Below are 56,981 nucleotides of genomic sequence, written 5' to 3'. Positions count from 1 at the left end.
TGTAACCCCCAGGAGTTTTAACAGTGAGCAACAACGATCACGATGGCATGTTCACCGACCGCGATAGCTTTAACCCGAAGGTTAACGCTATTCCGCTGTCGGATGTGGATACCCATGCCAAGGGTCAGGCCAGTATCAGTGACCTGGTGAAGGATGCCTCCGCGCAGGTTTCCTCCCTGGTTCGTTCCGAGGTCGAGCTGGCAAAGACCGAGATCGCTACGTCCGCCAAGAAGGCCGGCATTGGCGTGGGCCTGTTCGGCGCTGCCGCCATCATCCTGGCCTACAGCTCCTTCTTCCTCTTCTTCACCATCGCCGAGGCGCTGGATACCTTCATGTGGCGTTGGGCGGCCTTCCTGGTCGTCTTCCTGTTCATGCTGGTTCTGGTTGCCATCCTGGCTCTGGTCGGCCTGAAGCAGGTCAAGGGCGTGAAGAAGCCGGAGAAGACCATCGAGTCCGTCGGCGAGCTGAAGACCGTGATCCCGCAGAAGGGCAACAACTCTTCCTCCGCGCGCCGCCCGGGAATGTACACCTAAATCCCCCGCGCGCCTGAGATGACTTCCGAAGATTCTCACGCTGTAGATCCGCACACCCCGCATGCCACTTTCGTGCATTCGCGGGGTGTGCGTCTTCACGTCGACGTCCAAGGCCCCCGCAACGCGCCATTAGTGCTGCTGATCCATGGTTTCGGCGGCGGCGCTTTCGACTGGCACCCGCTGATGCAGCAGCTCGCAGGCGAGGACCTGCGCCTGGCCGCAGTGGATCTGCGCGGCTATGGCCGCTCGGATAAGACCCCACGCGGCTACGACCTCACCACCGCCGCCAGCGACATGGCCGGGGTGATCCGCGGCCTGGGCCACACCACCGCCACTGTCGTCGGCCACGGCTACGGCGGCATGGTCGCCTGGACTTTGGTGGCTCACAACCCGGAGCGCGTCCGCAGCTTCGTCACCCTTTCCGCCATCAATCCGCTGCTGCGTTTCCGCAGGATCCTGGCCCAGCCGTTCTCGCAGCCGCACTTCGCTCGCCGTCTGCTGTCCGCCCAACTGCCGCGCCTTCCGGAACGCAAGCTGTTGGCCGATAACGCGGCGGCGGCTGAAAAGATCTTTAGGGCGGGTGTGGCCCCGGGTTTTAGGGATACGGACGCCTACTTCCGCAGCGCCGCACTCCGCCGCGAAGCAATGCAGGTGGATAAGGTGGCCCACCTTTCCTGCGAGTACCTGCGCTGGCCTTTCCGTAGCCGCTTCCGCCCCGAGGCGATGCGCTTCGAGCGAACCTTCCCCGCGACCACACCTGTGCCGCTGCTGGCGGTGGATGGCAGCATGGATCCGATCTACGACGAATCCCTGGCGCAGAAGTCCGCCCGGAGGGCCGATACCGCCGAGCACAAGGTGCTTTACGGCGTGGGCCACTACCCGCACGTGGAGGATCCGCCGTGCGTCGCGGAACTACTCCGCGAGCACCTGCGCGCTTGAGTCGCCAGTCTCTAGTCGCTAGTCCGCCACACAAGCGCCCGTCGCTGGACTGCCCTGGTGCGAGGTCACGTCCCCGACGTGCTTCATGACTTCTTCCCTGGTCAGGGCGTAGCCGGTATCCTCCTCGTTGATGTCGGCACCGAACACGACTCCCAGCACGTGGCCGTCCTTGTCGATCAGCGGGCCGCCGGAGTTGCCCTGCACCACGGAGCCGCGTAGCGAGTACGCCTCGCGCTCCACCCGCTCATCCGCGTAGATGTTTGGTCCGCTGACCACGAACTTCTCGCGGATGCGCGCAGGGGTGGCCTTAAACGGCCCGCCGTTGGGGTAGCCCATAACGATCGCATCCTGGCCCTGCTGCCCCTCGCCTTCTGCCCACTTCATCGGCACAAAGGGCAGGTTCTCGCTGCGGAGCAGGGCGATGTCCACCTGCGGGTTGTAGTACACCACCCGTGCCTCGCGCGGGCCGTCCTTCGTCATCAGCGTGACCTCGTTAGTTCCGGCCACCACGTGCGCGTTGGTCATCACCGTATCCTCGGCAACCACCCAGCCGGTGCCCTGCAGCATGCGGCTGCACTGTTCCGCCTGGCCAACCACGCGCAGCACGCTGTCGCGGGTGTTCTGCACCGCCGGGGAACGCATCAGGGCGTTGTCCGGCGGATCGACCTCCGCGGTGGGCAGGTTCTCCATCGGGTCGGCGATCATCGGGAAACCCGAGTCGTTGATCAGCTGCGAGGTCTGCGCGGGCAGCTGCTTAAACCACACCGGGGCGGCGTTGCCCACCGCACCGAGGATCTTGCTTCCCTTGATCGTCTTCCCGAAGCCGCCGACGTTCCCGGTGGCGATCAGCACGAGGATCAACCACACGATCAGCAGCGTTGTAAAAACCTGCACGATGGAACCGACGACGGAATCCGCCCTTAGAGCCTCCCGCGTGCGGATATTATCCCGCAGTTTCGCGCCAAAGCCGGAGCCGATGGCGTAGCAGATCACCACGACGACCGTCACGGTGAGCAGTGCTGCGAAGAAGCGTGCGCTGGCGCTATCAGGCACTTTGTCCTCGGCAAAGTGCACGGCGAGCGGGATCAGCTTCAGACCCAAGTAGCCGCCCAGAGCCACCCCGACGAAGCTCAGCGTGGCGCTAAACCCGCCCTGCCGGAATCCGGAGATCGCCGCGCCAAGGCAGATGAACACCAGCACAATGTCGAGGATCATCGACCCCGTAGCTCCGCTCATGGTGCGCCTCCGTTCCTGCCCATCTTGTTGGCCCTGTCGAACCCTTCCCGCATATCGCCGAGCGCCTCGCCATTGGCGGAGCCGGCCAGCGTTTCGAAAAGGTTCCACGGCCCCTCGGCACCGCTATCGCCGCCGCTGGACCACGGTTCCTCCCAGCCCGCGCGGCGCAGCAGGGCGCTGATCACCCCGCCGGTGAAGCCCCACAGAACCAGCGGGTTTTCCTCACCGATGTGCAGGTTCCAGGCCGGTCCGCGCCAGCCGGCGAAGCCCACCTCAAAGCGCCGTTCCGGGTTTACCAGCTCGCCCAGGGGGTAGGGCTCGACCCAGTCGTTTTCGGTTGTAGGGCAGCTTACCGCATGGGGTTGACGCCACCACGCCACCACGGGCACCACTGCGAAATTTGAGCGATCAATGTAGATCGGCTGCAGCACTGCAAACGGCTCCACCGTGTCCGGGTTCAGCCCCGTTTCCTCCTCGGCCTCCCGCAGGGCGGTCTCCACCGGCCCAGCGTCGGCTTCCTCCAAACGCCCGCCGGGGAAGGCCACCTGTCCGCTGTGGTTGCGCATGGTCGGCGCGCGGTGGGTTAGAAGCATGGTTGCGTCGGTGGGGATGGACTGCCTGCCTGTGGTTCCGGCGGGGCGGGAGAAGGTAGCGTCACCAGAAAGAAGAATCAGCACCGCCGAGTAGCGGGGCGGGCGGCCGTGCTCGTCGACCTCCGGCACGATCCGGGCGGAGTCGTTGAGGTACTGGTGGATGTCCACCTCACGGCAGTCGCGGGCGAAGTCGTGCAGCCATTCGGGCAGGTTGGAAGGCAGTTCTGGCTGCTTTTGCATGCGTGCAAGCCACCGGTCTAGGTGGGTGTTCGGCTGGGAACTCGAGCTGGTCATAGAACCTCCTGCACCGCCTTTTCCATTTCCTCGGCGCTGTGGAAGGTCTGCGCGTACAGGTGCGCGCGGGTGCCGTCCGGGTTGTAGACCACAGTCAGCGGCACCACCTTCGGCAGGTTCGCCGCGGAGTCGAAAGTGTGGTTGGAATCCTGGAAGCTGGGCAGTTTATCCACCTCCAGGTCGCGCAGCATGTCCGCTCCGGCTTGGCCCTTGGCATCCAGGTGCACTCCCACGACATTCCACTCGGGGTTCTGCTCGGCGAGTTGCTGTACCACCGGCAGTTCCTCACGGCAGGGGGCGCACCACCAGGCCCAGACGTTCACGACCGCAGGCTTGCCCGCCAGGCGTTCGGCCAGGGAGGTCTGCGACGCGCCTGCGCTGCCTGCACTGCCTGTACCGCCCTCTGTCAGGCAGGGAAGGTGCACGTCTTTCAGCTCCGCCTCGGGGCTCACAGTGACTTCGCCCTCACCTTCACTCGCGCCCGCGCCTGCACCTTCTGGGCAGCGGACCTCGTTCGCTACCTCGATAGGCCCGTCGTCCGCTGGGGCCGAAGGGGCGTCCTCCTCCACAGAAGAAGTAGGCGCACCTACATCGTCCGCAGAATCATCACGCAGCGCGGCAATCAGCGGCACGCAAAGAATCGCAATGCCAACAACCAGCGTGACCGCGATGATGATCGCGCGCGTGCGGGCGGAGTGTTCGACAGGTGCAGACATAACAGGAAATCAGTCTCCCTGGCCTGCTTCCCCAAACCCCGCCATATCTAACAGGTGGTCGCGGTCGTCCGACTTAATCATTGTTGACGCCACCTCAGGGTCAGCCGGCCCCGCCATCCCGAAGCTAGGGCACTGCCGCGCCAAAAAGCAGGCTCCACAGGCCGCCCGGCGCGAATGGCAGATTCGGCGACCGTGGAAGATCGCCCGGTGGGAATAGAGGGTCCATTCCTTGCGCTCGATGAGCTCCATGAGGTCGCGCTCGACCTGTACTGGGTCTTCGTGCTCCGTGAGCTTCCAGCGGCGGGCCAGGCGGCCCAAGTGCGTATCCACGGTGATGCCCGGCACGCCGAAAGCGTTTCCCAGCACCACGTTTGCGGTCTTGCGCCCCACGCCGGGGAGCTTCACCAGCTCCTCGAGCGTGCCGGGGACCTCGCCACCGTGCTTCTCCACGATGGCCTGGCCGAGGCCCACGATGCTCTTGGCCTTCGAACGGTAGAAGCCGGTGGACTTGATGAGCTGCTCGACGTCCTCGAGGTTCGCCTCCGCATAGTCGGCGGCGGTGGGATAGCGGCGAAACAGTGCCGGGGTTACGGCATTGACGCGCTTATCGGTGCACTGTGCGGACAGGACGGTAGCCACCAGCAGCTCGAGGGGATTGTTAAAATCCAGCTCGCAGTGTGCGCCCGGGTAGGCCTCGGCGAGCATGCGATTGATCTTGCGGGCGCGGCGTTTGCGGCCCAGCGGAGTTTCTTTGCCGTTCGCGGCGATGTGAGCGCCGATGCGAGGCAGGGTTGGTTGGCGAGTCATAGAACCTTCCACTTCGACGAAAAAGAAGTTCTGCGAGCAAAAGCGGCAGCTAATAATATTTTCAAATGTACCTTCACCCCGAATTGTGCTGTGACATAGTTGGGTATGATCTAACAAAAGAGACGAACCATACATATTTAGCGTGATGCACGCTACACAGGTGAGGTGGTCACCCGCGCCACCGCGATGCCAGAAACGGAAGTGAAACTAAGGATGGCAGAAGTATCCGAAATACTATCGAGGGCAGGCATCTTCCAGGGTGTTGAACCCACCGCAGTGCGCACCCTCATTGAGCAACTGGATACCGTTAAATTTCCTCGTGGCACCACCATCTTCGACGAGGGCGAGCCAGGTGATCGGCTGTACATCATCATCAGCGGTAAGGTGAAGCTCGCCCGCCACTCGGTGGATGGGCGCGAGAACCTGCTGACCGTCATGGGCCCCTCCGATATGTTCGGCGAGCTGTCCATCTTCGACCCGGGCCCGCGCACCTCGTCTGCCATCTGCGTGACGGAGCTGCACGCGGCGACGATGGACTCCACAATGCTGCACAACTGGATCAGCGAGCACCCGGAGATCGCCGAGCAGCTGCTGCGTGTGCTGGCTCGCCGCCTGCGCCGCACCAATAATTCCCTGGCGGACCTGATCTTCACGGACGTTCCCGGCCGCGTGGCCAAGGCCCTGCTGCAGCTGGCAAACCGTTTCGGCACCCAGGAGGGCACCGCTCTGCGCGTGCACCACGACCTGACTCAGGAGGAAATCGCCCAGCTGGTTGGCGCCTCCCGTGAGACCGTGAACAAGGCGTTGGCAGAGTTCGCCCACCGCGGCTGGATCCGCCTGGAGGGCAAGTCCGTGCTTATCTCCGATACCGAGCGCCTGGCCAAGCGCGCTCGCTAGAGCGGCGCGCCACTTTGGGCAGCGCTAGAACTGCACGCTCCGGGTAGAGATATAGAGGGCACACAAAAAGCCCGCACCAGCTGGTGCGGGCTTTTTCAGTCGGCTGTAGCCTCTCCGCTAGTCTGCACTAATCCTTGTCTCCGCGCAGGAAGCGCAGCGTCACGCGGGTGGACTGTGCCGCGGCGTTACGCAGCACCGGATCCACGTCCGTGTAGATCTCATCGACGATCTCGTTCACCGAAGCGTCATCGCCCAGCTTCTTCAGGGCTTCCTTAACCTGCTCCAGGCGCTGCTCGCGGCGATCGATGTACTTCTGTGCAACCTCCGCCAAGTTCGGCTGGTCCGGGCCGTGGCCGGGCAGCAGCGGCTTGTCCTGCCCGCGCTCGCGCAGCTTGGCGAGGGTCTCCAGGTAAGCCCCCAGGTCACCATCGGTCTCGGAGATCATGGTGGTGTGGCGGCCGGCGAGAGTATCGCCGGTGATGATGCCTTCCACGTCGGAATCGTCGGTGCCGCCGTTGGAGTGGATAAAGAAGGACACACAGTCGGAGGTGTGGCCCGGGCAGTGGACGACCTCGATGGTGGGGGTGAGCCCCTCGAAGGAGATGATCTCCCCGTCCTCCAGCTCGTCGGCTGCGATGCAGTACTGCTTATCGAAGGCGCGCACCGGCGCGCCAGAGATCTGGCGGAAACGCTGAGCACCGTTGGCGTGGTCAGCGTGGCGGTGGGTCAGCAACACAACGCCGATCTCCGCACCACCCTCGGTAGCCTTGGTGTTCAGCACATTCAGGTGACCCTCGTCCTGCGGACCCGGATCCACCACAACGGATACTTTGTCGTTTTCTCCCCTAATCACCCAGGAGTTCGTGCCCTCAAGGGCAGCGTAGCTGGGGTTCGGCGCGAGAACGACGCCGACGTTCGGGGTTACTGGACGTAGTTGACTATAAGCGGGGTGCTTCATGCCTCCCAGTGTAGATCGAACCGCGAAATTATGCGCTGATCTGCGCGACGATCTCTACCTCTACGGGGGCATTCAGCGGCAGCGCGGCCACACCAACTGCGGCGCGGGCATGCACTCCGGCTTCGCCGAAGATTTCTCCCAATAGTTCGGAGGCACCGTTGATCACGCCTGGCTGCCCGCCGAAGTCTGCGGTGGAGGCAACGAATCCATTGACCTTCACGATCCGCTCGATGTTATCGATCCCCACCAGGTCGTCGATCGCGGCAATGGCGTTCAGCGCGGCGGTACGGGCGGCGTCATAAGCCTGTTCCTCGGTCACCTCAGCGCCGACCAGCCCCGTGACGGGCAGCTTGCCGTCCACGAAGGGCAGCTGACCAGAGGTGTAGACGATGTTGCCACTGCGCACGGCCGGCACGTAGGCGGCGACGGGTGCTGCTACCGGCGGCAGCTGCAGGCCGAGTTCTTCTAGTTTTTGGCGAAAGTTCTGCTGTGCCATATTTATTACTTCTGTTGCCTCTTTTGCCCTACTGCTCCAGCGGGCGCTTCATGTAGGCAACGTGCTGCTCACCAGTCGGGCCGGGCAGTACAGAGACGAGCTCCCAGCCATCCTGTCCCCAGTTATCCAGGATCTGCTTAGTAGCGTGAGTGAGCAGCGGTACGGTTACGTATTCCCAGTTAGTCATGGGAACTACTGTAATGGTTACTTCTTTGCCGCGCTGGCAGCCTCGAGCTGGCCTGCGAAGAAGTCTGCCCAGCTGGTGATCTCGCGGTGCTTGCGCAGCAGCGCGCGGCGCTGGCGCTCGGTCATGCCGCCCCACACGCCGAACTCCACCTTGTTATCCAGGGCGTCGGCGCGGCACTGCAGCACGACGGGGCAGTGGCGGCAAATGGCCACGGCCTTGCGCTGGGCGGCACCCTTTACAAAGAGCTCGTCCGGATCCACGTTGCGGCAGTGTGCCTGAGTGATCCACTCGCCACGATTGCTAAAGGACTCGCGGGTCGTGATCTGTTCAGCAGGCTGGCAGGTCGGCTTGGAGCCGCCGGTCACCTTCGTGCGGGCAAGCGATGCAGTCATTGTCTTCCTCCGAAACGTGCCTCCAGCAGGGGCGGCCCTCGCGCCTTGTGCGTCGGTTGTCGTTTGGTACCGCCAACTGCCGTAGAGGCTTGCTGTAGTAGTAATTTTATTCACACGTTTTTAGAAGTGTCGAATAGGTCACATTTTGGGGGTAACTGATAGCCACGCGACATTTATTAAGTATGGATTCAACTGACCAGCGAAAACTGTAGATCTGCTACCCGCCCCACGACCTTTTCTTTTTGACGCCCTCACGATCCCGCTGGTCAGCCCATCAGAAAATCGTGTTGCGCGTCACAGCCGGAACTTTTCCCAAACCAACGCCAGAGCAAATCTTTTCCACTAAAGGTGCACAGGTCTGCAAAGGGGGTGATCACCCCCGCTGGCTGGCGTGTGGGCGTCACAAAGAAAGGGCAAAAAGGCTAAAGGGTTGTCCGGGGCGTGGGTTATGGTGATAGCCGTGGACGCACCGAAGGCATTTCTGAAACTTTTCCTCGCCATCCTGGCCGGTGGCGTGCTGCTAGCCGCCGCCATCCTGCCTTTCGCGGGCGCGGGCGGTTGGGTGGTAAACGCCAGCACGGACGCGATGAACTCCAATGTGCAGGACATTTCCGAGAACAACTCGGTGCCGCTGCGCTCGCGGATCACCGACCGGGACGGCAAGACAATCGCCTGGGTGTACAACCAGAACCGCACTGAAGTGCCCTCGGACAAGATCTCCCAGGCAATGAAGGACAGCATCGTCGCCATCGAGGACCGGCGCTTCTACCAGCACAAAGGCGTAGATATCCGCGGCACCCTGCGCGCGGCGGCGGCGAACGTCTCTAGCGGTGGGGTCTCGGAGGGCGCGTCGACGATCAACCAGCAGTACGTGAAGAACTACCTATGGCTGATCGAAGCGGAGAACGAGGACGAGGCCGCCCAGGCCATCGAGACTTCGCTGCCCCGCAAGCTGCGCGAGATGAAGATGGCCGGCGACCTGGACGAAAAGCTGACTAAGGACGAGATCCTGACGCGCTACCTGAACCTGGTCTCCTTCGGCAACAGCGCCTTCGGCGTGCAAGCCGCGGCGCAAACCTATTTCGGCGTGAACGCGGCGGATCTGAACGACAATCAGGCGGCCTTCCTGGCCGGAATCGTGCAATCCACCAGCGCGCTGAACCCGTACACCAACCCGGAGGGTGCGAAGCAGCGGCGCGATGCCGTGCTGCAGGCGCGCGTGAACGCGGATAGCCTTTCGCAGGCCAAGGCGGATGAGCTGGCGAGCAAGCCGCTGGGCGTGCTGGAGGAGCCGAAGGTTCCCGCCAACGGCTGCATCGGCGCCGGTGGCTCCGGGTTCTTCTGCGATTACGTGATGGAGTACCTAGACAAGAAGGGAATCTCCAAGGACGAGGTGGCCAAGGGCGGCTACACCATCCGCACCACGCTGGATGCGCAGGCGCAGAAGCATGCGGAGACGGCCGCCCGCAGCAAGGTCTCCCCGGACCAGGAGGGCGTATCCGCCGCGACGAACTACATCACGCCCAAGGGTGGCAAGCATCAGGTGTTGGCCATGGCCTCCTCGCGCAAGTACGGCCTGAGCCAGGACGAGCGGGAATCCGTGCTGCCGCTGCCCCACTCGCTGCAGGGGCACGGCGCCGGCTCCGTGTTCAAGATCTTCGCGGCCGCGGCGGCGCTGGAAGACGGCATGGGCCTCAACACCAACCTCGCCGTGCCCACCCGCGCCGAAGTTGAAGGCATGGGTGCAGGCGGCGCTCCCGGCTGCCCGCCGAACAAGTACTGCGTGGAAAATGCGGGCTCCTACAAGCCCAACATGACGTTGAAGGAAGCGCTGGCGACCAGCCCGAATACTCCCTTCATCGAGATGGCGGAGAAGCTGGGCATGGAACGCATCACGGACATTGCCATCAAGCTGGGTCTGCGTTCCTACAAGAACGAGGGCAGCTTCGACGGCGAGAACTCCGTGGAGGAGTACGTCAAGGACAACAACCTCGGCTCCTTCGTGCTGGGCCCCACGGCCGTCGACCCGCTAGAGCTTTCCAACGTCGCCGCCAGCCTGGCCGACCACGGGCGCTGGTGCGAACCCACGCCCGTGCTGTCCGTGAAGGACCGCAACGGCGAGGACGTGGAGATGGAGAAGGTGGACTGCGAGCAGGCCATCGACAAGAAGATCGCCGACGCACTGGCCAACGGCCTGGGCAGCGACGTGCAGCAGGGCACGGCCTCCGCTTCTGCCCGCGCGGCGGGTTGGAGCGGACCGCTGTCCGCCAAGACGGGTACGACGGAAACCAGCTTCTCCGCCGCGTTCCTGGGCTTCACCTCCGGCTGGGCCGGATCCTCCTACATCTTTAACGACGGTGGCACCGCCAAGAACCTGTGCACCGCGCCCGTGCGCCAATGCGGCAACGGCAACCTCTACGGCGGTAATGAGCCCGCACAGATTTTCTTCGAGGCCTCGAAGCCAATGATCAAGAAGTACGGTGGCGGCAAGCTGCCCTCCTACGACAAGAAGTACGACGCTGGTACGAACCCCGGCAAGTGGGGCGCGCCCGCGTCCACCGGCGGATCGGGTGGTGGCGCCCCGGGTGGCGGCAACTCCGCGCCCGCCCCGCAGGCCCCGCAGGGCCAAGGGGAGCTGGACCTCCCGCCGGAGATCCGCCGCGGCCTCGCCGACCTCGATGACTTCCTGAATCAGCTCCGCTAACCCGCGGGCGAAGCGATACCCTGGGGAACGTGAAGAACAATCGTCGGAACTCCCCAGCGAACTCCCCAGCCCAGGCCCGCAAACGTCTGCTCACTCCCGCCAACGTGCTGAAAAGCGCGCTCGGAATTGGGGTGGCCGGCGCGGCGGTCGCTGCGGCGTCATACAAAGAAACCCTAAAGTTCCAGCTACACGAGGTAACCGTGCCGCTGCTTGAGCCCGGCACGCTACCCGACGATTGGGATAGCTTCCGACTGCTGCACGTCAGCGACCTGCACATGCTGGACAAGCAGAAGCAAAAGCAGGAATGGGTCGCCGCGCTGGACCGCCTGGACCCGGACCTGGTGGTCAACACGGGCGACAACCTCGGCGAAAAGGACGGCGTGCCGGGAGTGCTCCGCGCGCTCGAGCCACTGCTGGAACGCCCCGGAGTGTTTGTGTTCGGCAGCAACGACTATTTCGCACCGCGCCCTGTGAACCCCTTCATCTACCTGCTGGGCAAGAAGCGCAAGCCCTCCCAGGTGCAGCTGCCATGGAAGGGGATGCGCGCGGCCTTCATCGAGCGCGGCTGGCACGATGCCTCGAACGCCACCGTCGAGTTCGCCATCGACCCCGCGGCGACTGGTTCGCTGACCAGCCCGTCGAAGATCAAGCTGGCTATCGCGGGCGTGGATGACCCTCACCATGAGCTGGACAATTACTCGCGGATCGCGGGGCACCCTAATAATGACGCCGACCTGGCCATCGGACTGAGCCACTCCCCCGAACCGCGCGTTCTGGACCGCTTCGCCGCCGACGGATACCAGCTGGTGCTGAGCGGTCACACGCACGGCGGGCAGCTGTGCCTGCCGGGTGGGCGTGCCATTGTGACGAACTGCGGCATCGACAGGAGCCGGGCGCGCGGGCTTTCCCGCTGGACCGAGCGCATGTGGCTGCACGTGACCAACGGGCTAGGCAGCTCTAAGTACGTGCCTTTCCGCATCTTCTGCCGCCCGTCGGCGACGTTGATCCACATCGTGGAGAAGCCGGCGGAGTAGCTGGGTAGTCCTGGCTGGTTCCCGCGAGGGTGGCGGGGTTGCTGGGTAGTCCTGGCTGGTTCCCGCGAGGACGACGGGGTTGCTGGGGCACCAAAAGGCCCGATACGCTGCCATTTTGAAAAATGCCCCCTGTGCGGGCTATAGTAATTCGAGTTGCAGCCGTTGGCTTTGCACAGTTCGCAAAACTAACGTGCCGCTCCAGACCGGGATATGGCGCAGCTTGGTAGCGCACCTCGTTCGGGACGAGGGGGTCGCAGGTTCAAATCCTGTTATCCCGACCAACTAGAACCCGCTGGCACCGAAAGGTGCTAGCGGGTTTCGTCGTTGCCGGGAACCTGGGAACCCCGGCGGGCTGCAGCCAGCACCCCGCCCAGCGCGCACCCCTCATTTAGCGCGCCTCGTTTAGCGCGCCTCAGCCAACCCCTTCCGCTGGGCGCTGCCGCCCATACCCCTCCGCTGGGCCTAAATGTCGCTAGAACGAGAATACTCTGCCGGGCGCTGCCGCCCATGCCCCTCCGCTGGGCCTAAATGTCGCTAGAACGGGAATACGTTAATGACATTGATTTGCAAGTTTGCAAAAGTACAGGTCAGAGCGTTTTCATTTTTTGATGCCCATCAACCTCTTGCGCGCATTCCCGTTCTAACGACATTTCACCGCCATCGAGAGCCTTTTGAGCCCGGTGCGACCCTATTTGAACCACCGCAGACCACGTATTCCCGTTCTAACGACATTTCACCTCACTCAGAGCTCCAGAGTCTCACCCAGCGCCCTACCCAGCATCACCCAGCGCCCTACCCAGCACCACCCAGCACCACCCAGCGCGCTCCTCATTTAGCGCCCCCTCGTTTTGCGCGCCGCACCCAGAACCGCACCCAGAACTGCAGCCAGAATCGCAGCCGGCACCTCCCCGACAAATGCCTTGCTCATTCGGGCGCCAGGCCAAGCACCCTGAACAGTCCTAAGGGGCGCCTGATAAACTGTGACCGTCGTATAACTATTCCGATCACGTCGCGTCGTGATGGACCGGAATTATTTTGCCGGCACCCCAGTGGATCACTTGAATAACTTTGACACCTTCAGGCCTCATTGGGCCCGCGATCTAGTTCGGCTCAGCACGACCTTCTGATGTCGGAGCTCAGCACGGCTCCGTGAGGTCGTCGCTTCGCGACGGCAGCGTGATGTCGTACGTGGTTATTCAGTGAATATTCAAGGTGATCGAACAACTATAGAAACATTGGGGTGTTGAACCAACGTGGCTCTCCTTGCCATCCCCGTCACCGTCGCGGTGGCGCTCATCCTCGTTCCCTTGCTGGTCAAAACACTTGATCGAAACGCCGGTTGGCCCTTAGGCCTGACCTTCCTGGGACTCGCAGGATATGTGATCAAGCACGCCGACCCGATACTCAACGGAGAGACAGCCACCTGGTCCATCACCTGGATCAAAGGCTTCCTCACCGGCGCCGGCGGAGCAGCGGGCACGGCAGGCAGCGGTGCGGGCGCAGCCGGCAGCGGTGCAGGTGTGGCAGGCGGAGCAGCGGGCACGGGCGCTGCCAGCGAAGGAGGGCTAGAGCTGGCCCTGAAGATGGACTCCCTGGGCCTGTTCTTCACCCTCCTGGCGCTGCTCATCGGCGCCGTCGTGTTCATCTACTCCGCCGCTTACCTGCACAAGGGCGACAAGATCATGAGCTTCTACGTGCTCATGACCTCCTTCATGCTGGCAGTCCTCCTGCTGGTTCTGGCCGACGACGTTGCCCTGCTGTTCATCGGCTGGGAGCTGGTCTCCCTGGCCTCGTTCTTCCTCATCGCCCGCTCGGGCTCCGGCGGCGAGGCCGGCTCCATCCGCACCCTCCTCCTAACCTTCGTCGGCGGCCTGTTCCTGCTGGCGGCCCTGGCCATCGGCGTAATCACCACGGGAACGACGAACCTCACGGCGATGCTGCACTCCCCCGCCTGGGAGGGCCAAGATGTCCGCCTGGCCATCGTCGCAGTCCTCATCGCCCTGGCCGCGTTTTCGAAGGCCGCGCAGATTCCCTTCCACTTCTGGCTGCCGGAGGCGATGGCCGCGGACACCCCGGTTTCCGCCTTCCTGCACGCCGCCGCCGTGGTCAAGGCCGGCGTGTACCTGCTGCTGCGCTTCTCCGGCCTGTTCGAGGGTGTGATGGCCTGGCACGTCCTGCTGATCGTCATCGGCATGACCACCGCCATCATGGGCGCCGTGTTCGCCATCCAGAAGACGGATCTGAAGAAGCTCACGGCCTACTCCACGGTCTCCCAGCTGGGCTGGATCGTCGCCACCATTGGCGTGGGCACTCCCTTCGCCATCAGCGCCGCGCTGGTTCACACGGCCGCCCACGCGCTGTTTAAGTCCTCGCTGTTCATGATCGCCGGCGTGGTGGATCACCAGGCCGGGTCGCGTGACATTCGTCGCCTGGGTCCGCTGTGGCGCCAGATGCCCTTTACTTTTGTGTCCGCTGTGATCGCGGCGGCGTCAATGGCTGCTATTCCCCCGACCTTCGGCTTTGTGTCGAAGGAGGGCATGCTCACCGCGTTTGAGGAGGCGCCGTTTAACAATGCCGGCGTGATCGCCCTGCTGATCGCGGCTGGCATCGGCGCGCTGGCCACTTTCGTGTACTCCGCGCGCTACGTTCTGGGTGCGTTCGTCGATGGACCGAAGGATGTCTCGCACGTCAAGGAGGCTCCGGCGAACCTGTGGATTCCGGCGGTGCTGCCGGGCGTGCTTTCCCTGCCGGGTGTCGCGTTCCTGGGCGTGTTCGACGAGACTCTCGATCACGTGGTTTACGCCACGGGTCTGGGCGACGCGCACACTCATCTGGCGCTCTGGCACGGCCTGACTGTGGCGCTCTGGATCTCTCTCGCGGTGCTGGTCGCGGGCGTCATTGTTGTTATTTATCGACGCCCTCTGCTCCAGCCGCTCGAGGGCAAGCGTCTCGGGGTGGCAACGGGCGCGGAGATGATCTCCGCATTCATCGAACGCTCGACCAAGGTGGGCCGTGCGTTTGGCCGCCTGGCGAACTCTGTGAACCCCAACCGGCACGTGGTGTGGATCTTCGCCTCGCTGATTGTGCTGGCGGGCTTCTCCCTGCTGGGGCCGGGTCGCCTGGAGGGGCTGGCGGATCTGCCGCCGCGTGTCGAGGGGATCGACAGCATCGTGGACCTCGTTGGCCTGGTGATTATCGGCTTGAGTGTGCTCGTGATGATTGGTACTCGCTCGCGCCTGGCTTCCGTGGTGCTGGTCGGTGTGGTCGGCGTGGGCGTTTCCTGGGTCATGCTGACACTAGGCGCACCGGACGTGGCCACCACCCAGTTGTTGGTCGAGTTCTGCGTGGTCGTCATCATGATGCTGGTGATCCGCCACCAGCCGCGCCTGTACCTGCGCGAGGGCGCAAACCGTACCCGCTTCGCCACAGTTCTGGCGGTGCTGGTCGGCGTGGTTACCTTCCTGGGCGTGTGGCTGCTCATCGGCCGCCACGAGAAGCCTGCGATCGCGCAGTGGTACTTGGAGAACACCCCGGAGATCTCCGGCGGCAATAACGTAGTCGCCGTCATCCTGGTGGAGTTCCGTGCCTTCGATACCTTGGGCGAGCTGACGGTGCTGGGCATGGCGGGCATCGTCATCGCCGCACTGATCAAGTCCATCCCCCGTTCCCCGGTTCCGGGTTACGGCCCGGGTTCCACCGCGGAGCTGTTCCGCGCCCCGGGTTCCACCCGCTTCCCGGATGTACACAAGGTTCCGGAGCTGGCGCCGTTCTACTCCAAGTACCTGCGCTCCACGCACTTGAACTCCATTAACTCGCGGATGACGATGTACCCGCTGATCCCGATTCTGGCGCTGCTGTCCGCCGCCACGTTCTGGCGCGGCCACCAGTCCCCCGGCGGCGGCTTCGTCGCCGCCCTGATCGCAGCCTGCGGCATCTTTATGTACTACCTGGCGCAGGCTCGGGCCAAGAAGATCTTCACCGATCAGGTGGCCTACACCTTCGTCGGCGCGGGCGTAGCGATGGCGCTGATCACCGGCCTGATCGGCTACTTCAAGGACGGCTTCCTCTCCCCAATCCACGCCGATGTTCTGGGCCAGCACGTATCCACCTCGTTGATCTTCGACGGCGGCGTGTACCTGGCAGTGCTCGGCCTGGTGGTCATTGTCATCAACCAGATGGGCGGCCGTGAGCGCCCGGGTACAGACCCGGCAACGCTGAAGTCTAAGTTCCGCGCCCAGACTGCCACGCAGAAGATGGGTCCGAACTCCAAGGGCAAGCGCCCCACGCCCATCGAGGGCAAGGCGGATCCCGCCAAGAAGCCCTCGCCTGTGGCTGTGACTGTCGGCGGCAGCAACATCCCGCTCAACCCCTCCCAGGTCTCCGCTGCTGCGAAGGCGGAGGAAGAGGCCCACCGGGCCGAGCGCGAGGCGGCCCGCGCGCCGGTGAAGGGCGTCAAGGACGGAGCTGAGGCTAAGGCAGCGGAGCCTGATGGCGTCGCTAAGAAAAACACCGAACAGCAAGAACAGCACGAGGAGAAGGGAGAGAACCAGTGATCATCGCAGCTATCATCGCCATCCTGATGGGCGGCGGCGTGTACCTGGTGATGCAGCGCGGAATGCTGCGCATCATCATGGGCATCACGCTGATGAGCCACGCGGTTAACCTCCTGATCCTCGCTGCTGGCATCGGCGCGTGGCGCATGGATCCGCTGATGGACCGCGCCACCCCCGAGCAGGCCGCCGACCCGCTGCCCCAGGCGTTCGTGCTGACGGCAATCGTGATCTCCATGGCCTCCACCGCAGTGATGCTGGCCATGGCCGCACTGGGCCGCGACGACGACACATTCGGCAGCGACGACGTGGAGACCGCCTCCCGCCGCCTGCGCACCCTGCAGACGATGGGCTGGAAGAACTACGAGGAAGCCAAGGCCCACGGCGGTGTGGTCAAGGAGCACGAGGAGAAGAAACTCGGCGCGAACGACTACACGGAAGTCCACTCCACCACCGACGAGGACGGCCCGGACGAAGCCGCCGCACAGTCCGCCGATGCAGCGAAGTCTGCCGGCTCGGCCAGCCCCACCGACAAGGCACGTGCTAACGATCAGAAGGGAGCGCAGAAGTAATGACCGAAGGTTCCCTCCTCAGTCTGTTTATCGCCGTCCCGCTGCTGGCTGCGGCCGTTGCCGCGATGGCTCCGTGGATGAGCCTCCGCCGCGCTCTGGGCCTGCTGGTGCCGGCATTCGGCATCGTCGGCGGCATCTGGGTGCTGGTGCAGGTCAACGAGCCGAACACGGTGCTGGTCGATAACGTCGGCGGGTTCGTGGGCGGCATCTCCATCCCGCTGGTCGCCGACAATCTGGCGGGCGTCATGATCCTGACGACCTCCGTCGTCGCCCTGATCGCCAACTGGTTCGCCGACGTCGTCGGCGAGACGCGCGCCCGCTTCTACCCCGCCCTCACGCTCATGCTGATCGGCGGCGTGTGGGGTGCGCTGCTGACCGCGGACTTGTTCAACCTGTTCGTGTTCATCGAGGTCATGCTGATGCCCTCCTTCGGCCTGCTGGCGATGACCGGCACGTGGGCTCGCCTGGCGGCGGGCAGGATGTTCATCATCGTGAACCTGGTGACCTCCCTAGTGCTGCTGAGTGGCGTGGTACTGGTCTACGCCGTGGTGGGCACCACCAACCTCGCCGCCCTGGCGGGTGCAGCCGGACCCCGCGGCACCGAGTTTGCCGAAGGAGTCTTCGGCAACCAGTGGCAGCTAGTGGTCCCGCTGGGCGTGGTTCTGCTGGCGCTGGCCGTGAAGGCGGGCGTGGCGCCCGTTCACACGTGGCTGCCGCGCGCCTACCCGTCTACCTCCCCGGCCGTGATGGCGCTGTTCTCCGGCCTGCACACCAAGGTCGGCATCTACGCGATCTTCCGTGTGTACCTGACCATCTTCGAGGGCGACCCCGCCTGGTCCTGGGCAATCCTGGTGATCGTAGTGCTGGGCATGCTGATCGGCGGCTTCGCCGGCCTGGGCGAAACCACGATGCGCAGCGTGATCGCCTACCAGATGGTCAACGGCATCCCATTCATGCTGATTGGACTGGCTTTCCTCAGCAACGATGCCCGTCTCATGCTCAGCGCAGCACTGTTCTACATGCTGCACCACATGATCGTCGCCGGATCCCTCATCATGGCCTCCGGCGCGATCGAGGAGACCTACGGTTCGGGCCGCGTGCGCAAGCTCTCCGGGCTGATGCGCCGCGACCGCTTCGTCGCGGTCGTCTTCGCGGCTGGTGCGCTGGCAATCGTCGGCCTGCCGCCGTTCTCCGGCCTGTGGGGCAAGCTGGCTCTAGTTTTCGGCGTGGCTCAGGGCGGCACGTGGAAGACCTGGCTGGCCATCGGCGCAATCATCGTCTCCTCCATCGGCGCCTTGGTTTCCATGATCTACGTGTGGCGCGAGGTGTTCTGGGGCCGTCAGATGAACGCCAACGAGGCCGACCCGGAGCTGCGCGTACCGCGCCGTTACGTGTGGCCGTCCGCAGTCATGATGCTGATTTCCGTGGGCATGTTCATCGGCGCCGGGCCGGTCTTCCAGCAGGTCAACAAGGCCGCCGATAATCTGACCGACACGACCGCTTATGTCGAGGCAGTCCTCGGCGATCCGGATGAGGCCGTCGGCGCGGTCCTGCCGCCCGGCCCGAGCGGATTGGATAATGTTCCTGCCGGTGCGCGTAGTACTACGAACGATGACACCCACAGGGAGCATGCCGAACGCGAAAGCAAGGAACAGCAGGCTCAGGACGGGAAGGATCGCTAAGCCATGGCAAAGTTCAGTATTGTCCAAGCAGTGAAGTCCACCGGCCACGCGCTGAAGTACGCCACCTGGCTGGTCGGGCAGATCGTCAAGGAGTCGGTCGTCATGGCGACTGATACCCTCGGCACCGGCCGCAACATCGCGCCGGTGGTGATCTACTACCCGCTGCGCGTGACCAGCGAGCGGGACATCGCGGCCCTCATCGCCTCGATCACCATGACCCCCGGCACGCTGTCCCTGGGCGTGACCGGCCCGAAGGAGGTCGACTACGACGCAGCCGCCGGCGAGCGCAGCTCTAAGGATGCCTTCGCCGTGGCCCGCTCGGAGTTCAACACCCACGGCCTGGACCACGTCCAGCGCTTCCTCGCGGTACACGCCATGTACGGCGCGGACCCGGAAGAACTCCTGGCCAGCCTGGCGGACATGGAGGAGCACCTCGCCCCGTCGGTGAAGGATAAGCCGCTGCACTTCGACGTGCAGTACCTGGTGGAGAAGGGCCGCCCAGGCCCGCGTGGCTTCCGCGGTTCGCGCGGTGGCCGCGCATCCGACGAGACGGTCTTCGACGTGGAGAAGGTGGATTCCACCCCGCACGCCGCCGCTTTCGTCGCCGCGATCCTGCAGTCCGACGAGGAGGAGAAGAACCCCTCCGACGTGCGCGACATGGATCGCAAGGAGCGCTACGAGATCGCCCGCCGAAACGCCGAGCGCGCCAAGGCCCGCATCTCCAATGCAACCCCCGATATTGATACTTTCCGCGGGGACAACCTGGGGGCGTCCAAACCCGACCAGGAAGGCCGCACCAAACCGGGAGAGACCTTGTACGACCCGTTGTATCCGAAGAACAACCCGAAGGAAGGCAAGTAGATGGAGCCCAGGGACCTACTAAATATCCTGGTGGGCATCGCCGCCGCCATTGTTGTTGTCGCGCTGTTTACGGTGCTGTGGCGCGCTGTTTCTACGCATAATGACGCCCGCCGCGCCGTCCTTTCCGACATGGTGTTTATGGCGATGGCCGGCCTGTTTTTGTGTTATTCGATCTTCCACCGCACGGCGATCACCTATGAGGTCGCACTGTTCGCCGGCCTGTTCGGCGCGCTGTCGACGATCGCTTATGCCCGCATCATTTCTCGAGGGAGGCGCTAAATGTCCACAACAATTCTCGCCGCCGCCGGCGAAATGGTCGAGTTCAGCGAGCCGGGTTGGCTCGGCGCGATTACCGCGGGTGTGCTCGCCATTCTCGGGGCGATCTTCATCTTTGTTTCTGCCCGCGCGATGTACCTTGCTCCGGACGCCATCAGTCAGGTCAACATGGTCGGTCCAGCTGTCGGCGTGGGGCTTCCCCTGCTGATCAGCGCCAACCTGGTTTACTCCTGGTCGACGGAAGGGTTTGTTCTGGGCGAGTTGATCCGCGCAATCGTCGCCATCACTGCGCTGCTGGTGATCGGCGCCGTCGGTTCATACGTGATGGGCCGCGCGCTGCATGCGACGCACTGGGATCACACTGTGCCGCTGTCCGGTGGTCAGAAGGCGAAAGAGCCCAAGTAGCGCCAATAGAAAACGAGTCCGCCCCCACTTCCTTGGTGGGAGCGGACTCGTTTCTGCTTTAGCAGCGGAACTAGCCGACGACGGCGACGGCCTCAACGTCGATCTCGCCGCGCATTGCCTTGGAATAGGGGCAGAATGCGTGGGCGTCTGCGACCAGCTCGTCGGCCTTGGCCTGATCCACGCCGAAGACGGTGGCGGTGATCTTCGCGGACAGGCGGAAGCCCTCCGGAACCTTGTTCAGGGTGGTCTCGACGGCGACCTCCGGGGACTGGCTCATGTCCACGCCAGCCTCCTTGATGGTCTTCTGCAGGGCGCCGTTGAAGCAGGCGGCCCAGCCTGCAGAGACCAGCTGCTCCGGGTTCGTGCCCTCGCCGGAGCCTCCCATTGCCTTCGGCGGGCGAACGTCCAGGTCGATCTGGCGGTCGTCGGTGGCGACGTGGCCATCGCGGCCGCCACCGGTAGAAAGTGCCTTTGCTGTGTACAGTGCGTCGCTCATGAGTGAACCAATCCTTTCGCCAAAACTGTCGTTGGTCGTCGTTAGTTGCTGTTTGATTCGTTGCGGCGCCCAGCCTACGCGAACCGGTGGGCGCCGCGCTGCGGCCAGTGGCGGCTACTTGCCGGTGAAGATTTCCTTCACCCGGTCGCGCAGGTTCTCGTCGACCTTGCCCCAGTAGGTCCAGCACTGCTCAGCCACCTGGTCAGACACACCGTCCATCGCGCCTGCGATGTTGTTTGCCAGGCGCTCCCGGGCGGCGTCATCCAGAACCTCGCGCACCAGCTGCCCCGCCTGGATGAAGTCGTCGTCCTCCGGGTGGCGGACATAAGCTCCACGGGTCAGGTCGGTGCCGTGCAGATCGTCGAACAGACCCAGCTCCTCAGCGGCGGTCACGGCGGATTCCTGGCCACGGCCGAAGCCGTACTGGGACTCACCGGCGGCCACGCCCTGCTCGACGGCACCGGAGCCGTCGTTGACGTCGTTTGTGCCCTCGCCGCGCTCGAAGCGATTCGGGGAGTACACCGGGGTGCCGGCCGGCGGGAACTCCTGGTTACCCGCGCCGTCCTTGGCGGTGTAGTAGTTTTTCTCCGCCACGACGGAACGGTTGGAAGGCAGCTGGTGGAAATTCACGCCCAGGCGGTAACGCTGCGTATCGGCGTAGGCGAAGGCACGAGCCAACAGCATCTTGTCCGGAGACAGCCCAATGCCCGGCACCAGGTTCGATGGTGCGAAGGCGGCCTGTTCAATCTGAGCGAAGAAGTTCTGCGGGTTCTCGTTCAGCGTGAAGTGGCCGACCGGAATCAGCGGGTAATCCTTCTGCGACCAGGTCTTCGTCAGGTCAAACGGATTCCAGCGGTAGTCCTGCGCCTCGGCGACAGGCATGATCTGCACCTTCACATCCCACGTCGGGTAATCGCCGCGCTCGATGGCGTCATAAAGATCCTGACGGGAGGAATCGAAGTTGCCCGAAGCGATGACCTTGGCGGCCTCGTCGTCGGTGTAGAAATCCCAGCCCTGGCGGGTTTTGAAGTGGTACTTCACCCAGAAACGCTCGCCGGCGGCGTTGATCCACTGGTAGGTGTGGGAGCCGAAGCCGTCCATGTGGCGGAAGTCCGTCGGGATGCCGCGGTCGCCCATCAGGTAGGTCACCTGGTGTGCGGTCTCCGGGGAGCGGGTCCAGAAATCCCACTGCATGTCCGCGGAGCGCAGGCCGGAATCCGCCAGGCGCTTCTGGGAGCGGATGAAGTCGGGGAACTTAATGCCATCGCGCAGGAAGAACACCGGGGTGTTATTACCCACGATGTCGTAGTTGCCCTGCTGGGTGTAAAACTTCAGCGAGAATCCGCGCACGTCGCGCACCGCATCGGGGAAGCCCTGCTCGCCCGCGACGGTGGAGAAGCGGGCCAGCATCGGGGTCACGCGCCCCGGCTGGAACAGATCCGCCTTGGTGTACTTGGAGACGTCCTCGGTGATGGTCAGCTCGCCGAAGGCGCCAGAGCCCTTGGCGTGCACGTTGCGCTCCGGGATGCGCTCGCGGTTGAAGTGCGCGTGCTTTTCCACCAGGTGCACATCGGAAAGCAGCAGCGGACCCTGCTGGCCCACGGTCGCGGAGTGCTCCTCGGTGCTGACCGGGGAACCGTTCACGTTCGTCGACGCCCCGGAGTAGGGGCACACGCCGCGGGAGGCGACGTCCTTGGCCGTGGTGATTGGGTCGTTATTGGTGCCGTCATTATTCGTAGCAGTCATGGGTACCTCCAGATACCTAATAGCTTTGGCTATGCATTCCACCTTGCCAGAATCTCCACACCCGCGTGTTAGGCTTTGTCCATGACCAGCCAGGCAACCAGCAGTCAGGCGCACGATGCCGCCGTGACCGACCTTGCCCTGCGCGCCGCCAGTGGCGACCGCCAGGCGTTGACAGAATTCATTTCCGCCACGCACGACGACGTGTGGCGCCTGCTGGCTCACCTGGCCGATACCGACCGCGCGGACGACCTCACCCAGGAGACCTACCTGCGCGTATTGAGCGCCCTGCCGCGCTTCGCCGCCCGCTCCACGGCCCGCACCTGGATTCTCTCCCTCGCCCGCCGCGTGTGGGTCGATAGCGTGCGCCACGATATGGCCCGCCCCCGCAGTTCCGCCACGGAGATTGAGGACGCCACCAGCGCCACCCCCGCCGCCGAAACCACTGGCGGGCAAAGCTGGGCCGAGTGGGTGGACACTCGCGCCCTCATCGACCAGCTGGAGGCGGAACGCCGCGAGGCTCTGATCCTCACGCAGGTTCTGGGCTACACCTACGCCGAGGCCGCGAAGATCGCTAACGTCCGCGTGGGCACGATCCGTTCCCGCGTTGCCCGCGCCCGCGCCGACTTGGTTGAGATGGCTGGCGAGGGACAGGGTGGCGTCACAAAGAAAGAAAAGACAACAAAGAACAAGCGCCGCTTCGGGGTGGCCTAACCCGGGTGCAGCCACGTGCGACGGCGCGTTTAAGGAACAACAGGGCCGACGGGCTAGGCTGGTGAATATGAGCACGAGCGCTAAAACCCCCGCTATCGCCCCCAATTCCGCCCTCCTGCTGCTGTCTTTCGGCGGCCCGGAGAAGGCCGAGGACGTGGTGCCTTTCCTGGAGAACGTCACGCGCGGCCGCGGCATCCCCCGCGAGCGTTTGGAGAAGGTCGGCGAGCACTATTTTGCACTCGGCGGCCGCTCCCCCATCAACGACCAGAATAAGCAGCTGATCCGCAACATCGAAGCTGAGCTGACCCGGCGCGACATCGACCTGCCCGTGTACTTCGGCAACCGCAACTGGGAGCCCTATGTGGAGGACGCACTGCAGCAGATGTCCCGCGATGGCATCCGCCACGTATACGTCTTCGCCACCAGCGCCTGGGGCGGCTACTCAGGCTGCTCGCAGTATCAGGAGGATCTGCGCCGCGCCATCGTCGCGTGCGAGGAGGCTGGCCTGGAGGCGCCGAAGGTGGAGCGCCTGCCGCAGTTTCACCGCCACCCGACGTTCATCGCGGAGTTTGCCCAGGCCGTGGATGCGGCGCGCGAGCAGCTGCGTGCCGAGCACGGCGAGGAGACCGCCGCGCAGGCCGACCTGGTTTTCACCGCGCACTCGGTGCCGACGGTGGCGGATAAGGCGGCGGGCCCGCACAAGTTCGGCGGGAATCTGTACTCCCAGCAGGTGCTTGATGCCTCGCGTTTGATCCAGCAGGCCAGCAGCTTCGCTAACAACCCTGGTAGTGGTGCGGATTACGGCTGGACTGGCCGGCTGGCCCGCCACGAGAACGTCGGCGGCCGCGGGGATGGGCCTGCACACACGGGTGAGACTGTGGGTGTGGATGTGGGTACCGGCACCGACCTGGACGTCGAGCTGGTGTGGCAGTCGCGCTCTGGTTCGCCGCATGTGCCGTGGCTGGAGCCGGACGTGTGCGACCACATCGAGGCGCGCGCGGAGGCCGGCAACAAGCGCGCAATTGTGCTGTGCCCGGTTGGCTTCATCACCGACCACATGGAGGTCAAGTGGGATCTGGATACTGAGGCCCGCGATGCCGCCGCAAAGGCGGGCATCCCCTTCATGCGCGTTGCTACCCCGGGTTTGACCGCCGGTTTCGCAGAGATGGTGGTTGACCTTGTTGTTGGTGCTGACGCCCCCAGCGCCGACCTCTCTGAAGATCAGCAGGCCGCGCGCGATTTGGCGGCGAAGGTGGTCGGCGAGCTGGCGACGGTTCCGGACTTCGGCCGCACGTTCAACGGCAAGCCGTGTGCGCCGGGGTGCTGCGGTAGCGAGGCCTAGCGGCGGGGGCGTAAAGGCCCGGCGACCCGGTCGGTCGCACGGGGCGCTGGCGTACCGCGGCGCAGCGCTAGACACCGCGACCGCCGTTTGGCTCGGGCGCGGTGCAGCAGGGTGCGGTTAGACCAGCAGCTCCGCGATCTGGATGGTGTTCAGAGCGGCACCCTTGCGCAGGTTATCGCCTGCGACGACCAGCACCAGGCCGCGGTTTCCGTCGACGGTCTGATCCTGGCGGATGCGGCCGACCAGGCTCTCGTCGATGCCCGTGGCAGCCAGCGGGGTGGGCACGTCCACGACCTTCACGCCCGGGGTTTCGGCCAGCAGCTTGCGGGCGGTGTCCGGGGTGATTTCGCGGTCGAATTCCGCGTGGATGGTCATGGTGTGGCCTGTGAAGACGGGCACGCGCACGCAGGTGCCGGCAACGCGCAGCTCGGGGATTCCCAGGATCTTGCGGGATTCGTTGCGCAGCTTCTGCTCTTCGTCGGTCTCTTCGGAGCCGTCGTCGACCAGGTTGCCAGCCAGCGGCAGGGCGTTGAAGGCGATGGGCTCCACGTAGGGACCCAGGTCTCCGGCCTTGAGGGCCGAGCCGTCGTGCACCAGCTTGCGCAGCCCCTCGTCGTCAATGGTGTTCTCGGTGGCGACCAGGTTGTCCAGCACCTGGCGCACCAGCGCGTCCACGCCGGCCAGCCCGGAGCCGGAAACGGCCTGGTAGGAGCTGACGTGCATCTGCTTCAGACCTGCCGCCTTGTGCAGTGCACCCATGACAGGCATGGCGGCCATGGTGGTGCAGTTCGGGTTGGCGATGATGCCCTTGGGCGGGTTCTTAACGTCCTGCGGGTTCACCTCGGAGACGACCAGCGGGACTTCCGGGTCCTTGCGGAAGGCCGAGGAGTTGTCCACGACGATGGCGCCGGCCTCGGCGAAGCGCGGGGAGTGCTCGCGGGAGGTTCCGCCGCCTGCGGAGAACAGCGCGATGTCGATGCCGCGCAGGTCTTCCGTGGCGGTGGCTGCGACGTCCTCGATGACGATCTGCTCGCCGCGGAACTCCAGCTCCTTACCCGCGGAGCGGGAGGACGCGAAGAATCGTACCTTGTCCGCCGGGAAGTTCCGCTCGACGAGGATGTCGCGCATGACGCGACCGACTTGGCCGGTGGCTCCGACGACAGCGATGGTGGTCATTCGGGGATCTACCTCTTCTATCTGCTTAAGCTGCTGTTTTAGCGTCCCGTCCCAGCGTACACGGTGGCTTCCTTCTCGCCGCCCAGCTGGAAGCGTTCGTGGATGGCGCGCACGGCCTTGTCCACGTCGGTGTCGCGGATCAGCACGGAGATGCGAATCTCGGAGGTGCTGATCAGTTCAATGTTCACGCCTGCGTCGCGCAGCGCCTCGCAGAAGTCGGCGGTCACGCCGGGGTGGGACTTCATGCCCGCGCCGACCAGGGAGACCTTGCCCACGTGGTCGTCGAAGATGACTTCCTGCCAGTCGTTCTGTTCCTTGATGCTCTTCAGCAGCTGCATCGCGCGGGTGGCGTCCGTGCGCGGGCAGGTGAAGGTGATGTCCGTGCGGTTGTTGTCAATCTTGCTGATGTTCTGCACGACCATGTCGATGTTGATTTCGGCTTCAGCGATGGCGCGGAATACCTTCGCTGCCTCCCCGGGAGAGTCCGGGATGCCGAGAACGGCGATCTTGGCCTCGGAGCGGTCGTGTGCCACGCCGGTGAGTACTGCTTCTTCCATGGGAATATCCTCCATTGATCCAGAGACGAGGGTGCCGATGTCGGTGCTATACGAGGAGCGGACGCGCAGGGGCACGTCGAACGCGCGGGCGTATTCCACGCTGCGCAGCATCAGCACCTTCGCGCCGACTGCTGCCATCTCCAGCATTTCTTCGAAAGAGATCGTGTCGAGCTTCTGGGCGTCCGGCACGATGCGTGGGTCCGCGGTGTACACGCCGTCGACGTCAGAATAGATCTCGCACACGTCGGCCTCGAGTGCCGCTGCCAGGGCGACTGCGGTGGCGTCCGAGCCGCCGCGGCCGAGGGTGGTCACGTCGCGCGTCTCGCGGTTCACGCCCTGGAAGCCGGCGACGAGGCAGATCTTGCCTTCGTCCAGGGCTTCCCGCACGCGGCCGGGGGTGACGTCCACGATGCGCGCGTTGCCGTGCCGCTCGGTGGTCAGCACGCCTGCCTGCGAGCCGGTGAAAGATTGCGCCTCGGCACCGAAGGAGGCGATAGCCATGGCCACCAGCGCGTTGGAGATACGCTCGCCGGCGGTCAGCAGCATGTCCATCTCGCGTGCCGGCGGCACTGGGTTGACCTGCTCGGCGAGTTCCAGCAGGTCATCGGTGGTGTCTCCCATTGCGGAGCAGACGACGACCACGTCGTTGCCCTGCTTTTTGGTTTCCACGATTCGCTCGGCTACGCGCCGGATCCTCTCCGCGCTTTCCAGCGAGGAGCCGCCGTATTTCTGAACGATGAGCGCCACTGGTTGTTGCCACCTTCCGGGTCTAGTCTTAATCAAACTTTAGACTACTTTGTCTGTTTCCCTGGGGCTAGGGTTCGCGTAACTCTTTTTTACTTTATGACGCCACCTCTTCAGCAAACCACATGCGTCACATACGTAACACGCGCGTCGCGGACTAATACCCGGTGCAGCCTCCGGCGTCCGATAAAGTACCCAGGGTACGAAGCGCACAAAATGACGCATCAACGTAAGCGGTCAGCGCGCCCACCCGGCGCGGCACAGTGTGACTAGCCAAGAAGTAGACGAACCAACAAGACGCCAAAGAGGTGAGGGGGCACGATGCTCGAAAACAACGCTCTCGCAGTTGTTTTCGCGCTAGGATCCGCGCTCACCATCGCCTGGGGGACGGTGGTGCGCCACCGCATCGCCGTCGCCTCCGGAGAGAACCGCAGCGGCGCCATCTGGGACGCCATCAAGCAGCCAATGTGGTGGGTCGGCGTGGCTAGCGCGTTGTTCGGATACCTCCTGCAAATTGTGGCGCTGGCATTCGGAACACTGCTGGTGGTGCAGCCGATCCTCGTACTCTCCCTGATGTTCACACTGCCACTGTCGGCGAAGTACGACGGGCGGCGAATATCGGCGTCCGAAACAGCATGGGCAGGGCTTTTGACGGTGGCAGTGACCATCCTCGTTGTGCGCGGCAAACCCGCCGCCGGTCACCGCGAGCCGGACCTGGCGGTGTGGCTGGTCTGCCTGAGTATCGGCGCGGTGATCCTTCTGGCGTTCTTTGTGTATGCGCTGGAGCAGGCGGCCGCGCTGCGCGCGTTGGTGCTGGGATCAATCACCGGCGCGATCATGGGGTATGTCGCCGTGCTTTCGAAGGCCGTGGTGGATATTTTCCGCGATTCCGAGATGGCCGCGCTGCTGACTTCCTGGGAGCTGTGGACGCTCATCGCCTTCGCAGCCATCGGCACGGCGGTGCAGCAGGCCTCGTTTAACGCGGGGCCGCTGAAGAACTCCTTGCCCGCGATGACAGTGGTGGAGCCGCTTGTGGCGTTCGTGCTGGGCTACATCGTACTGGGCGAGAAGTTCCAGATTGACGGCTGGGAGTATGCCTACATGGCGGCCGCCATTGCAGTGATGACGATCTCGACGGTGATTCTGAGCCGCAAGTCGATCGACGAGGATGAAGGCGCTGCGGAGGGCGCCGGTTCAACCGCGGGCACAGACACTCCCACAGGCTCCCCCTCGGAGCCGGGCGCCAACACGAACCCGGACTCGGGAACGGGCGCTGGAACTACAGAGGCAGAGACGGCGGCGTCATAAAGAAAGAACCACAAAGAAAAACCGCAACAAGCACCCCACATTGAGGGACTGATTTCCCACAATGTGGGATTTAGTGCGTTTTTTGGCAGTTTTGGGAGCTCTCCCTGTGACGCACCTAATACTCGGGCTATAGTGGTGGCTATGACTACGCCAGCGCGCAACCTGCTTCTGCGACGCGGCGGGGCTCAAAGGTTCTAAGAGATTTGAGTTTACAGCTCAACGACCGACCGGCACCCCGTCGCGGAATTTGGCATTGCCGGTCGGGAATAACAACCAAGAACAAACAATTCTTCTCAGGAGCCCCCACCCATGTCTAACGACACTTTCATCTCCGCACCCGCCCGCATCAACACCCCGAACGGCGAGATCCCCGAAGGCCAGCCCGCCTGGAACAAGCAGCGCAACTCCACCATGCCGCACGCGCGCTACCAGCCGTTCTTCGAAGAGGTAGAGGAAATCACCCTGCCGGACCGCACCTGGCCGGACAAGGTCATCGACCGCGCGCCGCAGTGGTGCGCCGTGGATCTGCGCGACGGCAACCAGGCGCTGATCGACCCGATGAGCCCGGAGCGCAAGCGCCGCATGTTCGAACTGCTGGTCGACATGGGCTACAAGGAGATCGAGGTCGGCTTCCCGTCTGCCTCCCAGACCGACTTCAACTTCGTCCGCGAGATCATCGAGAAGAACATGATCCCCGACGACGTCACCATCCAGGTACTGGTCCAGGCGCGCGAGCACCTGATCCGCCGCACCTTCGAAGCCTGCGAGGGTGCGAAGAACGTCATCGTCCACTTCTACAACTCCACCTCGAAGCTGCAGCGCAAGGTCGTGTTCCGCAAGGACAAGGAAGCCATCAAGAAGCTGGCCACCGACGCAGCCGAGCTGATCAAGACCATCGCCAAGGACTACCCGGACACGAACTGGCGCTGGGAGTACTCCCCCGAGTCCTACACCGGCACCGAGGTCGCCTACGCCAAGGAAGTCTGTGACGCTGTCGTCGAGATTATGGACCCGACGCCGGAGAATCCGATCATCCTGAACCTGCCCTCCACCGTCGAGATGATCACCCCGAACGTGTACGCGGACTCCATCGAGTGGATGCACCGCAACCTGAACCGCCGCGATTCCATCATCCTGTCGCTGCACCCGCACAACGACCGCGGCACCGGCGTGGCCGCCGCCGAGCTGGGCTACATGGCCGGCGCCGACCGTATCGAAGGCTGCCTGTTCGGCAACGGCGAGCGCACGGGCAACGTCTGCCTGGTCACCCTGGGACTGAACATGCTGACCCAGGGCGTGGACCCGCAGATCGACTTCTCCGACATCGACCAGATCCGCCGCACCGTTGAGTACTGCAACCAGCTGCGCGTGCCGGAGCGCCACCCCTACGGCGGCGACCTGGTGTTCACCGCATTCTCCGGCTCCCACCAGGATGCGATTAACAAGGGCCTGGATGCCATCGCAGAGAAGATCGACCCGGACGCCACCGCCGAGGAAGTCACCCAAGAGGCGATGGTCGAGAAGACCTGGGAGGTTCCTTACCTGCCGATCGACCCGAAGGACGTTGGCCGTTCCTACGAGGCTGTGATCCGCGTGAACTCCCAGTCCGGCAAGGGCGGCGTGGCCTACATCATGAAGACCGACCACAACCTGCAGCTGCCGCGCCCGATGCAGGTGGAGTTCTCCTCCGTCGTGCAGGCCGTCACCGATGCCGAGGGCGGCGAGGTGAACCCGAAGGCCATGTGGGACATCTTCTCCGGCGAGTATCTGGACCGCGTCGCCCCGATCGAGACCATCTCCCTGACCGTCGACGGCGGCCAGAACGAAGGCGAAGAAGCCAAGGTCACCGGCCAGATCGAGTTCAACGGCGAAGGCAAGACTGTGCAGGGTCGCGGCAATGGCCCGATCAACGCATACTGCAACGCGCTGGAGGAGCTGGGCTACGACGTGGAGGTGCAGGAGTACAGTCAGCACGCCCGCACCTCGGGCGACGACGCTGAGGCCGCCGCCTACGTCCTGGCTGAGATCAACGGTGCGAAGTTCTGGGGCGTGGGCATCGCCAGCTCCATTACCTACGCTTCGCTGAAGGCGATCACCTCCGCGGTGAACCGTTCGCAGGATGCCGCCGCTGGGGTTTCCCAGGGGGTCTAGGGGCCGGAACCACGCAGCCTGCCAGCGGGGCACGGTTCCCCGCTGGGTAGTATGTAGTCCATGAACGAGAACGATCACTCGGCCGCCCCCGGCCCCGAGCACACCGGCGCGCGCCGCCCAAGGCGCCCGCGCCGCAGGGTAACTCGCCCTGCAGGTTCTCTCGCTGTTTCTTTTTCGGACGGTACTTCTTCGGACGCTAGTACTTCGGACGCCCCCTCCCCCGCCCACAACCATTCCCCCGCAGGTGCCGAGGGGCGCTCCGAGCCGGTAGCAACCCCCGAGTTCCAAGCTGCCACGGATTCCCACGGCGGCGACGGGAGCGCAAGCGCTTCCGGCGGGAACTCCAGCGAGGACAACGACCACTCGAGCCCCCGCGCGGAGCTCGAGTCCGCTCTGCATGACCTCCCCTCCAAGGAGGAGGCCCCTTTCGCAGCCGTGAGCATCTCCACCTCCGGCATTCACCCGAAAACCTCCCGGCTGGTGGCGCTTTCCGTGGTTTTCTTCGGCCCCGGCGCGGAAGCCCCCGCGGACCTCGCAAACGCCGACGAACTGCCGACCATTAACATCGGCCAGGAAATCGGCGCGCTGACGCGCCACCTCAACCCCGGCGAAGACGCCGGCCCCTGGCACCTCCACGGCTACCAGGTCAACGAGCTCTCCCAGGCGCTGGGCTTCAACTCCAGCGCGCAGCTGATCCACCAGGCGTTGGACGGGCGTACGCTCATCATGCATGAGTCCGACTACGTGTGGGGCTTCATCACCCACGAGTTCAAACTGTCGCAGCGCTCAGCGAACCGCGGCCGTCGCAGCCGCGGCCGCGGTCGCGGTGGTCGGCGTCAGCCAACACCCGCACCGGTCTCCATCATCGACACACTCGCCACCGCCCGACGCCAGGCCATCGACTCCACTGACCCCCGCCTGCGCGCCGTCGTCTCCAGCTACAACCGCGCCGCCGACGCTTCCACCACCACTGCTACCAACGCAAACGCTCCCGCAAACGCCAGCCGGTCCGCCGTGCTGGCCCCTGCGACGGCACTGCCAGAGGTGGGCGCGGTGGCGTCACTAGATAAAAAAGACATCGACCCCGACGAGCTCCTCGAGGCGGACGCGCGCCTCACCGCCGCCCTCGCCCTCGCGCAGCAGCGCAACGGTGAGCTGACCGTGCTGGACCCTGAGGACCTCGCGGCCGATCAATTTGGGCTGCGGCGTAGTGGCCTTCGTATTGACGCCGCCAACTCTCCCCGCCCATACGTAAACCCCGGGGCGTGGAAGCGCGGGGAGCCGCTGGTCGAGGGGATGGAGTTTGTGGTCAGCCCGGATGTGGCGATCGACCCGGACGTGCTGATCGGCCAGGGTGTCGCCGCGGGGCTGGCGTATAGCGAGAAGTTGAATCGTCGCAGCTCGCTGGTGGTGTGCAACGAAAACTACGAGCTGCGGGGCAAGGCGATGCACGCCGACCGGAAGAACATTCCCCTGATCCGGGACGAGGACTTCCTGGGTCTGCTGGATAATGTGCAGGCCGGCGAGAGGGAGGACGTTCCGGCGAAGCCTGGTGCGGACGCCCGCCCGCGGACCAGCGGGCTCGCCGGCCCGCGCGGCGGGTCCGGCGGCTCGGGCGGCAGGTCCAACTCCGGTGGCTCCAACTCCAACGGGCCCGGCGGTTCCGGTTCCGGCTCCAATTCCGGCGGCTCCGGTTCCAACTCCGGCGGCTCCGGTTCCGGCGGTTCCGGTTCCAACTCCGGTAACTCCGGCGACTCAAGCAACTCCCAAGGCCACGACCAGGGCAAAAGCCGAGGAAGCCACAGCTCAGGAGGCCAGAAGGGGAAGATCCCCGGGCCTAGCAACAAACGAAATCGTCGCAGGCGTCGGCGCCGCAAGGACTCCGGCGGGTCCGGCGGGTCCGGCGGATCGGATAGCTCCCGCGGCAAGAATGGCTCCGGTGGATCCGGTGGCAAGAATAACGGTGGCGGCAACCGTGGCGGCAAGAGCAATTCCCACTAGCCCCATTGAGATCACTAGCCCCACCAATACCACGCCGGAACCTCCCAGCTGGCTTACAAAGTTACGGATGTCCCAAATCTTCCACTTTCAGCAGCTAGCAAGTGTGAAGCAAAAATATGCACCCACTCTGACCTGCGCAAATAGAAAGCTATAAAAACAGAGTGGAAGATTTGGGACATTGATCCCTTTTAGTGTCGGAAATGTTGCAAACTCGCGGCAAACCTACGACGTCCGTCAGGCTGATTTGCACCCACCCGAGCCCGCGGGCGCCAATAAAAACGCTCAAACGGGCTCGGAGACTGTCCGCTCTCAATCGTCAAGCAACTCGGCAACGAGCGACTGCACGCGGGCGTCGATATCATCACGGATCAGCCGCATGCGCTCCATGCCCTCTACCCCACGCGCGGAAGGCTCGTCAGTAACCCACCGCTGAAGATTGCCTCGCGCTTCATCTGGAAGCTCGAGCTGCGCATCCTTTCCGAGAATGATCACGCGATCAACATCCCGCAGCAAAGTTGAATCAACATCCTTCGGGTGGCCGCCGGCCATATCAGCGCCGACTTCACTTATAGCTTCCACCGACTCAGCGTTTAGCTTTTCGGCTGGTTTGGTGCCAGCGGAATATATCTCAATCATCTCACCAGCATGCTTTTCGGCTAGAGCAGCAGCCATCTGCGACTTCCCGCCGTTACCTACACAAACAAAGAGAACTTTAGGTTTCGTGCTCATTTTGATTCGCTCCCTCATTAACCGAATCGTTTGGGGCTACCCGACCGAGTAGGCAGCGTCGGATCCCCGGCGAAAAGTTTTGGCCCTATCCAGAGCATGACGTAAACCAGTCCAACGAGCACCGGAATCTCAATAAGCGGGCCAATAGTTCCGGCCAATGCCTGCGCAGAAGTCGCTCCAAAAGTCCCGATTGACACAGCGATAGCAAGCTCAAAGTTATTTCCCGCAGCAGTAAAAGAAACCGATGCAGACTGAGCGTAGTTCAACCCCGCAGCCTTGGACACAGCCAGCGCCAGGGCGAACATTCCAGCGAAGTAGGCCACCAACGGAACCGCCGTCCGAGCCACCGCCCACGGGTTGTCCGTAATCTGCTCTCCCTGCAGCGCAAACAGAAGCACGATCGTATAAAGCAGACCAATCAACGCGAGGGGAGAGATCGCGGGCAAGAACTTTTCCTCGTACCATTGCTGCCCCTTCAACCTCTCCCCGAGCACGCGGGAAGCCAAGCCAGCCGCCAACGGGATACCCAGGAAAACCAGGACAGATACCACGATCGACCAGAAGGAAAAGTCTGCCGAGGTTGTAGGAAGCCCCAGCCAGCCGGGGAGAATCTGCAGATAAAACCAGCCCAGCACTCCAAACATGAGCACTTGGAAAACAGAGTTGACCGCCACCAGGACGGCGGTCAACTCCCTATCCCCGCAGGACAGCTCTGACCACACCAGAACCATCGCGATGCATCGGGCCAGGCCGACGATGATCAGCCCGGTGCGCAGCTCAGGCTCGTCGGGCAAACATACCCAGGCCAGGATGAACATCAACGCTGGCCCAACAACCCAGTTGAGGGCAAGGGAAACCGCCATCAGGCGCTTATCCGCCGCAATCTGCCGGGTTTTGTCGTAGCGAACCTTCGCCAGCGGCGGATACATCATGACCAGCAGGCCGAGCGCGATCGGAAGCGAGATCCCTCCCACCTCCAGCTCCCCGAGCTTCGCTCCAATTTCTGGCACCACCCGATTAACGAGCAGTCCAGCAAACATCGCAAGGATAATCCACACGGGCAGGAACCTATCCAAAAAGGACATCTGCGGGCGCTGTGAAGCTGTCATGCAACCTTCCTTAGACATTGACACACGTCGATATAAAACCAAATGACATATTGATGTCTGTCAATATAAATGGCATATTGATATCTGTCAATATAAGATGCTCCGTATGGCCACTCCGCAAATTTTTCCGCTCGCAGACATCTCCACATGCTGTTCCTTGAGCAAAGGACCGCTATCGGATCCTGAGGCCACCCGTTATGCCACCTTGTTCAAAGTCCTATCCGACCCCGCCCGCTTGCAAATACTCTCCCACCTGGCAGCCAAGGGCTGCGAGCCTATCAGTGTAAACCGGCTGGCAGATATTACTGGGCTTAGCCAGCCTACGGTCTCCCACCATCTAAAACGGCTTACCCAGGCAGGCCTGCTCCGCAAGATACGAACCGGTCGCACAGTCATGCACCAGGTACAGCCCCAACTTTTTGCCGAACTCCGCACGATCCTCCAGATGGACTAATGTTCATCAGGCTCGGCGCGCCAGCCTCCAAATTCCAGCACGCCCCTGCGGGTACACTTAATCCCCATGGATAACTCTGATCGAACCGGCGTACAGCCTGCGGGCACGCAGCACTCCGGGCCGCAGGGCGCCCAGAACACCGGGCAGCAGGGCACCCAAGCTGCCGGCGCTCAGCCCGCCGGCGCACGCCGCTCCGCGCTGCAGCGGTTCCGCAGCTCCGTTGCGATTCGCATGGCGCAGCTGGCGACGTGGGCGTCAAGAAAGGCAGGGCGAGGGGCCGGCGGCATGATCGGCGGCCTGGTCGGCGGGGCAATCGACCCGCAGCTGCTGGCGAGCCTCGGCGCCGGCAAGGGCGGCCAGAAGCGCCCAACGGTGCTGGTCACGGGAACAAATGGCAAGTCCACAACCACCCGCATGCTGGCCGGCGCCGTCCGCACAGCCGCGACCGTCTGCACCAACGAGGGCGGCGACAACATGGACGCAGGCGTGATCAGCGCGCTGCTCGCCGGCCGCGACGCAGACACAGTTGTGCTCGAAGTCGACGAGCTGCACGTCCCCAAGATCGCCGAGAAACTCGACGCGGACGTGCTGGTGCTGCTGAACCTCTCGCGCGACCAGCTGGACCGCGTGGGCGAGATCAACAAGATCGAACGTGCCCTGCGCGCGTGTGTGGAAGCGCGCCCGAACATGCAGGTCATCGCCAACTGCGACGATGTTTCCGTCACCTCCGTCGCCTGGGATTCCCCGAACGTCCAGTGGGTCAGCGCTGGTTTCGGCTGGGCCGGCGATTCCACTAGCTGCCCGCGCACGGAAGGCGCGATCATCCACCGCACTGGCGAGGATGGCGTGGTGGACTGGTTCGCGGCGAAGAAGCTCCCGGACGGCCGCGAATTCCGCAGGCCACAGCCCGATTGGCGCATCACTGAAGAGGGTCTTATCGACCGCGAGGGCAAGCTCCACCCGATGAACCTGACCCTCCCGGGCAACGCAAACCGCGGCAACGCCACCCAGGCCGTCGCCGCCGCCGTGGCTTTGAGCGAGCTGCTCCCCGAGCGCATCTCCACCGAACAGGCCATCGCAGCCGCGGAGAAGGTGGATAACGTCGCAGGCCGCTACTCCGTGGTCCACTTCGGCAACCACGAGGTGCGCCTGATGCTGGCGAAGAACCCCGCCGGCTGGCAGGAGGCCCTCTCGATGGTGGACCGCACCGCTGATAGCCTCGTGATCAGTGTAAATGGGCAGGTCGCCGACGGCCAGGACCTGTCGTGGCTGTGGGATGTGCGCTTCGAAAACTTCGAGGGTGTGCACGTGGTGGCCGCCGGCGAGCGCGGCACGGATCTGGCCGTCCGCCTGGGCTACGCCGCGGTCGAGCACAATCTGATTAAGGACACGGTGGCGGCGATTCGTTCCTGCCCGCCGGGCCGCGTGGAGGTCCTGGCGAACTACACGGCGTTCCGCGATCTGAAGCGGGTGCTGGACAAGGAAGGGGAAGCGTAAATGAACGCTGAGCTGAACATCGGCCTGATTCTGCCAGACGTGCTGGGCACGTATGGCGACGATGGCAACGCCCTGGTGCTGCGTCAGCGCGCCCGCATGCGCGGCATGTCGGCGGAGATTCACCCTATCCACCTGGGCGAGCCCGTCCCGGAGTCCCTGGACGTTTACACCGTCGGCGGCGGCGAGGATACCGCACAGGTTCTGGCGGCGGAGCACCTGATCAGCGATGGCGGCATTTCCCGCGCGGTCGCCGCCGGCCGCCCGGTTCTGGCTATTTGCGCAGGTCTGCAGGTGTTTGGCCGGTCCTTCACCAGCCATGGTCGCACGATCGAGGGGTTGGGTCTTATTGACGCCACCACATCCCAACTCGCCGAGCGCATGATCGGCGAGATCGCCTCCACCCCGGCAGCCTCCGCCGTGACCGGCGGGGCAGGCCTGACCGAACCGCTGACGGGATTCGCTAACCACATGGGTGCGACGATCCTGGGTGCGGACGCGGAGCCGCTGGGACGTCTGACCCGCGGCACGGGCAACACCGATGCCCACGGAGCGGAGGCTGCGGGGCTGTCCGGCGAGGATGCTCACCGGCAGACGCGCGCCGAAGGCGCCGTGCAGGGCTCCGTCGTGGCGACGTACATGCACGGCCCCGTGCTCGCCAGGAATCCCCAGTTGGCGGACTGGCTGCTCGCCCGCGCAATGGGGGTTGGGCTCAACGAGCTGCCCGAGTTCCAGGGTGAGCTGGCGGAGCAGTTGGAGCGCGAGGTGGCGTCGCTAAGAAAGGAACGCCTCTAAGCGCCGAGCGCTACAGCGCGGTGCGGCCGGCGAATGCGCGGGACAGGGTGAGCTCGTCGACGAACTCCAAGTCCCCGCCCATTGGAATGCCCGAGGCCAGGCGCGTGACCGTCAGACCGGGGAAGTCGCGCAGCAGGCGGCCGAGGTAGGAGGCTGTTGCCTCGCCTTCCGTGTTCGGGTCGGTGGCGATGATGACTTCGGTGATCTCGGGGGCTTCGTCGTACTCGACGTCGGTCTTGACGTCGGTCTTGACGTCGGTCTTGACGGCAGCCGTTTCGGCATTGCCCGTTTCAGCTGCGTCCGCGCCGTTGGGATCGCCACCGGCGGGCGTGTCGGCGTCGCCAAGAGAAGCCCCGCCGCCCTTCGCGCCGAGCGCGACGTCTGGCAGCGCCCCGCCGATGCGCTGCACCAGGGGCGTGACGTTCAGTTCCTTCGGCCCGATGCCGTTCAGCGGGTCGAGTGCCCCGCCGAGGACGTGGTAGCGCCCGCGGTATTCCGCGGTGCGTTCGATCACCTGAATGTCTTTGGATTCCTCGACCACGCAGATGATGCTTTTGTCGCGGTTGGAGTCCGCGCAGATCCGGCACACATCTTCTTGGGAGATGTTGTGGCAGATACGGCAGAACGTCACGCCGCGCTGCAGGCGACCGAGTGCGCTTTGGAAGCGTTCGATGTCCTCCGGCTCCTCGTTCAGCAGATGCAGCGCGATGCGTTGCGCGCTTTTCGGCCCGATGCCGGGCAGCCGGGAGAATTCGTCGATGACGTCCTGTAGTGGTCCTTCGAACAACTAGGTCTCGCTTTGGAGTTCTTAGAAGGCTTAGAAGCCCAGGCCGCTCATGCCCTGGGACAGCGGGCCCATTTTCTCCTCGGCGAGGGTCTGCAGCTTCTGGTTTGCGTCCTTGAACGCGCCGAGCAGCAGGTCCTTCAGGGTGTCGATGTCTTCAGGGTCGACGATCTTCGGGTCGATCTCCATGTCGGTGACCTCGCCGGAGCCTGCGACGGAAATGGTGACCAGGCCATTGCCTGCCTCGCCCTTGACGGTGGAGGCGGCGATCTCGCGCTGTGCTTCCTGCAGCTGTGCCTGCATCTGCTGGGCCTGCTGCATCAGCTGGTTCATGTCTGGCTGGCTCATTCTGTTTACCTTTCGTCGGTTTTTTCGTGCTTGGGTTTTAGTTCTTCCACAACTGTACCGGTCGGCCCGGACAGGCGTGTCAGGCACCTTCGCGTGTGCGGATGGTTGTGTTCACGCTTAGCGAACTCTCTCCGCGCCGAGACTCTTTTCGATCAGTTCACCTGCGATTTCCAGCGGCGTGCGGTGGTCGCGTTCGCCGGGTGCGCGCTCGAGGTCGGCGAGTAGTTCGTCGCGTTCATTTTGTTCTGTTCTTTGTGACGCCCCCTCGGCCCCAGCACCGCCCACCCCAGCGTGGGGCTGGCGGTTAGCGGCTCGGGACGAGGGTTCTGCCGTCCGTGCGGAAGGCCCAGATGACGCTGACTGTGCAGATGGGCCCGACGGCGCAGAAGATCCAGGCGGGCCGGAGAGAACGGAAGAATCGGACGGATCAGAGGGGCCCGAGGGTTCGGGCGGCAGCGGCGCGTCGGCGGCTGGGTCGGCTGCAGCGTTAGCGGCCGCCCCGCCGCCCCAGTTGTCGACGGGGGCGTCTCCGTAGGCATCAACTGGCGGCTCGTCGGGCAGTGGGACGCCGTTGAAGCCGTTTTCCATGTTGTATTTCTTGCGGGCCTTGGCTCGTTCGGCGCGGGCGCGCCAGCCGGAGTTCGGGTCTTCCTGCGCGGCGGCTGCTTCACCCGAATTGGCTGCAGTTCCAGCGCCTGTGCCTGCCACTCCCCGGCTGCCAGTAGCGGCGCCAGCTGCGCCCGCGCCCGCTGCGCCTGCGTTCCGGTGGGAGTGCGAGGCCTTGCGCATCGCTTCTTCCATCGCGCGGGCGCGCTCCAGGGCGCTGCTGGCTGCGCTGCGCGAGGCCGCTGCGTCCATCGGGGTTTCCGCTGGCACAGGGTTCACCGGTGTGGAGGCTGGCGTTTGTCCCTCACCGGCGGAGGGCTGCGCCGCCGCCGGTTCAGCTTTTCCCGGCTCATCGCCTCCTGCAGGCTCGGTAGCTCCAGTAGCTCCGTCACTTCCGGCGGCTCCGTCGCCGACAACTTCGTCGCCGACGTAGACGACGATGCGGGCGGAACTTCCCGTGACACTCTGGATAGCCTGCGAGTACACTTCCGCGTTCTTCGCCCCGCTGACCAGCCTTGCTAGTGAGCCGGTGTGGTGGTCAACGTGGACCTCGCCCGGAGTCGGCTGGGATGCGCGCGGTGCGGCGCCTCGGAGGGCGATCCAAGCGCTGAGGTCCAGGTCGTGGACGGCATCCATGATGCGCGCCCAGGAGTCCGAATCAATTGTGGCGGCCGCGTCCGCCGAAGCTTCCGCCGGGGCCTCTGCCGAAGTCTCCGCCGGTTCAGAATCTGTCGGTGCCGGTGATGCCTCCGCATTTGCTGCGTTCTGAGTCGGGGACTCGGCTTCCGCAGCGCTGGCCTGGCGATGGCGCTGCATGATGTCGCGCGCCCGGCGCGCCTCGGCGATGGCCGGGGACTCCTGCGCAGCTTCCGGCTCAGTCGCTGGCGAGGTCTCAGGTGCTCGAGAAGCTTCCGCTGCCTCGGGGGACTCGGCGGGCTGAACCGGAGACTGCTCCGCAGCTGACACCTGGTCTGCTGGCGGCGTTTGCTCCGGTGCCTTCTCTGCAGGCTGCGCAGGTTCCGACTGAGCCGATTCAGGCTGCACAGGTTCAGGCTGCGCCGATGCAGACTGCTGCGCTGCATCCTGCGCAGCCTTCCTGCGCCGGGCGAACATCTCCGCCCGGCTGCCGCGCACGCCCGTGCCGGCTCCCGCACCAGCTCCTGTCCCAGTACCCGAACCAGCTCCAGCACCGGCGCCCGCCGCAGAGCCAGCACCACTACGTCCCGCGCCGCCACCGGCACCGCTACCGACAGTCCCGCCGTGCCCCTTCTCCAGGGCCTCCACGCGCTGCGCCAGCGCCTCCACAGTCATGCCGGCGGCGGGCAGCGCCATGCGAGCACACAGGATCTCTAGCAACAGTCGCGGAGCCGTGGCTCCGCGCATCTGCGCCAGCCCCTCGTTCACCAGGGATGCACAGCGCGTCAGCGTCGCCTGCCCCATCTTCTCCGCCTGCTCGCGCAGCACGTCACGGGACTCCTCCGGCGCGTTCACCAGTCCGCGTTCGAACGCATCCGGCACGGCCTGTACCACCAGCAGGTCGCGGAAGCGGTCCAGCAGATCCTCACTGAATCGGCGCGGGTCGTACCCCGCATCAATCACATCGTCGACCACTGCGAACAGCGCGGCGGAATCGTGCTCCGCCAGCGCATCCACAGCACGGTCGATCAGGGTGGAATCCGTCACGCCCAGCAGGGCCAGCGCGCGGTTGTACGTCACGCCCTCCGGCCCGGCACCGGCCAGCAGCTGGTCCATAATCGACAGCGAGTCACGCGGCGAACCGCCACCCGCGCGGATGACCAGCGGATACACCGCATCCTCCACAGGCACGCCCTCGCCGGACACCACCGACTCCAACAGTCCGCGCATATCCGGCGGCGCCAGCAGGCGGAACGGGTAGTTGTGGGTTCGGGAGCGAATCGTCTGCAGCAGCTTCTCCGGCTCCGTCGTGGCGAAGATGAAGATCAGGTGCTCCGGCGGCTCCTCCACGATCTTCAGCAGGGCGTTGAAACCCGCCGTGGAGATCATGTGCGCCTCGTCAATAATGAACACCCGGTAGCGAGATTCCGCAGGCGCATAAAAGGCGCGTTCGCGCAGCTCGCGCATGTCGTCCACACCGTTGTGCGTGGCGGCGTCCAGCTCCGTCACATCTAGGTTCCCCGGCCCGCCGGGCGCCAGCGATACACAGGATTCGCACTTTCCGCAGGGCGTGGACGTTGGCCCTTCCACGCAGTTCAGCGAGCGAGCCAGGATGCGCGCCGACGACGTCTTGCCGCAGCCGCGCGGCCCGGAAAACAGGTATGCGTGGTTGATCCGCCCGCTATCCAGCGCCACCGACAACGGCTCGGTCACGTGGGATTGCCCCACGACCTCGGCAAACGTCGCCGGACGATATTTCCTATAAAGTGCCACGAACCTAGCCTACATTCCGCCTAAGACGACCCGTTGCGGTCGCCTAACGCCATATGTCGTTGATATTGACGCCCTCACGCACCAACCGCTCCTGCACCGCGGCCACACCGGCCGTCTGCGCAAGCTCAAGCTCCTCGTCCGTCAGCATCACCAGCTGCGCGACGATGGTCAGCCGACCCGGGTGGGTGAACTCCACCTCGGTCTCGCCTTCCTTCGAGTGGCGGCCCGCGCCACCGGAGGTGACCTCGTGGACGTGGGGCACGCCCTCGTCCCACACGTAGGGAACCACCAGCAGGCCGTTGCGAGCGGTGATCTTCCGCTCGGAGTCGGCATCCATCTGCTGCACCACGTTCGGCAGCATCGTGCCGGGCTGCGGCGGCCAGTGGCCGGGATCCTGGGAGATCATCGTCGCGGCGTGGGCCAGCAGGTCGGCGGCGGTATCGTCGTGTCCGCTGACGACGGTTAGCAGCTCAACGCGCAGGTCGGAACCGTCCTCGGTCTCCAGGCCGGATTCCATGCGCCCGGCGTCGATGGTCATTGCGACCGTCTCGGCCAGCACGGATTCTTCGTCGCCCTCCTGGGGTGTGCCGTTCTGGGGCGAGGGGGCGTCACCAAGAAACACCTCGGCGACAGCGAACTCGGGGAAGGAATCGGCGACCTTGCGGCGTGCGACGGTCGGCTCGCCGGGGAGTAGCCCCTGGACCCAGACCAGTGTTTCGTCGGTGTTGATGGTGGCCTCCTGCTTGCTGTCTGACGGTGTGGGTTAGCTGCTGGTTAGCGCTGGCCCGCGTCGTGCTCGACCATCTCGATCGCGGCGTAAAGCACGCAGGTGGCGAAGCCGTCCATGGCTACCTCCAGCTGCTCGATCGTCGGCATGGAAGGAGCCAGGCGCAGGTTGCGGTCGTTCGGATCCTGCTTCAGCGGGTAGGTCGAGCCCGCGGCGGTCAGGGCCACGCCGGCCTTCTTCGCCAGCTCCACCACGCGGCCAGCGGTGCCGTCCAGCAGGTTCACGGAGATGAAGTAGCCGCCCTCCGGGACGGTCCACTCGGCGACGTTGAGGTCGCCCAGACGGCGCTGCAGGATCTCCACCACGCGGGTGAACTTCGGACCCAGGGAGCCCGCGTGCTTGCGCATGAGGTCGCGCACGCCCTCGGCATCCTCCAGGTACTGCAAGTGAGCCAGCTGGTTGACCTTGTTCGGTCCAATACCACGCACGTTGGCGATCTTCTTGTACCACTCCAGGTTCTCCCTGGAGGAGGCGAAGAAGGCCAGGCCAGCGCCTGCGAAAGTGATCTTGGAGGTGGAGGACATGGCCCAGAAACGGTTCGGGTTGCCCGCCTTCTCGGCGACGTCCAGGATGTTGATGATCTCCGGGAACTCGTCGGTCAGGGTGTGGACGGCGTAGGCGTTATCCCACACGATGCGGAAGTCCGGCGCGCCGGTTTCCATGGCAGCCAGGGCCTCGGCGGTCTGCTGCGAGAAGGTGACGCCCGTCGGGTTGGCGAACATCGGCACGGCCCACATGCCCTTCACGGCCGGATCCTTCGCCAGCTCGCGCACCTGGTCCATGTCCGGGCCTTCGTCGGTCATGTCGACGGTCAGCATCTCGAACCCGAACAACTCGGTGATGGAGTGGTGGCGGTCGTAGCCCGGCACAGGGCAGATCCACTTCAGCTTCTCCTCCGCCGACCAAGGGCGCTCGGAATCGTTGGTGCCGAACGTGTAGGCCCAGTTGATTAGGTCGAACATGATGTTCAGGCTGGAGGCGTCGCCGGCGATAACGTTATCCACCGGCAGGCCCAGGACGTCCGCCCACAGCTGGCGGATCTCCGTCAGGCCGACCCCGCCGCCGTAGTTGCGCACATCCACTCCGGAGGGCGAGGTGAAGTTCTCGCCCGGAAGGCTCAGCAGATCCACCGAGAAATCCAGCTGCTCTGCCGAAGGCTTACCGCGCGTGAGGTCCAGGTTGAGCCCCTTGGAGTGCAGCTCTTCGTAGGCCTGGCGGACGTCCTCCTTCATGCTGAGGAGGAGCTCTGCGTTTACGTTTTCGATCTTCATGTAAATTCTCTCCCGCTTATGGCGTGCTGGGGTTTACCCTCGGTGTGGCTTACCTTTGCCAGTCTAACGGACTTGCCGGACACCGCCCCCGCCAGAGCGTGCCCCGGCGCCGCCCGGCTGCACCCGGCACCCCGGCACCGTGGCACCGCCCGGCGCCACAGCCCCGGCGAAATTCAGCGCCTGCGGGACTACCTTGCAGGCGATAGGATGACGACGGGCTAAGGTGCATAGAGCTTGCAAAAAGTTACCGTGCGTCAGATCTCGCCGGATGTAGTTGAAATAGTTGGAAAGGATCCACTATGGCTAAAACCGAACCCCACCGAGTCCGGGTCCCCGTCGAACGCGCCATCCGCGAGTGCCGCCTTTACGTAGAGGGCAAGCAGACCCCCGGCCAGGCGAACTATGCCACCGCGCTGAAAGAGATCGAGGATCTAGCCACCCCCAGCAGGGGCAGCTTTGTGCTGGTCACCCTAGAGGAACCCTCGGAAGAGCAGATGCTGAAGGTGGCGCAGTGCTACGACGTCGACGAGCTCATCGTCGAGGATGCCGTGACCGCCCACCAGCGTGCCAAGCTGGAGCGCTACGAAAACCAGCTGTTCAAGGTCGTCCGCTCCGTGCAGTACGCGGGCAATAAGGACCTGATCGACCGGCGTGACCTCATCCAAACCGGCGAGGTGCAGATGGTCATCAGCCAGAAGTTCATCATCGTGATCGCCCATGATACGGAACTGCCCGACCCGGAAGTCCGCCTGCACCAGGCGCCCGAGCTGCGCAACGCAGGTCCGATGGCCATCGCGTGGGCCATCACGGACTACCTAGTCGACGAGTACACCCGTATTTCCGAAGCGCTGGAAGACCGTGTGGACAGTCTGGAGGAGGAGGTTTTCACCCTCCGCGCCGAGACGAACATTGAGAATATCTACACCCTGAAGCGCGAGATCCTGGAGATGCGCCACGCCATCGGCCCCCTGATTCCGGCGCTGCGCGCTTTGATCGAAAACCACAAGGATCTGACAACCAAGCACGTCAGGGCTTTCTTCCGCGATGTCTTGGACCACGCCATGCTGGCCAAGGACAAGATCGACTCTTTCGACGAGCGCCTGAGTTCCCTTATTCAGGCCAGCTCGGCGATCATTTCGCTGCGTCAGAACCAGGACATGCGCACGATCTCGTCCATCATCGGAATGGCCGCGCCGCCGACGATGATCGCGGGCGTGTACGGCATGAACTTCGACAACATGCCGGAGTTGCACTGGGAGTATGGCTATTACTACTGCCTACTGTTGAACCTTGCGGTGATCCTGCTGATGTGGTGGTGGTTTAAGCGCAAGAACTGGCTGTAGCGCGAGCATAAAAAAGGGGACCCCGCGCACCCGTCAGAGCTCGTTGACCCTTGCTGCATTCCTGCCCTGGGGGAGTTCACAAGATACACGCCGCGCGGAATCCGTTGCCCATACTAGCCCACGCGCGCTCGTTGTTCCAAAGGCTCGTTCTTTCTTATTTATCGACGCCCACTTTCCAACCCCTAGCACCGGATTTGGAATCTAAAGGCAGCGTTGTGTACCCTTTCATGAGTACGTCGAAGCCACGGCTTTTCCGTGTGTTTTGCCGTTCGACATGGAGGATTCGACTAGCGGCCTATGTCACACGCCTGGAACGCGTGCGGGAGTCACATCCCTCGTGGGTTCAAATCCCACATCCTCCGCCAAATCTCACATAGTGAGCAACCGGCGCTCGGTGATCTGGAAACGATCCCGGCGCCGGTTTTGCTTTTCCCAAATCTCACCCCCGCGCTGTCCACCGTGCCTTAGGTTGAGAGGCATGACTGATACCAGCGCCCCCGGCTCCCCTACCGCTCCCACCACTCCCGGCTCCCCCTCAGCTCCCGGCTCCCCCGGCACCGACCAGCTCGTCACCACGGAATACTCCGAGTCCATCCCCGGCCTCGTCCACGTCCGCCTGAACCGCCCCCGCAAGCTGAACTCGCTGACGATCGACCTGCTCCAGCAGCTAATCTCCACCGCGCACACGCTCCACCGCGACCGCTCCGTCCGCGTGGTCATCCTCTCCGGCACGGACGGCAACTTCTCCGCCGGCCTCGACTTCGCAGATACCCTGAAAAGCCCACCGCGCATGCTTTCGCATTTCATCCCGCGTCCCCTGCGAGGCACAAACACATTCCAAGAGGCGCCGTGGACGTGGCGTCGCCTCCCTTTCCCGGTGATTGCCGCGGTGGAAGGCTATTGCTTTGGCGGTGGCGTGCAGATCGCTTGTGGTGCGGACTTTAGGTTTACGAGCAATGACGCCCACTGGTCAGTGTTGGAAGCGAAATGGGGTCTGGTGCCGGACATGTCGGGGATCATGTCCCTGAAGCAGTTGCTGCCGATTGACGAGGTGAAGCGGCTGGCCATGACCGGGGAAATCTTCTCCGGGGAGCGTGCCGCGGAGCTAGGCCTGGCCAAGGCCGTGGAGGATCCGCTGGTTGCGGCGGAGGAGCTGGCACGGCAGATCATTGAACGCTCGCCGGATTCGGTGGCGCTGGCAAAGAAGCTGGTGGACGAGACGTGGGAGTCCGGCGAGCGGCGGACTTTCGCCCGCGAGCGCCTGCGCCAGGCGCGCCTGCTGGTGAGCAAGAACGCCGAGATCGCGCGGAAGGCCGCGCAGAAGAAGATCCCGCCGAAGTTCCGCCCGCGCGCGGTGCGCTAGAGGAGCTAGTCTGCGGGAGTGTCCTCCGGGCGCCAGGTGACGGGCCCGCGAGGAAGTAGTTCGGGCCGGAAGGTTGGCAGCAGTGCGGCGGGCGTGATGCCTCCGGCTGCTCCGGCCGATTCTGCCTCAGTGCCTGCCATCTCTACCGAGCTCGCACCCACCGCATTCGCATCGGCTACGCCGGTCTCCGCGGTCAACACCTCCGCTGCCATCGCCTCTGCGGCCGAGACGTCGACCGCCTCGCCGAGCGATTCCGCGATCCACCGCAACATCCCCTCCGCCCCGCCGGGGAAGTCCCGCAGCGTGACGGCCCCGTCCCGCTTCGCCAGTCGCTTCCCGTCGGGGCCCAGCACCAGCGGAACGTGCACGTACTCCACCGGCGGCAACCCCAGCAGGTGAGCCAGATACGCCTGCCTCGGAGCGGAACTCAGCAGGTCGTCCCCGCGCACAACCTGCCCCACCCCGGCCAGCGCGTCGTCGACGACCACGGCCAGGTTGTAGGCATAATCCCTGTTCACCGGCCCGCCCGGCGCGCCGGCCCCCGCATCTCCGTCCGCGCCCGCAGCTCTGCCGCCCGGCACCCCCGCATCTCCGCTGCTCGGCACCTCCGCACCTCCGCCGCCCGGTGCTCCCGACGCCTTCGGCGCGTTTCCGCCGCGCCGCAGCACCATGTCATCCACCGCCCCGCGGTACACCCCGCCTGACACGGCGAACCGCTCGCGCACTTCCCACTCGGCCACGCCCGCGCGCAGCCGCAACGCCGGCACTCGCCCCCGCTCCGCCAATTCTGCGCGCTTGGCCTCCCGCTCCGATTCTCCCAGGTCGCGGCACGTTCCCGGGTACGCTCCCGGCGCGGCGTGCGGCGCGCGGACCGCCTCGGCGATGTCCTTCCGCGAGCAGTAGCACTCGTACACAAGCCCCTTTTCTCGCAGGTCCTGTAGCGCTGTTTCGTACTCTGACCAGCACTCTTGTTGACGCCACAGCCTCCCCTCGTACCCAATCCCCATAGTCGCAAGATCCAGTAGTTGCTGTTTTGCACTTTCTTCCGACGAGCGTTGAGCATCAATGTCGTCGATCCGCATCCGGAACTCGCGCCCTTCGTGCTTAGCGAACAGCCATGCCAGCACGGCAGTCCGGAAATTCCCCAGGTGAAGATCCCCCGAGGGGCTGGGCGCGTACCGCCCCGCCCCTCGGCTCTCCGCTTTCTGCGCTTGCGCCGTCTCCCCCGCCCGGCTGTCCACCTGCTCCGCTATCGCCGCCTCCGCTGCTCGCTTTTCCGACCCCCGTTGTTCCCCGCCCGCGGCCTCCGCCTGCTCCGCTGCTCGCACCATGCCGTCGCCTCCTACTTCCGGTATCCCTGGCAAGGCTACCCGTGGATCTGCACTACTTTTCTGCAATACTCTTCTGCGATACTTTGAAGCCAAGGGGAAAGCTCAACGTGTGGGGGAAATGTGGATCCGTTGGCGTGGGGGCGTCAGAAAGAAAAGACAACAACAACGCTGCTCATCGAGGCGAAAGAGCTTCCGAGCGGTGCGCGGCGAGGGCTGGCGCGCGGGCGGCGTCACTATAAGGTTGCGCCGGGGATCTACGCCGAGCGGGTGCACTGGGATGCGCTGCCGCGTGACGAAAAGGTACGTCTCCATGCGATCGCACACGGCCTGAGCTGCACAAACGGCGTGCTGTGCGGGCGTTCTGCGGCGCTGCTGCACGGGCTGCCGATCGCGGGGCGGGCGGACCCGAACGCGGAGATCGGGTACTACCCGCCGGGTGGTACTAACGTGCCGCTCCCCCTCCGAACGTCGAGACCGTTGCATGCGACTGCCGCGCGCCGCCTAGAAATCCTACGAATAGCAACCGGGAATGGGGTGCGCGAAGTACGACTCACCTGCGTAACGGACACAATCATCGACCTTGCCCGGTGGCACAGTGTTGCTGATGCTGTCGTGGCTGCGGAGTTCGCAGCACGAGCCGGTATCGACGACATGGAGATTTCGGAATTCATTACAACTCTGCGCGCTGATGCGGCCAAACTGCGGAGGCTCCGAGGCATCGCGAAGGCGAGGGAGGCTCTGCGATTGATCAACGGCGCCTCCGAGAGCCCGCGGGAATCTGAGTTAAAGGTGAAACTGTGGGAGGCCGGGCTGCCTGCACCTCTTCAGCAGGTGGAGCTGCACTACGAGGGTTACTTCGCAGGTCGCGTGGACTTTTTCTACCCCTGCGGGCTGGTAATCGAGTACGACGGTCAGGGGAAATACCAACCCGACGTGACTAGCGCGGGAGCTAGCTTCACGGTGGGCGCGGGTGGCGTGATCAACGAGGAGGTTTTCGCCGCTCGGCAGATCCTTAGCGAGCGCGAACGCGAGCGGAAACTGCAGAACCTGGGCCTGCGGATTTACCGGGTGGACCGCAACAACTTCCGAGATGGCAGTGCCGTGGCGGACATCTGCAGAATCCATCAGCAAATGACACGACAAGGGCTCGAGTTCCCCGCCACCAACTACCGGGGAGGCGTCCCAGCGTGGGAATAGCAGCTCCTGACTGGAGGCAATTGCTTTCCTAAGGAGGAAGAATAGCCTCAGCGCGGGAATAAATTCGCCGGTAGGGCATACATCGAGTCGGCTTGGAGGACGCCAAATCCGGCAGGGCGATTCTAAGCCCGTTTAAGCGACTTTCTTCGCGCCGAGAGGGTTCAGGGTGCGCCGATCAGCCTGACGAGCGATTGTCGTTTTGCAAGATTTCCGACACTTCGGGGGCCAAATGTCCCAAATTCCACGTCTTAAAACATAACTATTCTGTTTGCGCAGGTCAGAGCGTTGCAGATTTGCACTTCAGATGTGCTACTTTCGTTAACTCGAAGATTTGGGACATTCGCGTTTTAGCCCACCCTGGCGCAAGGCAGCCGTGAGGCCAGTGGGGCTGATGTGACGTCAGCTAGGCATCAACCGAGGAGGGGGAAGCGCTTGGCTGGCGAGCCTGGGCGGAGAGTGGGGCCAGTGGGGCTCATGTGACAGCGTGGAAACCTGGGCATGGGAATGGGGAGGAATGGGTGTGGAGAATAGGCGCGGGAGGGAGATTCGGCAATGCAAGGGAGGGAATCGGTGGCGTGGAAGAGGGATTCGGTGGTGTTGGAGGGGAAATCGGCGGTGTGGGATGGGGAATCGGCGGCGCGGAAAGGGGCGCCGGCGGAAGCGGAGGATAAAATAGGGCGCTATGGCCGACAATCAGGAAAACACCAGCGCGGACGCGGGCGCGGGCGCCGCAGACCTATCCTTCGAGGTGCGCACCCGGCTGCGCGATAGCGACAGTGCAGACGCGGGCGCGGCCGGAAACGCAGGCGCAGCTGGAAGCGCGGGCGCAAGCGCGCGAGTAGACGGAGGCGCGGGCGGAGCCGGAAACGCAGGCGCGGACGCGGGCGCAAGCGCGCGCCTTAACGGAGGCGCGGGCGGGCTGGGGCGTACGGGCGTCATAAAGACTCCGCATGGGAACATCCACACCCCAGCGTTCATCCCGGTGGCGACAAAAGCAACGGTCAAGACCCTCACGCCCGAGCAGGTGCGGTCGACGGGCGCGCAGGCGATGCTCTCCAACGCGTACCACCTGTACCTGCAGCCGGGCCCGAACATCGTGGACGAGGGCGGCGGGCTGGCGAATTTCGAGAACTGGCACGGGCCGACGTACACGGACTCCGGCGGCTTCCAAGTCATGAGCCTCGGCGTGGGCTACAAGAAAGTCCTGGCCATGGACACGAAAGGCCGCAGCGAGGCGGACATCATCCAGCAGCAGAAAAAGCGCATGGCCGTAGTGGACGAGGACGGCGTGGATTTCCGCAGCGTCATCGACGGCAGCAAGCACCGCTTCACGCCGGAGGTGTCGATGCAGATCCAGCACCAGCTGGGCGCGGACATTATGTTCGCGTTCGACGAGCTCACCACGCTGGTGAATACCCGCCCCTACCAGGAGCAATCCGTCGCGCGCACGCATCGCTGGGCTCGTCGTTGCCTGGCGGAGCACCAGCGGCTCACGGACTTGCGCACGCACCGCCCGCCGCAGTCGCTGTGGGGCGTGGTGCAGGGCGCGCAGTACGAGGATCTGCGCAGGCAGGCCGCGCGCGGGCTGGTGCAGCTGTCCGAGGAGGCGGAGGCCCAGGGCAACCGCGGTTTCGGCGGCTTCGGCATCGGCGGCGCGCTGGAGAAGGAGAACCTCGGCACGATCGTCCGCTGGGTCGCCGAGGAGCTGCCGGAGGATAAGCCCCGCCACTTGCTCGGCATTTCGGAGCCGGATGACCTGTTCACGGCGATTGAGGCCGGCGCGGATACGTTCGATTGCGTCGCGCCGACTCGCCTGGGCCGCCGCGGTGGCGTGTACACGCTGGACGGTCGGCTGAATCTTATGGGTGCGCGGTTTAAGAGGGATTTCTCTCCTATTGACGCCGCAGTAGGCGGTTATGTCTCGGAGAATTATTCGCGCGCTTATATTCACCACTTGTTGAAGGCGAAGGAGTACCTGGCCGGGACGTTGTGCACCCTGCATAATCTGCATTTCATGGTGGGGTTGGTGGACCGGATTCGCGAGTCCATGGAGCAGGGGCGTTTCTATGAGTTCCGGGAGGAGTTCATGGGGCGCTACTACGGCCCGGCATGGCGGGAGCGGCTGGGTTAGCGTTTGCGGGGGTTCCGTGGGCTGGCGGGCGGCGGCTGCGCGACATGGCCGCGCCAGCTGCCGCCGGCCGCTGGCCGCCGCTAGCGCGCCGGCTCCAGCGCACGCCCTTCGTCGTCGAAGCGCTGGATCTCGCCGGAGCGGAAGTCGCGCTCCAGCTGCGAGCCTTCGACGTCGAAGGTCGGCAGTATGCGGTCCAGCCACTTGGGCATGTACCAGGTGGCCTTGCCAAGTAGCACCATCATGGCGGGGATGAAGGTCATGCGTACGAGGAAGGCGTCGAACAGCACGGCGGCGCCCAGTGCGAAGCCGAAGATCTGCACGAATGGCAGTGGCTGGAAGATAAAGCTGGCGAACACGCCGATCATGATCAGCGCCGCCACGGTCACAACCTTCGCGCCCATGCCGAAGCCGAAGATCACGGAGTCTTCAACGGGCGTGTACTTGGAGGTCTTCGCGGCCTCGAAGGATTCGTGCTTGAAGCGTTCTCGCATGCGCGACACGATGAACATTTGGTAGTCCATCGCCAGTCCGAAGGTCACGCCGATGAGGAAGATCGGCATGAAGCTGATCAGCGGCCCCGGCGAGTTCCAGAGCCCGGCCCAGCCTTCCTGCCAGACCAGCACGGTCAGTCCGAAGGCACCGCCGACGGAGAGCAGGAATCCGAGTGCCGCCATGATCGGCACAGTGATGCTGCGGAAAATCATCAGCAGCAGCACGAGCGCCAGCCCGACGACCAGCGCGAGGTATACCGGCATGGCGTTCGATAGTCGGTCGGTGACGTCCTGCTGGATGGGGATCAGACCAGTGATGCCCATGTCCACGCCGGTTTCCTTCTCGATCACGTTCTGCTGCCCGCGCAGCGCGTGGATGAGCGTGGCGGTTCCCTCTTCGGTCGGCCCGCCTTCGGGCGTGATCAGCAGCTGCGCGGCAAGCCCGTCGTCGCTCTGACCGATGAGCTGCGCATGCTTCACATGAATGTTGCTGCCGAGATTTTCCATCGTGTAAATAAATGACGCCTGCGCCGCGGCCTTGGCCTTGTCGCCAGCGCCCTGGCCAGCCTCCGCGCCCGGCGCGTCCTGCGTATCTCCGCCAGCACCCTGCGCGTCCGCCTGGCCCTGAATGTAGGTGGCGAGCGCCGGCGAATCCGGGTTTGCGTTCTCGCCGTTAACGACCACCAGGAACGGAGCGTTGCGGCCTGGGCCGAAGCCTTCCTCGAGCATCTCGGCAGACTTCCGCTGCGTGGAGTCCACGTTCGCCGTCTTATCATTCGGCAGCGAAAGCTGCAGGTTCAGCGCCGGGAGAGTCAGCGCGGCCAGCACCAGCATCACCACTGCAATGGAAATTCCAGGGAAGCTGTAGACCAGCTTGATCCAGCGGCTCGCCAGGCCTTGCTTGTGCTGACCGTCGCCCGCGCGCTGGCGCTCCCCGTCATCCCCGCCAACGCGAACCGCACGCCCGCGCCCCGCCGGACCGCCCGTGAAATACCCGTGCGCCGCATCCTCCCCCACGAGGGCGGAGGCGTACTGCTGCCCAAACGTGGCGTCCTTACGAAAGACCCGCGAGCCACACGCCCCCAGCAGCGCGGGCAAGAACGTCAGCGCCACAGCCACCGCGACCATCACGCTGATCGCCGCGAAGTAACCCATGTACGACAGGAACGGAATGTCTGCCAGGCGCAGGCCGACCAGCGCGATCGTCACCGTCAGGCCCGCGAACACCACCGCCGAACCCGCAGTTCCCGCGGCCAGGCCAATCGCATCCGGGCGTGACCGCCCCTGCCGCAGCTCATCGCGGTAGCGCGACATGATGAACAGCGCGTAGTCGATGCCGACCGCCAGGCCGATCATTAGGCCCAGCGTCGGCGTGATGGAGTTCAGCGGCAGCACCGCCGTCGCACCGACAGTCACCAGCGCGCCAATACCCACGCCCACGATCGCGGTAGCCAGCGGCAGCCCCGCCGCCAGCAGCGAACCGAACGTGAAGAACAGGATGATCAGCGCGACCACCACGCCCGCGATCTCCGAGATCGGCTCAACGGCGATGGGGTCACCGAAGCCAGGGCCGCCGACCTCCACGTCCATGCCCGCGTCGCGCGAGATCTGGATCGCGTCGTACACCGCCTGCCGATCCTCGTCGGTCACGTCGGCGGGCAGCGGCACGTCGTAGCTGAAGGTCATGGTGCCGTAGCGCCCGTCGGCGGAGTACATCCGCAGGTTCTCTGCGTCGGATTTCGCGGTGGCTTCGGGCATGCCCTGCTTCGTCATCTGGTCGACGAGCATTTTGCCGAGCTTGTCGTTGAGCTCTACGGGGTTGCCGAACTGCATGCCCTCTTTGAAGTCGGGCACGTTATTTCTTAATGACGCCACCGTCTCATCCATTGCCGCCATCAACTCTGGGTCTTCGAGTTTCTTCCCCTCGGGGGCTCCGAAGACTATGTTGACGTCGGTGGATTCGGCGGGGTTTTTCGTGCCCGGGAATTTCTCTTGGAGCATTTCCGTGGCGTGCGTGGAGGGCACATCTTTGATTTCGAAGATGTCGTTGAAGCCCTTTTGGAATCCCAGCGCGGCCGCCGCGATGCCGACGAACAGTAGCAGCCAGGCGGCGATCACCCGCTTCTTGTGCAGGTAGGACCATCGTCCGAGGTTAAACAGGATTTTCGCCACTGGTTGACCTTCCGCCGGCTGGGGTGTGTGTAGGACCTTGCGTTCGTTCTGTCTTGAGTTTTGCGTTCGTGGTTGCGCCTTCCCACGGCGCAGACAGTTCTCGAAATATACATCCTACAGTAGCCAAAAGCCCAGGTGGGTTGTGACAGGTGTGACGTGTGTTGCTATAGCTCCTGGGTGGACCTTCCGGACGCGCTCCGAACTTGCCCATCGCAGGCAACCCAAGGGCAAATGTCCCAAATCTTCCACTTTCGGCAAGTAGCAGGTTTGCAGCGATTTTCCGCGATCCTCTGACCTGCAGAAACAGAAAGTTATAAAAACAGAGTGGAAGATTTGGGACACTTCTCCACGCCCACAGCCGCCTACCACGCCTTCCAAGCACCCTTTTCGGAGCATTCCCCGAATGCGGGGCGTAGTTCCGCACCCTTACTGAGGTATCCCCTACCCTCTTTTAGGTCGTCTACGGCGCTTACAGCGCTTCACCCCCTTTCACACCCCTCCGACAGAGCGTTCTAACTTCGCCAAAACCAGCCCATCTCCGGCCGCAGATCCCTTGCCCCGAGGCCCAATGTCCCAAATCTTCGAGTTATTGAAAGTAGTACATCTGAAGTCAAAATTTGCGAACCTCTGACCTGCACAAACAGAATATTTATATTCTAATACGTGGAATTTGGGACATCCCCCGCCCCAGCGCTCCTCATTCCCAGCCCCAGGCACCCGGTCGCGCACCCTGCGCGCCAAAATCCAAGCTCCCGCGCACGCGAAAACCGCGCGCCGCCCCAGGGTTCAACCGGGAAACAGCACGCGGTAAAAAATTCTGGCGGTGGCGGAGGGATTTGAACCCTCGGTTGCTACTAACAACACTCGCTTTCGAGGCGAGCACCTTCGGCCGCTCGGACACGCCACCATAGTCAGCGTTTGCAGACTCGTACTAGCGTAACACCCCCACATTTTCGCAACAAAACCCCGCCCTACACACGCGAAAGCCCGCCACGAACCTCAACCAGTTCGCAGCGGGCTTACAATTCAGCGCATCAGCGCGCCAGAAGTCTCAGAGGACTTACTTGTCGCCGAAGACCTTGTCCATGCCCTTGTTCAGGCCGTCCTTGGCCTTGTCAGCCTTGTCGCCGTCCAGCTTGCCGTCGATGGCCTTCTCAGCACCGTCCTGAATCTTGTCGCGGTGCTCGCCTGCCAGATCCTTTGCCTTGTTCAGATCCATTGATCTCTCCTTGTGTCTTCTAGTCGCTAACTTTGTTCTAACTTGTGCGCCCCAGCCGCAGCATTCGTACGACCAGGACGCTCAATTTCCAACGTAGGTTCGTTCTGGATTCCTCGCCACCGCCGAGCCGCCTCCCCAGCCCTCAGACGCCCATTCCACTCGCAAAAGCACTGTTCAGCACCGCTCATTACTTTTCCATAACACTTATTGACGCCCCCTCATCCTCCGCATCCTCACTCCTCTTTGGGGCCTCGCGGCTTGAGTGGGCGGGGATGCCCGGGGGATGTACCGGTCGCGGTGCATTTCAGCGATCGAGCACCACCGGCCGGCGATGGCGTGAACGTGCGGGCGGGCAAGTGTATCCGGCGCGGGCGGGCAAGCGCGGGCTCGCGCGCGCCTAGCGCAGGCGGGCGAAGAACTGCCGCAGCAGTTCTTCGCACTCCCCGGCCAGCACGCCTCCGCGGACCTCCGCCCAGTGCAGCGGAGACTCCCGCGGCACGTCCCAGACGCTGCCACACGCCCCGGTCCGGGGCTCGTAGGCTCCGAAGATGATGCTGCCAATTCGCGCCCCGACCAGCGCCCCCGCACACATGGCGCAGGGTTCCAGGGTGACCACCAGCGTGCAGTTTTCCAGCCGCCAGGCGTCCCCGAGCTCCCGCACAGCTTCCCGGATGGCGAGGATCTCCGCGTGTGCGGTGGGATCATTGTCAGCTTCGCGCCGGTTCACGCCCCGCCCGAGTTCGCGGCCATCCGGGCCGAGAATCACAGCTCCGACGGGAACGTCCCCGGTGGGAGTCTCCGCAGCGATGTCCAGGGCGCGGCGCATCAGCGCTTCCGCGCGCGCATCCCCGCCGGCCTGCGGCAACCCGCCGCCCACGTACGCGGCCGGCGCGCCTTCGACCCCCACCGGCTAGAACTCCAGCTCCACGCCCACCAGGTCCGCCAGTTCGTCGGCGAAGCCCAGCTCGTCCGCCACGCGCAGAACCTGCTCCGCCCCGTACAGGTCATCGTCGTAGAAGATGATGGACATTATCTGCTCGCTGGCACCTAGATCCTCCAGCAGGTCGAAGTCGCCCTCGGGCCAGGGATCGTCCGAAGCGTCGGCCTCCTCTTCCGAAGGCTCGTCAATGTCCAGGGTGTCCAGCACCTCGCTGGCAATGTCGTAGTCCAACGCGGCGGTGGCGTCACTAAGTAAGATCCGCACGCCGCTCGGCACCGGGCGGAGCACAACGGACCAGTCGTCCTCGATGCACAGCAGCCCCACGACCGGGCCTTCCGCGCGCGAGGCTCGCAGCTCCGCGATGAGGTCGGGCAGGCTTTCCGTCGTGCGGGTGGGGAGTTCGCGCAGGTGCCACTGGCCGTCGGTGCGGATGGCGGAGACGGCGAAGGTCAGGTCGCCGCCGTCGCTGCTGTCACGGCCGGCGCCGGCGCTGCTGCCGTTATCGAAGCTGTCGGTGCTCATGCCTTCCAACGCTAGTCTGCTTTGTGGAACACTGGGTAGCGTGAGCCACGAAATTTCTTCCGACTACCGCCTGAGCACCCTCCCCGAGGACCGCCGTCCGCTGTGCATCCTGGGTCTGGGGCTGATCGGCGGCTCGCTGATGCGCGATGCGCAGGCCGCCGGCTGGCCCGTGTTCGGCTGGAATCGGTCGGAGAAAACCGTCACCCGCGCGCGCCGCGACGGCTACGACGTGTCGGCCGACCTCGAGGCAACGCTGCGCCGCGCCGAGGAGGCCGATGCGCTCTTGGTCCTTGGCGTGCCGATGCCCGCGCTGTCCTTTCTTCTTGACGCCATATCTCAGCACGCCCCGACCTGCGGCTTTACCGACGTGACCAGTGTGAAGCAGGAGGTGCACGACCTCGTGGAGGCGAAGGGCATGTCCGATCGCTTCGTGGGCGGGCATCCGATGGCTGGCACCGCGAACTCGGGCTGGCAGGCGACGATGCACGGGCTGTTCCGGGGTGCCGTGTGGGTCGTGACGTACGACAACGCGCGCGAGCTCGCGGCGGCTGAAGATAAGCGCTGGCTGGATACGTGGGTGCGCGTGGTCGGGCTGGCCGAGGAGGTCGGCGCGTCGGTAATCCCCGCCATCGCACGCCGGCATGACAGTGCCGTAGGACGCGTCAGCCACTTGCCGCACATCCTCGCCGAGGCGCTGGCAGTCGCCGGCGATAGTGGAGGTCCGCTGGCGCTGAGCCTGGCGGCGTCAAGTTTCCGCGACGGCACGCGCGTGGCTGGCACGGATCCGGATCTGGTGCGCGCGATGGTGGAGAACAACCGCCCTGCCGTGCTGGAGGCCTTGGACCAAACCATCGAACTGCTGCAGGGCGCGCGGGAGGATATCGCCCACCCGGATCGGTCCCTGAAAACCCTTGCCGAGGATGGCCACGCCGCACGCGGGCGCTTCGAAGCGCGGGCAGGCCGCAACAAGGGCGATGCTTCCAACCGGCCGATTATCCGCGTGCGGCCGGGGGCGCCGGGTTGGCTGGATCAGCTTCGCTCGGCGGAGTCCATGGGCGCGCAGATCGGAATTTTCTAGCGGGCCGGCGGCCGCGCCGCGAGCACGGCGGCGCCCCGCCGTGT

General features: G+C 64.3%; 47 protein-coding genes, 3 tRNA genes, 1 other RNA gene and 1 pseudogene. 26 read left to right on the top strand and 26 right to left on the bottom strand.

The features are described from left to right. The first annotated feature begins 47 nt into the window (after positions 1-47). Complete coding sequence (locus tag HMPREF3166_RS03985; RefSeq protein WP_049050349.1) at positions 48-533, top strand: phage holin family protein; 486 nt, start codon at positions 48-50, stop codon at positions 531-533. 18 nt (positions 534-551) lie between these two features. After that, positions 552-1,472: an alpha/beta fold hydrolase gene (locus HMPREF3166_RS03980; RefSeq protein ID WP_070487780.1), complete on the top strand. Its 921-nt coding sequence runs from the start codon at positions 552-554 to the stop codon at positions 1,470-1,472. Positions 1,473-1,490: 18 nt separating this feature from the next. Here the strand turns inward: HMPREF3166_RS03980 and HMPREF3166_RS03975 are convergent, their stop codons facing one another. The 4 genes from HMPREF3166_RS03975 to nth are packed head-to-tail and all read right to left on the bottom strand — an operon-like array spanning position 1,491 to position 5,118. Beyond that, positions 1,491-2,708 carry a MarP family serine protease gene (locus HMPREF3166_RS03975; protein WP_034984530.1) on the bottom strand — a complete coding sequence of 406 codons (1,218 nt, stop codon included), beginning with the start codon at positions 2,706-2,708 and terminating at the stop codon, positions 1,491-1,493. Beyond that, on the bottom strand, positions 2,705-3,595 hold the full coding sequence (locus HMPREF3166_RS03970) for an NUDIX hydrolase (protein WP_070487779.1): 891 nt from the start codon (positions 3,593-3,595) through the stop codon (positions 2,705-2,707). The genes HMPREF3166_RS03975 and HMPREF3166_RS03970 overlap by 4 nt, the downstream gene beginning before the upstream one ends. Continuing rightward, on the bottom strand, positions 3,592-4,311 hold the full coding sequence (locus tag HMPREF3166_RS03965; RefSeq protein ID WP_070487778.1) for a TlpA family protein disulfide reductase: 720 nt from the start codon (positions 4,309-4,311) through the stop codon (positions 3,592-3,594). Before HMPREF3166_RS03965 ends, HMPREF3166_RS03970 begins: the two co-directional genes overlap by 4 nt. Positions 4,312-4,320: 9 nt before the next feature. Beyond that, entirely contained in the window at positions 4,321-5,118 is a 798-nt protein-coding gene (nth, locus tag HMPREF3166_RS03960; protein ID WP_070487777.1) for an endonuclease III, read from the bottom strand. 213 nt (positions 5,119-5,331) lie between these two features. Between nth and glxR the strand changes: the two genes are divergently transcribed. Further along, complete coding sequence (gene glxR, locus HMPREF3166_RS03955; protein ID WP_034984522.1) at positions 5,332-6,015, top strand: CRP-like cAMP-activated global transcriptional regulator GlxR; 684 nt, start codon at positions 5,332-5,334, stop codon at positions 6,013-6,015. Positions 6,016-6,142: 127 nt separating this feature from the next. On the opposite strand, the gene HMPREF3166_RS03950 is transcribed toward glxR, so the two are convergent. Genes HMPREF3166_RS03950 through HMPREF3166_RS03940 form a run of 4 tightly spaced genes read right to left on the bottom strand, consistent with a single transcriptional unit; the run spans position 6,143 to position 8,048 of the window. Beyond that, positions 6,143-6,973: an MBL fold metallo-hydrolase gene (locus HMPREF3166_RS03950; protein WP_035002890.1), complete on the bottom strand. Its 831-nt coding sequence runs from the start codon at positions 6,971-6,973 to the stop codon at positions 6,143-6,145. 28 nt (positions 6,974-7,001) lie between these two features. After that, the gene (locus HMPREF3166_RS03945) at positions 7,002-7,469 is read right to left on the bottom strand and encodes a RidA family protein (RefSeq protein WP_034984519.1); all 468 of its coding nucleotides are present in this window, start codon (positions 7,467-7,469) and stop codon (positions 7,002-7,004) included. 28 nt (positions 7,470-7,497) lie between these two features. Then, positions 7,498-7,656: a Sp36 family protein gene (locus HMPREF3166_RS10100; RefSeq protein ID WP_011274258.1), complete on the bottom strand. Its 159-nt coding sequence runs from the start codon at positions 7,654-7,656 to the stop codon at positions 7,498-7,500. 17 nt (positions 7,657-7,673) lie between these two features. Continuing rightward, entirely contained in the window at positions 7,674-8,048 is a 375-nt protein-coding gene (locus tag HMPREF3166_RS03940) for a WhiB family transcriptional regulator (protein ID WP_070487776.1), read from the bottom strand. 448 nt (positions 8,049-8,496) lie between these two features. On the opposite strand from HMPREF3166_RS03940, the gene HMPREF3166_RS03935 reads away from it, so the two are divergent. From HMPREF3166_RS03935 to HMPREF3166_RS03895, 9 genes are all read left to right on the top strand, one after another. After that, positions 8,497-10,752 (top strand): transglycosylase domain-containing protein, encoded by a 2,256-nt coding sequence (locus HMPREF3166_RS03935; protein WP_070487775.1) that lies wholly within the window; start codon positions 8,497-8,499, stop codon positions 10,750-10,752. Between the two features lie 29 nt (positions 10,753-10,781). Next, positions 10,782-11,786 carry a metallophosphoesterase gene (locus HMPREF3166_RS03930; protein WP_371327257.1) on the top strand — a complete coding sequence of 335 codons (1,005 nt, stop codon included), beginning with the start codon at positions 10,782-10,784 and terminating at the stop codon, positions 11,784-11,786. Between the two features lie 204 nt (positions 11,787-11,990). Continuing rightward, a tRNA-Pro gene (locus HMPREF3166_RS03925) sits at positions 11,991-12,067 on the top strand. 972 nt (positions 12,068-13,039) lie between these two features. Next, a complete protein-coding gene (locus HMPREF3166_RS03920) occupies positions 13,040-16,339 on the top strand; it encodes a DUF4040 family protein (protein WP_070487774.1) in 3,300 nt (1,099 codons plus the stop codon). Further along, positions 16,336-16,908, top strand: a complete 573-nt coding sequence (locus HMPREF3166_RS03915) for a cation:proton antiporter subunit C (protein WP_070487773.1) — start codon at positions 16,336-16,338, stop codon at positions 16,906-16,908. Before HMPREF3166_RS03920 ends, HMPREF3166_RS03915 begins: the two co-directional genes overlap by 4 nt. Then, the gene (locus tag HMPREF3166_RS03910) at positions 16,908-18,590 is read left to right on the top strand and encodes a monovalent cation/H+ antiporter subunit D family protein (protein ID WP_070487772.1); all 1,683 of its coding nucleotides are present in this window, start codon (positions 16,908-16,910) and stop codon (positions 18,588-18,590) included. Before HMPREF3166_RS03915 ends, HMPREF3166_RS03910 begins: the two co-directional genes overlap by 1 nt. 3 nt (positions 18,591-18,593) lie before the next feature. Beyond that, the gene (locus HMPREF3166_RS03905) at positions 18,594-19,451 is read left to right on the top strand and encodes a Na+/H+ antiporter subunit E (RefSeq protein WP_035008798.1); all 858 of its coding nucleotides are present in this window, start codon (positions 18,594-18,596) and stop codon (positions 19,449-19,451) included. After that, positions 19,452-19,730 (top strand): monovalent cation/H+ antiporter complex subunit F, encoded by a 279-nt coding sequence (locus HMPREF3166_RS03900; protein WP_011274270.1) that lies wholly within the window; start codon positions 19,452-19,454, stop codon positions 19,728-19,730. Next, positions 19,731-20,132 (top strand): Na+/H+ antiporter subunit G, encoded by a 402-nt coding sequence (locus HMPREF3166_RS03895; RefSeq protein ID WP_070487771.1) that lies wholly within the window; start codon positions 19,731-19,733, stop codon positions 20,130-20,132. 70 nt (positions 20,133-20,202) lie between these two features. Here the strand turns inward: HMPREF3166_RS03895 and HMPREF3166_RS03890 are convergent, their stop codons facing one another. Together HMPREF3166_RS03890 and HMPREF3166_RS03885 are read right to left on the bottom strand one after the other, a co-directional pair. Then, complete coding sequence (locus HMPREF3166_RS03890) at positions 20,203-20,628, bottom strand: organic hydroperoxide resistance protein (protein ID WP_035002883.1); 426 nt, start codon at positions 20,626-20,628, stop codon at positions 20,203-20,205. A 114-nt stretch (positions 20,629-20,742) separates the two neighbouring features. Beyond that, positions 20,743-22,374 carry a catalase gene (locus tag HMPREF3166_RS03885; RefSeq protein ID WP_070487770.1) on the bottom strand — a complete coding sequence of 544 codons (1,632 nt, stop codon included), beginning with the start codon at positions 22,372-22,374 and terminating at the stop codon, positions 20,743-20,745. Positions 22,375-22,455: 81 nt separating this feature from the next. Between HMPREF3166_RS03885 and HMPREF3166_RS03880 the strand changes: the two genes are divergently transcribed. Together HMPREF3166_RS03880 and HMPREF3166_RS03875 are read left to right on the top strand one after the other, a co-directional pair. Beyond that, positions 22,456-23,085, top strand: a complete 630-nt coding sequence (locus HMPREF3166_RS03880; RefSeq protein ID WP_070487769.1) for an RNA polymerase sigma factor — start codon at positions 22,456-22,458, stop codon at positions 23,083-23,085. A gap of 67 nt (positions 23,086-23,152) precedes the next feature. Beyond that, positions 23,153-24,427, top strand: a complete 1,275-nt coding sequence (locus tag HMPREF3166_RS03875) for a ferrochelatase (protein WP_070487768.1) — start codon at positions 23,153-23,155, stop codon at positions 24,425-24,427. Positions 24,428-24,544: 117 nt separating this feature from the next. On the opposite strand, the gene HMPREF3166_RS03870 is transcribed toward HMPREF3166_RS03875, so the two are convergent. Next, positions 24,545-25,603 (bottom strand): aspartate-semialdehyde dehydrogenase, encoded by a 1,059-nt coding sequence (locus tag HMPREF3166_RS03870; protein ID WP_070487767.1) that lies wholly within the window; start codon positions 25,601-25,603, stop codon positions 24,545-24,547. A 38-nt stretch (positions 25,604-25,641) separates the two neighbouring features. Then, positions 25,642-26,907 carry an aspartate kinase gene (locus tag HMPREF3166_RS03865; RefSeq protein WP_070487766.1) on the bottom strand — a complete coding sequence of 422 codons (1,266 nt, stop codon included), beginning with the start codon at positions 26,905-26,907 and terminating at the stop codon, positions 25,642-25,644. 318 nt (positions 26,908-27,225) lie between these two features. On the opposite strand from HMPREF3166_RS03865, the pseudogene HMPREF3166_RS03860 reads away from it, so the two are divergent. The 3 genes and pseudogenes from HMPREF3166_RS03860 to HMPREF3166_RS03850 all read left to right on the top strand — a co-directional run. Further along, a pseudogene (locus HMPREF3166_RS03860) lies at positions 27,226-28,065 on the top strand (DMT family transporter); the annotation flags it as partial. Positions 28,066-28,521: 456 nt separating this feature from the next. Then, the gene (leuA, locus tag HMPREF3166_RS03855; RefSeq protein ID WP_070487765.1) at positions 28,522-30,363 is read left to right on the top strand and encodes a 2-isopropylmalate synthase; all 1,842 of its coding nucleotides are present in this window, start codon (positions 28,522-28,524) and stop codon (positions 30,361-30,363) included. Positions 30,364-30,423: 60 nt separating this feature from the next. After that, a complete protein-coding gene (locus tag HMPREF3166_RS03850; RefSeq protein WP_070487764.1) occupies positions 30,424-32,364 on the top strand; it encodes a hypothetical protein in 1,941 nt (646 codons plus the stop codon). Positions 32,365-32,673: 309 nt separating this feature from the next. Here HMPREF3166_RS03850 and HMPREF3166_RS03845 read toward each other — a convergent pair whose 3' ends face one another. Together HMPREF3166_RS03845 and arsB are read right to left on the bottom strand one after the other, a co-directional pair. Further along, on the bottom strand, positions 32,674-33,093 hold the full coding sequence (locus HMPREF3166_RS03845) for an arsenate-mycothiol transferase ArsC (RefSeq protein WP_034984582.1): 420 nt from the start codon (positions 33,091-33,093) through the stop codon (positions 32,674-32,676). A 17-nt stretch (positions 33,094-33,110) separates the two neighbouring features. Continuing rightward, positions 33,111-34,202 carry an ACR3 family arsenite efflux transporter gene (gene arsB / locus HMPREF3166_RS03840; protein ID WP_070487763.1) on the bottom strand — a complete coding sequence of 364 codons (1,092 nt, stop codon included), beginning with the start codon at positions 34,200-34,202 and terminating at the stop codon, positions 33,111-33,113. Between the two features lie 106 nt (positions 34,203-34,308). Between arsB and HMPREF3166_RS03835 the strand changes: the two genes are divergently transcribed. The 3 genes from HMPREF3166_RS03835 to HMPREF3166_RS03825 all read left to right on the top strand — a co-directional run bounded on the left by HMPREF3166_RS03835 (position 34,309) and on the right by HMPREF3166_RS03825 (position 36,945). Beyond that, positions 34,309-34,656: an ArsR/SmtB family transcription factor gene (locus HMPREF3166_RS03835; RefSeq protein ID WP_070487762.1), complete on the top strand. Its 348-nt coding sequence runs from the start codon at positions 34,309-34,311 to the stop codon at positions 34,654-34,656. A gap of 66 nt (positions 34,657-34,722) precedes the next feature. Then, a complete protein-coding gene (locus HMPREF3166_RS03830; RefSeq protein ID WP_070487761.1) occupies positions 34,723-36,153 on the top strand; it encodes a MurT ligase domain-containing protein in 1,431 nt (476 codons plus the stop codon). Next, complete coding sequence (locus tag HMPREF3166_RS03825) at positions 36,154-36,945, top strand: type 1 glutamine amidotransferase (protein ID WP_070487760.1); 792 nt, start codon at positions 36,154-36,156, stop codon at positions 36,943-36,945. It abuts the gene before it with no gap. A 10-nt stretch (positions 36,946-36,955) separates the two neighbouring features. On the opposite strand, the gene recR is transcribed toward HMPREF3166_RS03825, so the two are convergent. The 5 genes from recR to HMPREF3166_RS03800 all read right to left on the bottom strand — a co-directional run bounded on the left by recR (position 36,956) and on the right by HMPREF3166_RS03800 (position 43,150). Then, positions 36,956-37,732: a recombination mediator RecR gene (gene recR, locus HMPREF3166_RS03820; protein ID WP_070487759.1), complete on the bottom strand. Its 777-nt coding sequence runs from the start codon at positions 37,730-37,732 to the stop codon at positions 36,956-36,958. A 30-nt stretch (positions 37,733-37,762) separates the two neighbouring features. Next, complete coding sequence (locus tag HMPREF3166_RS03815) at positions 37,763-38,077, bottom strand: YbaB/EbfC family nucleoid-associated protein (protein ID WP_005292353.1); 315 nt, start codon at positions 38,075-38,077, stop codon at positions 37,763-37,765. A gap of 117 nt (positions 38,078-38,194) precedes the next feature. Next, the gene (locus tag HMPREF3166_RS03810) at positions 38,195-41,092 is read right to left on the bottom strand and encodes a DNA polymerase III subunit gamma and tau (protein WP_070487758.1); all 2,898 of its coding nucleotides are present in this window, start codon (positions 41,090-41,092) and stop codon (positions 38,195-38,197) included. 43 nt (positions 41,093-41,135) lie between these two features. After that, positions 41,136-41,714 carry a suppressor of fused domain protein gene (locus HMPREF3166_RS03805; RefSeq protein WP_070487757.1) on the bottom strand — a complete coding sequence of 193 codons (579 nt, stop codon included), beginning with the start codon at positions 41,712-41,714 and terminating at the stop codon, positions 41,136-41,138. A gap of 152 nt (positions 41,715-41,866) precedes the next feature. After that, positions 41,867-43,150 carry an aspartate aminotransferase type Ic gene (locus HMPREF3166_RS03800; protein WP_070487756.1) on the bottom strand — a complete coding sequence of 428 codons (1,284 nt, stop codon included), beginning with the start codon at positions 43,148-43,150 and terminating at the stop codon, positions 41,867-41,869. 299 nt (positions 43,151-43,449) lie between these two features. On the opposite strand from HMPREF3166_RS03800, the gene HMPREF3166_RS03795 reads away from it, so the two are divergent. Continuing rightward, a complete protein-coding gene (locus HMPREF3166_RS03795) occupies positions 43,450-44,493 on the top strand; it encodes a magnesium and cobalt transport protein CorA (protein ID WP_070487755.1) in 1,044 nt (347 codons plus the stop codon). Between the two features lie 11 nt (positions 44,494-44,504). On the opposite strand, the gene ffs is transcribed toward HMPREF3166_RS03795, so the two are convergent. After that, positions 44,505-44,599: signal recognition particle sRNA small type (gene ffs / locus HMPREF3166_RS03790), an RNA gene on the bottom strand. A 170-nt stretch (positions 44,600-44,769) separates the two neighbouring features. Here ffs and HMPREF3166_RS03785 point away from each other — a divergent pair. Together HMPREF3166_RS03785 and HMPREF3166_RS03780 are read left to right on the top strand one after the other, a co-directional pair. Further along, positions 44,770-44,858 (top strand) — tRNA-Ser (locus tag HMPREF3166_RS03785). A 113-nt stretch (positions 44,859-44,971) separates the two neighbouring features. Next, on the top strand, positions 44,972-45,856 hold the full coding sequence (locus tag HMPREF3166_RS03780) for a crotonase/enoyl-CoA hydratase family protein (protein WP_070487754.1): 885 nt from the start codon (positions 44,972-44,974) through the stop codon (positions 45,854-45,856). Positions 45,857-45,861: 5 nt separating this feature from the next. Here the strand turns inward: HMPREF3166_RS03780 and HMPREF3166_RS03775 are convergent, their stop codons facing one another. After that, positions 45,862-47,187, bottom strand: a complete 1,326-nt coding sequence (locus tag HMPREF3166_RS03775) for a glutamyl-Q tRNA(Asp) synthetase (protein WP_246816919.1) — start codon at positions 47,185-47,187, stop codon at positions 45,862-45,864. 120 nt (positions 47,188-47,307) lie between these two features. On the opposite strand from HMPREF3166_RS03775, the gene HMPREF3166_RS03770 reads away from it, so the two are divergent. Together HMPREF3166_RS03770 and tgt are read left to right on the top strand one after the other, a co-directional pair. Beyond that, positions 47,308-48,384, top strand: a complete 1,077-nt coding sequence (locus tag HMPREF3166_RS03770; protein ID WP_070487753.1) for a hypothetical protein — start codon at positions 47,308-47,310, stop codon at positions 48,382-48,384. A 682-nt stretch (positions 48,385-49,066) separates the two neighbouring features. After that, complete coding sequence (gene tgt, locus HMPREF3166_RS03765; protein ID WP_070487752.1) at positions 49,067-50,515, top strand: tRNA guanosine(34) transglycosylase Tgt; 1,449 nt, start codon at positions 49,067-49,069, stop codon at positions 50,513-50,515. Positions 50,516-50,595: 80 nt separating this feature from the next. Here tgt and HMPREF3166_RS03760 read toward each other — a convergent pair whose 3' ends face one another. The 5 genes from HMPREF3166_RS03760 to HMPREF3166_RS03745 form a co-directional block, all read right to left on the bottom strand. Then, positions 50,596-53,178 (bottom strand): MMPL family transporter, encoded by a 2,583-nt coding sequence (locus HMPREF3166_RS03760; protein ID WP_070487751.1) that lies wholly within the window; start codon positions 53,176-53,178, stop codon positions 50,596-50,598. Between the two features lie 818 nt (positions 53,179-53,996). Then, positions 53,997-54,085, bottom strand: a tRNA-Ser gene (locus HMPREF3166_RS03755). 153 nt (positions 54,086-54,238) lie between these two features. After that, positions 54,239-54,397 (bottom strand): hypothetical protein, encoded by a 159-nt coding sequence (locus HMPREF3166_RS10180; RefSeq protein WP_168160724.1) that lies wholly within the window; start codon positions 54,395-54,397, stop codon positions 54,239-54,241. Between the two features lie 397 nt (positions 54,398-54,794). Then, the gene (locus HMPREF3166_RS03750; protein ID WP_070487800.1) at positions 54,795-55,223 is read right to left on the bottom strand and encodes a nucleoside deaminase; all 429 of its coding nucleotides are present in this window, start codon (positions 55,221-55,223) and stop codon (positions 54,795-54,797) included. Positions 55,224-55,307: 84 nt separating this feature from the next. Then, positions 55,308-55,859 carry a tRNA adenosine deaminase-associated protein gene (locus HMPREF3166_RS03745; RefSeq protein ID WP_070487750.1) on the bottom strand — a complete coding sequence of 184 codons (552 nt, stop codon included), beginning with the start codon at positions 55,857-55,859 and terminating at the stop codon, positions 55,308-55,310. 40 nt (positions 55,860-55,899) lie between these two features. Between HMPREF3166_RS03745 and HMPREF3166_RS03740 the strand changes: the two genes are divergently transcribed. Further along, the gene (locus HMPREF3166_RS03740; RefSeq protein ID WP_083293808.1) at positions 55,900-56,937 is read left to right on the top strand and encodes a prephenate dehydrogenase; all 1,038 of its coding nucleotides are present in this window, start codon (positions 55,900-55,902) and stop codon (positions 56,935-56,937) included. The last annotated feature ends 44 nt before the right edge of the window (positions 56,938-56,981 follow it).

Origin of the sequence: Corynebacterium sp. HMSC08A12 (assembly GCF_001807485.1) — a bacterium.
Lineage (GTDB): Bacteria > Actinomycetota > Actinomycetes > Mycobacteriales > Mycobacteriaceae > Corynebacterium > Corynebacterium evansiae.
The sequence above is the reverse complement of the archived record's forward strand: the minus strand, read 5'-3'. Positions and strand labels throughout refer to the sequence as shown.

What these genes read in the sequence shown, in the direction of transcription:
- HMPREF3166_RS03985 (WP_049050349.1), top strand. Translation starts at nt 48, where the DNA reads ATGTTCACCGACCGCGATAGCTTTAACCCGAAGGTTAACGCTATTCCG.
- HMPREF3166_RS03980 (WP_070487780.1), top strand. Translation starts at nt 552, where the DNA reads ATGACTTCCGAAGATTCTCACGCTGTAGATCCGCACACCCCGCATGCC.
- HMPREF3166_RS03975 (WP_034984530.1), bottom strand. Translation starts at nt 2,708, where the DNA reads ATGAGCGGAGCTACGGGGTCGATGATCCTCGACATTGTGCTGGTGTTC.
- HMPREF3166_RS03970 (WP_070487779.1), bottom strand. Translation starts at nt 3,595, where the DNA reads ATGACCAGCTCGAGTTCCCAGCCGAACACCCACCTAGACCGGTGGCTT.
- HMPREF3166_RS03965 (WP_070487778.1), bottom strand. Translation starts at nt 4,311, where the DNA reads ATGTCTGCACCTGTCGAACACTCCGCCCGCACGCGCGCGATCATCATC.
- nth (WP_070487777.1), bottom strand. Translation starts at nt 5,118, where the DNA reads ATGACTCGCCAACCAACCCTGCCTCGCATCGGCGCTCACATCGCCGCG.
- glxR (WP_034984522.1), top strand. Translation starts at nt 5,332, where the DNA reads ATGGCAGAAGTATCCGAAATACTATCGAGGGCAGGCATCTTCCAGGGT.
- HMPREF3166_RS03950 (WP_035002890.1), bottom strand. Translation starts at nt 6,973, where the DNA reads ATGAAGCACCCCGCTTATAGTCAACTACGTCCAGTAACCCCGAACGTC.
- HMPREF3166_RS03945 (WP_034984519.1), bottom strand. Translation starts at nt 7,469, where the DNA reads ATGGCACAGCAGAACTTTCGCCAAAAACTAGAAGAACTCGGCCTGCAG.
- HMPREF3166_RS10100 (WP_011274258.1), bottom strand. Translation starts at nt 7,656, where the DNA reads ATGACTAACTGGGAATACGTAACCGTACCGCTGCTCACTCACGCTACT.
- HMPREF3166_RS03940 (WP_070487776.1), bottom strand. Translation starts at nt 8,048, where the DNA reads ATGACTGCATCGCTTGCCCGCACGAAGGTGACCGGCGGCTCCAAGCCG.
- HMPREF3166_RS03935 (WP_070487775.1), top strand. Translation starts at nt 8,497, where the DNA reads ATGGTGATAGCCGTGGACGCACCGAAGGCATTTCTGAAACTTTTCCTC.
- HMPREF3166_RS03910 (WP_070487772.1), top strand. Translation starts at nt 16,908, where the DNA reads ATGACCGAAGGTTCCCTCCTCAGTCTGTTTATCGCCGTCCCGCTGCTG.
- HMPREF3166_RS03905 (WP_035008798.1), top strand. Translation starts at nt 18,594, where the DNA reads ATGGCAAAGTTCAGTATTGTCCAAGCAGTGAAGTCCACCGGCCACGCG.
- HMPREF3166_RS03900 (WP_011274270.1), top strand. Translation starts at nt 19,452, where the DNA reads ATGGAGCCCAGGGACCTACTAAATATCCTGGTGGGCATCGCCGCCGCC.
- HMPREF3166_RS03895 (WP_070487771.1), top strand. Translation starts at nt 19,731, where the DNA reads ATGTCCACAACAATTCTCGCCGCCGCCGGCGAAATGGTCGAGTTCAGC.
- HMPREF3166_RS03890 (WP_035002883.1), bottom strand. Translation starts at nt 20,628, where the DNA reads ATGAGCGACGCACTGTACACAGCAAAGGCACTTTCTACCGGTGGCGGC.
- HMPREF3166_RS03885 (WP_070487770.1), bottom strand. Translation starts at nt 22,374, where the DNA reads ATGACTGCTACGAATAATGACGGCACCAATAACGACCCAATCACCACG.
- HMPREF3166_RS03880 (WP_070487769.1), top strand. Translation starts at nt 22,456, where the DNA reads ATGACCAGCCAGGCAACCAGCAGTCAGGCGCACGATGCCGCCGTGACC.
- HMPREF3166_RS03875 (WP_070487768.1), top strand. Translation starts at nt 23,153, where the DNA reads ATGAGCACGAGCGCTAAAACCCCCGCTATCGCCCCCAATTCCGCCCTC.
- HMPREF3166_RS03870 (WP_070487767.1), bottom strand. Translation starts at nt 25,603, where the DNA reads ATGACCACCATCGCTGTCGTCGGAGCCACCGGCCAAGTCGGTCGCGTC.
- leuA (WP_070487765.1), top strand. Translation starts at nt 28,522, where the DNA reads ATGTCTAACGACACTTTCATCTCCGCACCCGCCCGCATCAACACCCCG.
- HMPREF3166_RS03850 (WP_070487764.1), top strand. Translation starts at nt 30,424, where the DNA reads ATGAACGAGAACGATCACTCGGCCGCCCCCGGCCCCGAGCACACCGGC.
- HMPREF3166_RS03845 (WP_034984582.1), bottom strand. Translation starts at nt 33,093, where the DNA reads ATGAGCACGAAACCTAAAGTTCTCTTTGTTTGTGTAGGTAACGGCGGG.
- arsB (WP_070487763.1), bottom strand. Translation starts at nt 34,202, where the DNA reads ATGACAGCTTCACAGCGCCCGCAGATGTCCTTTTTGGATAGGTTCCTG.
- HMPREF3166_RS03835 (WP_070487762.1), top strand. Translation starts at nt 34,309, where the DNA reads ATGGCCACTCCGCAAATTTTTCCGCTCGCAGACATCTCCACATGCTGT.
- HMPREF3166_RS03830 (WP_070487761.1), top strand. Translation starts at nt 34,723, where the DNA reads ATGGATAACTCTGATCGAACCGGCGTACAGCCTGCGGGCACGCAGCAC.
- HMPREF3166_RS03825 (WP_070487760.1), top strand. Translation starts at nt 36,154, where the DNA reads ATGAACGCTGAGCTGAACATCGGCCTGATTCTGCCAGACGTGCTGGGC.
- HMPREF3166_RS03815 (WP_005292353.1), bottom strand. Translation starts at nt 38,077, where the DNA reads ATGAGCCAGCCAGACATGAACCAGCTGATGCAGCAGGCCCAGCAGATG.
- HMPREF3166_RS03800 (WP_070487756.1), bottom strand. Translation starts at nt 43,150, where the DNA reads ATGAAGATCGAAAACGTAAACGCAGAGCTCCTCCTCAGCATGAAGGAG.
- HMPREF3166_RS03795 (WP_070487755.1), top strand. Translation starts at nt 43,450, where the DNA reads ATGGCTAAAACCGAACCCCACCGAGTCCGGGTCCCCGTCGAACGCGCC.
- HMPREF3166_RS03780 (WP_070487754.1), top strand. Translation starts at nt 44,972, where the DNA reads ATGACTGATACCAGCGCCCCCGGCTCCCCTACCGCTCCCACCACTCCC.
- HMPREF3166_RS03775 (WP_246816919.1), bottom strand. Translation starts at nt 47,187, where the DNA reads ATGGTGCGAGCAGCGGAGCAGGCGGAGGCCGCGGGCGGGGAACAACGG.
- tgt (WP_070487752.1), top strand. Translation starts at nt 49,067, where the DNA reads ATGGCCGACAATCAGGAAAACACCAGCGCGGACGCGGGCGCGGGCGCC.
- HMPREF3166_RS10180 (WP_168160724.1), bottom strand. Translation starts at nt 54,397, where the DNA reads ATGGATCTGAACAAGGCAAAGGATCTGGCAGGCGAGCACCGCGACAAG.
- HMPREF3166_RS03750 (WP_070487800.1), bottom strand. Translation starts at nt 55,223, where the DNA reads ATGCGCCGCGCCCTGGACATCGCTGCGGAGACTCCCACCGGGGACGTT.
- HMPREF3166_RS03745 (WP_070487750.1), bottom strand. Translation starts at nt 55,859, where the DNA reads ATGAGCACCGACAGCTTCGATAACGGCAGCAGCGCCGGCGCCGGCCGT.